This is a genomic window from Hydrogenothermus marinus, from assembly GCF_003688665.1.
Classification (GTDB): domain Bacteria; phylum Aquificota; class Aquificia; order Aquificales; family Hydrogenothermaceae; genus Hydrogenothermus; species Hydrogenothermus marinus.
Genome location: NZ_REFO01000012.1, coordinates 1 through 57671, shown reverse-complemented (window position 1 = coordinate 57671; position 57671 = coordinate 1). Strand labels below are relative to the sequence as shown.

Genomic DNA, 57671 nt, shown 5'->3' with positions numbered 1-57671 from the left:
AGATATAATACAATCTTGAGGTTTGTTTTTTTCTATAGAAAAAATATTAAAAATATCTAAAAACCAATCATCTATTGTTTTTTCCCTATTTGAAGCAAGTTTATAACTTTTTATAAATTTATATTCTTTTATAAATCCTATTTCAACAGTAGTATTTCCTATATCTATACCTATTATCATTTTAAGACCAAGTTATGATAATTAAAAAAGTATTCATCTATAGCATTATATATCTCTTTTGCAAATCTTTTTAAAAATCTTTCATTTTTCAATTTTTTAATATCTTCTTTATTTGTTAAAAAAGCAGTTTCTATTAAAACAGATGGTATTCCAGGGGTTTTTAATACTGCAAAATTTGCACTATCTATATCTCTTACCTTTGTTATTTTTTTTAATTGATTTTTTAATATATATGCAAAATTTCTTCCTTCTGTCATAGTAGTATTTATAGCAAGTTCTGCAACAACATTATTTACATAAGTATTCTTACTTACTTTAACTAATTTTATCACTGCTTTGTTTTCTCTTTTTTCTACAAGCCTTGCTAATTTTGATTTTGCACCTTTAAGACTTAAAGTATAAATATAAGTTCCATTTATTTTTGGGTTTGGATTTGTATTACAATGAATACTAATAAAAATATCTGCATGTTTTTTTATGGCAAACAATGTTCTTTCATATAAACCTACATATCTATCTGTGTTTCTAGTTAAATAAACCTTATATACTTTGTCTTTTTCTAAATATCTTTTTAATATTTTTGCTAATTTTAAAGTAATATCTTTTTCTTTAACTCCATTAGCAATTGCTCCTGGGTCTTTTCCACCATGTCCTGGATCTATTACTATAACTATTGGTTTTATTATTTGTTCTTTATTAAGTTCTTTTATTACTACATCATATAAAGGGTCTTGTTTTCTTTTTATAAGTTTTGGCTGGATAATAATTTGAGGTTTATCTGTTATATCTTCTTTTTCACCTGTAATAATTTTAGTAATTAGTCTATTTAGCCTTTCATAATCAGAAATTTTCTTAGAGTATTTGGTTTTTTTTAATAAGTTTTTATGTTTTTTTTCAAAAAAGATTATAGATATGCCATTTTTATATTTTTTTAATTTAAAATATCTTTTTGTTTTTTGTATAACAAGTTTTAATCCATCTTTTGATTTAATTATAGATATATCTTTTACATATTTTTTATTTGGTTTTATATATTTTAATTTAAAGTTTTTGTCTTTTATCTTAAAGACAAGATAATTCTCATCAAAAAATGGTATTTTTTGTATTTTATATGCATTTATTACTACTTTATATCCATTTTCCGTATTATAAGCCTTTAAATATCCAGCTACGGATAAATTAAATATTAATAGCTGGAAGATTATTAGAAATTTAAAAGTTTTCAAAACTATTATTTCCTTTATTTCAAAACTCAATATTATATAATTATTAAATCGTAAAATATAAAAAAAACTTGAGGAAAAAACCATTGAAATTAGGAGTAAATATAGACCATATAGCAACTATTAGAGAAGCAAGAAAAACTTATGAACCAGATCCAATTAATGGAGCAATCATTGCAATAAAAAATGGAGCAGATCAAATCACCCTTCATTTAAGAGAAGATAGAAGGCATATTCAAGATGAAGATTTACTTAGATTAAAAGCAACAATAAAGGAAGTTCCTATTAATCTTGAAATGGCTCCAACTGAAGAAATGAAAAATATAGCAATAGATGTAAAAGTTGATAGGGTTACTTTAGTTCCAGAAAAAAGACAGGAAATAACAACAGAAGGTGGTTTAGATGTAATTTCTACTTTAGATTATCTACGGAGTTTTGTAAAAGAACTAAAAAATAATGGAATAAAAGTTTCTCTTTTTATAGACCCAGAAAAAGATCAGATAGATGCAAGCTTAGAAACAGGTGCAGACGCAGTAGAACTTCATACTGGTGAATATGCAAATGCTTATGGTGAAAATATTTTAAAAGAGTTAAAAAGACTTCAGGATGCAGCAATTTATGCAAAAGAAAAAGGTTTATCTGTTTTTGCAGGACATGGATTAACTTATGAAAATGTTCAACCAATAGCACAGATTCTTGAGATTGAAGAACTAAATATTGGCCATTCTATAATAGCAAATTCAGTATTCCTAGGTTTAGATAAAGCAGTTGAAAAAATGAAAAGATTAATATTAGAGGCAAGATTAAGATGTGTGGAATAATTGGATATATTGGAAATAGAAAAGCAGTACCAGTTTTACTTTATGGACTTCAAAGACTTGAATATAGAGGTTATGATTCTGCAGGTATAGCAGTTATTGATAGAGAAGAAGATAAAATAATTGTAGAAAAACAGGTTGGAAAAATAAAAGATTTACAAGAAAAATTATGGAATAAAAAGATAGAAGGAAATATTGGTCTTGGTCATTCAAGATGGGCAACCCATGGAGAACCTACAATAGAAAACGCTCATCCTCATACAAGTAAATCAGGAACAATAGCTATTGTACACAATGGAATAATAGAAAATTATTTAGAATTAAAGAAAGAGTTAGAAGAAAAAGGATATAAATTTAGGTCTCAAACAGATACAGAAGTAGTAGCTCACCTTATTGAAGAATTTTATAATGGCAACTTATTTGAAACAATACTAAATGTAGTCAAAAAATTAAAAGGAGCTTATGCTCTTGGAATAATCTCTTCTTATGAGCCTGATAAAATAATAGCTGTAAAAAAAGGAAGTCCATTAGTAATTGGTGTTGGGAAAGATGAAAACTTTATAGCTTCGGATATTCCTGCAGTTTTAGAATATACAAAAGATTTTATAATACTTGAAGATGATGAGATAGCAGTAATAACAAAGGATAATGTTGAAGTTTATGATATAAATGGAAATAAAATAAAAAAGGATATACTTCATGTAAATTGGGATATTTCTGCTGCTGAAAAAGCAGGATATAAACATTTTATGCAAAAAGAAATATTTGAACAACCAAGAACCGTAGCAGATACAATATCAGGCTTTTCATCTCAGATAAATGAAGATTTATACAATACAGTAGTGAATGCAGATAGAATTTATATTATTGCTTGTGGTACTTCTTATCATGCAGGATTAGTTGGAAAATTTTGGATTGAAAAATTTGCAAAAATACCAGTTGAAGTTGATTATGCTTCTGAATATAGATATAGAGATAAAATTATAAATGATAAAACAGTTATTATTGGAATAAGTCAATCAGGAGAAACTGCAGATACCAGATTTGCATTAATAGATGCACAAAAAGAAGGAGCTAAAACTATTGGTATTGTAAATGTAGTTGGCAGTTCTTTATCAAGAGAAGCAGATTATACTCTTTATACTTACTGTGGCCCAGAAATTGGTGTTGCAGCAACAAAAACATTTACAGCCCAATTAATAGTTCTACTTCTTTTTGCTTTAGAACTTGGACTAAAAAAGAATACTATAACAAAAGATCTATATGAAGATTTACAGCAGAAGATTTTATCAATACCTTCTAAAATAGAAAAAATTTTATTAAAAGAAAAATCTATAAAAGATATAGCTTATAAATATATGAATGCATCAGATTTTCTTTTCTTAGGAAGAAATATAAATTATCCTATAGCTTTAGAAGGAGCTTTAAAATTAAAAGAGATATCTTATATCCATGCAGAAGGTTATCCTGCAGGTGAAATGAAACATGGACCTATAGCATTAATAGATGATAAACTTCCTGTTGTTGCTTTGGCCCCTATGGATAAATTTTATGAAAAAATGATTTCAAATATTCAAGAAGTAAAAGCAAGAAAAGGAAAACTTATAGCAGTAGCTACAGAAGGGGATGAAAATATAAAAGAACTTGTAGATGATATTATCTATATACCAAAAACAGAAGATGAATTATATCCAATATTAACTGTTGTCCCTTTGCAACTTCTTTCTTATCATATTGCTACCTTACTTGGAAAAGATGTAGATCAACCAAGAAATTTAGCAAAGACAGTAACTGTTGAATGATAAAAAGCATCCTTTAAATTTTAAAAAATTGGTATAATTTTATTTTCAAAATTTATATTCTTAGGAGGATTGATGGATTGATAGGATTTGGACCACATTTAATGGTTGATGGTTATAATGCAAATTATGAAAAACTTGCAAGTGTTGAAGCAGTTACAGAGTTCTTAGAAACTACAGTTTCAGAAATAGGAATGACGAAAATAATGCCTCCTTATGTTTTCAAGTATGATGGAGGAGATAAACCTGAAGATTGGGGTGTTTCAGGATTTGTAATTATAGCAGAAAGCCATATTAGTATTCATACATTTCCAGAAAAAAGATATTTTTCAATAGATATTTTTTCTTGTAAAGATTTTGATATAGATAAAGCAATAAAACTAATTAAAGAATATTTTGAAACAGAAGATTTAGAAATAAGAACAACAGATAGAGGAACAGAATTTCCAAGAGATATTTCCATAGCAACATCTATTACAAACGCTCAAAGAAACAGACTTACATAATATCAAATAATATCAAAGCTCCCTTTGGGAGCTTTCTTCTAAACTTTTTTCCCCGATTTTAAATAGCAGTAGATATAATGGTAATAAAGCATCCCAGAAAAATGTAAATAAAGCACCTAAAAGATGGGTAGATAAAGGTATAAAAAGTAATATAGCAAATATATCCTCTTTATTTTTTATTTTGGCTTTTATGAATTTCTTAAAAAATATAAAAAATATAGCTATTTCAGCTATAATTCCAAGAAGTCCTATCTCAATAAACTCAGATAAAAGTATAAAGGATTCATACTTACCATAATCCTTAGGACTTTTTTCATGGGGAAGATAAGCACCAGACCATATACCATGACCTATTAAAAGATTTAATATATTTTTGTTTTTTATATCATTTTCAATGATCTTAATAGCATCAGAACCAATATCAACCCTTGTACTACTTAATCTATTTAAGGTTTGATAATTTATTTCATTTGGATGAGTAATAAGATAATTTAAAATCTGGAATCTTGGATCAGTTTTTGAAAGATATATATATCCTGATATTAAAGAAATTAAAAAAATGCTATTAATCGCAAAAAATATCTGTTTTTTAATAATTTTATTTCTATAAAGAACAAAAATAAATATTAACAAAGATATAGTTAAAGCTAAAATTGCCGATCTTCTTGTAGATAAAACTTCTATAGTAATAAAAAAGATAAATAAAAGAGAAAAAAGCATGACCAACTTTTTATTCTTATTAGACAGATAATATATAGCTATTCCAATAGCCATTATAGACATAAAAGCGTAAAACTGACCAACTTCAAACCAACCCCCCCAAATAGGTTTTACAACACCAATTTTATAAAAATGATAAAGTATAACTGGTATTAGTAAAACTCCAATAACTATAAATAAAAATACAAGATTTCTTACAAATTTTCTTTCTGGATTTATTTTAAAAAAATATAAAAACTGGAAAAGTCCTTCTTCTAATGCTTTATTGATTAATTTTGGATAATTTATTAATGTAGAAATTAAAGCTATCCCAATGAAAGAAACTAAAGGAATTTTTAAAGAACCTTCTAATTTTTTATCTTTAAAAAAGTCATAAAAACTCCATAAAACTCCTACTGCAACTAATATTTCAAATAAAGATATTGATAAGAAGGCAGAAACAGATAAAACATAAATATAAATATATTTTTTATTTTCCATACTTTTCCATCTTCTTTTTTAGTATATATTTTACATCATATATAGGAAAATCAGATGAGATATTATTCCTGAAATAAAACCTATAAAAGCTCCAACAACAACATCTATAGGAAAATGAGCTCCCATATAGATTCTTCCAAATGCTATCAGTAAAGCATATATAAACATAATAAAAACTGCCCATAATGGAAAGAAAAATAAAGAAACAGAAAATAAAGTAAAAGCATAAGCAGTATCTGCAGATGGAAAGCTTTTTAAACTAACAGGTTCTAAAAGATAAACATCTTCTAAAAGAGAAACAGGCCTTTTATGTCTAAAAATATATTTTAAAGTTGGCATAACTATACCAGTAATTAATAAAGCAATAATAAGCTGATAAATAGCATTAAGTTTTCCAAAATAATAAAAAATAGGTAAAAATAAAATTAAAGAATAACTTTTCCCAAGTAAAAAAAACTTTTTATAAAATTTGTCTAAGAATTTAGATCTTTTATTGTTAATAAATCTAAATAATTTTATATTCCATTTTAGTTTTAATTGCCAATCTTTACTCATTTAACCTCTATCCAGTTTGTAATTCCTGTAGGTCTAAATCCAAAATAAAAATTAAATATTTTAAAATCATACTCATAAACTTCCAGATGATATTTACCTTTTTCGTTTAGTTTATAAGAAAATTGATTTTTTTCTGTAATTAATATTGGTTTATTATCTTTTTTTAGTATTTTAACTAATTTTTTGTCTTTAAATTTTACAAAAAAAATGGCTTTTTCAGGAATTTCATCTCCTAAAAAATAAAATTTATTATTATTTTTTATAAATATATCACCAAATTTATGATTTAAAACTAAAAAACTTCTACCTTTTTTAAGTTCTTGTAATACTTCTTCTTTAGTTTTTATCTCTTTATCAGTGATTATATAATTTACAAGCCATTTGAAACCTGATTTATAAGAAGGAATTAATATTCCATGGGTATGCTCTTGATAAACAAATTTTATATGTAAGTCTAAACCTCCAATTATTTTTAAGTGAGATGCTCTTTCCCAATATAAATCAATCCATTTTTCAAGTGGAATTAATGCATTCCATTTTCTTATTACATTTAGTGTAAAAGGATATATAAGTATATTTTTAAGAAGTTTTAAACCTGTTTTTAACTTACTCCATACAACCATATCCTTTATATCAATAAGTTCATATAAATAACCTTCTTTAAAATCTCCTTTCCATTTATAATGCTCAAACTCAAAGTTGTTTGGATGAGATATTACAGGAAGGATATTTCCAAGTTTTAGAAGTCTTCCATTTTCTGTATTTATCTCAATTCCTGCAAAAATCTTATTATCTTCAAAATATTTATAATCATCATTGTTATGATCTGTAACAAAAACAAAATCTATATTGTTAATTTCCATTGCTTTTTTTATATCAGAAGGTTTACCTAAGGAATCAAAAGAAAACTGAGTATGGATATGGGCTATTACTTTATATTTTTTCAGATTTACATTTGGGAATTTATCTTCTAATAAACCATTTTCTTTCAATCTTAAGATTTTATATGGATAAAACTCCCAAAATATAATGTAGATAGCTAAAATAAATATTAACAGCTCTATCAATTATTCTTCCTTTTTTTATAAAGGTTATATATACTATATACACCAAAATAGATCATAAAAATTCCAACAACTGTTGGAAAAAAAGAAGCAAAAAATTTAGCCATTGCAAGCTCATTTTCAAAAGGATTTATTTTGAATAAAACTGGGGCATTCATATATACTGCATAAATACCTATTAAAATTGTTAAAATATAAATAAGATAAAGACTCAATTTAAACTACCTACAAAATTTTTAAAGTATAAATTTTATCATAGCTCTAAAATCCTTGGTATAATAACTTTATGACTCCAAGTTTAGAAATTTTAAAAGAAACTATAAAACAGCTTATAAATAAAGGTGATACCTATTCTTTAAAAAGATTATTAGAGAAGGTTTTAAAAGGAGATATTGTTTATGTATTTAAATATTTATCTCCACAAGAAAGAATAAAAGCTTTTAAAGTCCTTTTAAGTGTAGATTTAGAAAAAGCTTCTGATGTTTTATATGACCTTGATGAAGATGTACAGATAGAGATTTTAAGAAATCTACCATCAGAAGATACAGTAAAAGTACTTTTAACTTTTTCTCCAGGTGAAATAGCAAAAATAATAGATAAACTTCCTAAATCTGTTCAACAACAACTTTTATCAAAATTAGAAGAGGAAAAAAGAGCAGAATTAGAAAAATATATATCTTATGGTGAAGAAACTATTGCACATCTTATAAATGAAGATTTTATAGCTATTGAAGATAATAAAACTGTTAAAGATGCATTAGAATTAATTAAAGAGTTTAAAGATAAAGATATTGAAATTATATATATATATGCAATTGATGAAAAAGGAAGATTAACTGGCGTTGTTTCTTTAAAAGAACTTCTTACTGTCTCAGAAAATACACAAATAAAAGATATAATGACAAGAAATGTAATATCTGTATATGTAAATAGTCCATTAGATGAACTGATAGAAATATTTAAAAGTTATGATATATATGTAGTTCCTGTAATTGATGAAGAAGATAAATTAATTGGCGTAATATACATAGATGAAATTATAGATGCTTTATCAGAAAAAACTACTGAAGAATTTTTCAAAATGGCAGGAGCTCATGAGGAAGAACTATTTTATGAAAATAAAATACTTAAAATTGCAAAATTAAGAGCTCCTTGGCTAATTGTAACAACCGTAGGAGAACTTTTTACTGCTTTTATCATAAGTTTATTTAAAATAACAATTTATAAAGCATTACCTATAGTATTTTTCCTTCCATTAGTTGCTGCCGTTAGTGGAAATATAAGCTCTCAATCTGCAATTATCACAGCAAGAGGATTAATTACAGGGAAAATAGGTGAAAACTTAAAAGATATTTTTATTTATATAGTGAGGGAAATAAAGATTTCTATTGTACTTGGCTTATTTTTAAGTTTTATAGTTGGATTTATATCTTTCTTGTGGCTTACAAATCATGCAGTAGGAATTATTGTAGCTGTTGCTTTGTTTATTAATATATTATTTGCATCTTTTTTAGGAGGTTTAATTCCTGTAATTTTAAAATATATGAAAAAGGATCCATCTTTTGCAACAGGACCTATAGTATTAACTATTAATGATATTTTAGGAATTTTCATATATTTAAGTATTGCCTCTTATTTTATTGCTAAGTTAGTATAAAGAGCTTCCAAGTTTACCAAGTTTGACAATGTATATTAGAATAGTTTATATTACTCATTATTTTTAAATAAAACAAAAACAGGAGAAAACTCTAAATGAAATTATGGCTTTTCGGTATTTATGGAATAGTTGGAACTACTGCAATTGCTGGAAATAAAGCAATTGAAAAAGGAATTTCAGAAAAAACAGGGCTTGTAAGCGAACTTCCAGATTTTGAAGGTTTGGCAAATTTTTCTCCTTTAAGTTTTGATGAAATTGGCGGACATGATATAAGAAATATAGAAAGTAATCTATATGAAGAGTTATTCAAACACTGGGAAGAAAACCAACATTTTGATTATAGAATCTTAAAACAGTTAAAAGAAGATTTAGAAAAAATAAAAGCCAAAAAAGGTACTGCTTTAAACTGTGGAGAAGGTGTTTTAGAAGAACTAAAACCTATAGAAAGTCTTGAGAATGAAAATCTTTCTTTAGAAGAGATAGTAGATAAACTAGAAAAAGATTTATTAGAGTTTAAAGATGAAGAAACAGTAGCTATAAATGTAGCATCTACAGAGCCTACTATAGAATATGATGAAAATATTCATGGAAATATAGAAAATTTTGAAAAAGCAATAAAAGAAAATAAAAAAGAAAAATTTACTGCATCTATGCTTTATGCTTATGTTTGTTTAAAAAATAAAATACCTTATGCTAATTTTACTCCAAGTATAGGTTCTAATATCCAAGCATTAAAACAGCTTGCAGAAGAAAATAATGTTCCACATGCAGGCAATGATGGAAAAACTGGAGAAACTCTTGTAAAAACAACTTTAGCTCCTATGTTTGCATATAGGAATTTAAAAGTTTTAGGTTGGATGGGATATAATATTCTTGGTGATTTAGATGGTAAAGTTTTAGCTCATAAAGAAAATAAAGAAAGCAAAATAGTATCTAAGGATAAAGTTATAGGTAAAATTCTTGGTTATTATCCTTATACAATAACAGAAATAAACTTTTTTCCATCTTTAAAAGATAATAAAACTGCTTTTGATTTTATCCATTATGAAGGATTCTTAGGTACAAAAATGAAATTTTACTTTACCTGGGATGCAATAGATGCTATTGTAGCAGCTCCTCTTGTAATTGATATAGCAAGATTTTTAAATTTTGCAAAGAAAAAAGGACAGAAAGGAGTAATAAAAGAACTTGCATTTTTCTTTAAATCTCCTATGGAAACTGATATTTACAATACTCATACTCAATATCAAATGCTTGTAGAATGGTTTAATAAATTGAAAAATGAAGGATAGCTTAAAATATATTATTCTTGCTTTTTCTTCTATAGTTTTATTTTTCCTTCCTTTTTATTTAGTAACTCCTGATGATTCAAAAATAAAAAATGATGTAATAAAAAAAGTAGATGTTTCTAAATTTAATCCTCAGATTGGAATAGAAGGTGGAATATTAAAAAGAGCTTTATCAGGAGATCCTAAAACATTTAATCCTGCAATGGCCCAAGAAACAACATCTACTGCAGTAATTGGAGATCTATTTAATGGTCTTACAAAAACAGATATTAAAACTCTTTTACCTAAGCCAGATTTAGCAGAAAAATGGGAAAGAAACAAAGATGGAACTGTTTGGTATTTTTATATTAGAAAGAATGCTTACTGGTTTGATGGAAAGCCAGTAACTGCAGATGATATAGTATTTACTTATAATGAAATTTATTATAATCCAGATATTCCAACATCTGCCAAAGATGTTTTAACAGTTGCAGGAAAGCCTTTTAAAGTAGAAAAAGTAAGTGAAAAAATAGTTAAATTCAGTCTTCCAAAACCTTTTGCACCATTTTTACAAGCACTAGGACAGCCAATACTTCCAAAACATATTCTTGAAAAATATGTAAAAAATAAAACATTTCCATCTGCTTGGAATATAAATACTGACCCGAAAAATATAATAGGAACTGGAAAATATAAACTTGTAGAATATAAACCCGGACAGATAGCTATTTATAAAAGAAATGAGCTTTACTGGGAAAAAGATAAAAAAGGACAAAAACTTCCATATATATTAAAAATAAAAGCTCAAATAATATCTGATCCAGATGTACAGCTAATAAAATTTTTATCAGGAGAAACAGATATATATGGAGTAAGACCTTCCGACTTACCACAACTTGTACCAAAAGCAAAAGAAAAAGATTTTACAATCTATAATCTTGGAGCAACCCCTGCAATAACTTTTATAGTTTTTAATCAAAATCCAAATGCACCAATTCCTAAGTACAAACTAAAATGGTTTCAAAATAAAAAATTTAGACAAGCTATTTCTTATGCGGTAGATAGAAAAGGAATAATAAATCTTGTTTATAATGGACTTGCTTATCCAATATATACTGCAGTAACACCTGCAAACAGAAGATTGTTTGATGAAAATTACTATCCTAAATATCCTTATAACTTAAAAAAAGCAAAAGAGCTACTTATATCTATTGGATTTAAAGAAGGTAAAGATGGTTATTTATATGATAAAGAAGGACATAAACTGGAATTTACTTTAATTACTAATTCTGGAAATAAAGAAAGAGAATCTATTGGAAATATATTAAAAGATGATTTAAAAAAGATAGGAATAGAAGTTAATTTCCAAACTCTTGATTTTAATAATCTTGTTTCAAAGCTTATGAGTTCTCATGATTTTGAAGCAGTGATAATAGGACTTACAGGAATTTTAGATCCATATTTTGGACAAAATGTATGGCTTTCATCAGGACATCTTCATATGTGGTATCCAAATGAAAAAAAACCAGCTACAAAATGGGAAGCAGAAATAGATAATCTTTTTAAAAAAGCTGCTATTGAACTAGATCCAAAAAAAAGAGATATGCTTTACAAAAAAGCATTTAAAATAATAGGAGAATATCAACCAATGATATTTATTGCCGCCCCAGAAGAACTCATAGCAGTAAGAAATAAACTAAAAAATGTTTTCCCTACAGTTTGGGGTTGGTATAAAGATGAAATGGTTTATATAAAACAATGAAACATATAGGAGAGTTCCAACTTATAAAACAGCTTACAAAGATATTAGAAATAAAAGATAAGAATGTTTTAGTTGGTTTTGGAGATGATTGTGCTTGTGTTAATGTAGAAAGTAAGAAATTAGTTTTTACAGCAGATATACAGATAGAAAATGTGCATTTTCTAAAAGATAAAGTTAAACCTACCCAACTTGGCTGGAAACTCATATCTGTAAATGTAAGTGATGTTGTAGCTTGTGGAGGAGTTCCAAAATGGGCAGTTATTTCTATAGCAGTTCCTAAAAATATTAATATAAAATGGCTTAAAGAAGTATATGAAGGAATAAAAAAAGCTTTAGATTTTTATAAATTTGATATTATTGGTGGAAACACTTCTTCTTCTTCGGAAATAATATTTGATTTGTTTTTAACAGGAGAAACTGAAAAATTTGTATCAAGATCAGGAGCAAAACCAGGAGATTATGTTTTTATATCAGGACATACAGGACTATCAAGGGCAGGACTTGAACTTTTATTAATGGATAAAAAAGATTATGAAGATTTTGAGAAAAGACTTATAAAAACCCATCTTGAGCCAGTAGCAAGAATAGATTTACAAGAGAAAATATCAAGATATGCAACAGCTTGCATAGATATTAGTGATGGCCTTGTTGGAGATTTAGGACATATATCAGAAAATAGTAAAGTAAAAATAATTTTAGAAAAAGAAAAAATTCCTATATCTGCAGATTTAGAAAAATATTGCAAAAAATACAATAAAAATCCTTATGATTATATTTTATATGGTGGAGAGGATTATCAGCTTGCATTTACAATAAAAAAAGAAGATATAATCCATTTTAAAAATGAGTTCTTAATAGGAATAGTAGAAAAAGGAGAAGGTATATATTTAGATAATAAGAAATTAAAAGAAAAAGGCTTTGAACATATCTAATTTTTCTTCCTTGTTAATTATTTTTTTATTGACTCTCAAAGAAGAAACTTTATATTTAATAAAAATAATAGATAAGCGGAGATTAAACATAAAGATGCTTAAAATTATTAAAAATAATTTTATCCGGATTAATTTTTATATTTTTCAGAATTTTAAAACAATCTTTGATTAAAAGTATTGACTTTTTCGTTAATAATAATTAATATTAATAATTATTATTAATAAATATATTTGGAGGATAGAAAAAATGGCACAAAAAGGAATTTCAATCATAAGAGGATTAGATGTTGATGAATTAATTAAACTTCTAAACAAAGCTTATGCTGATGAATGGCTTGCTTATTACCAGTACTACATTGAAGCAAAAGTAATAAAAGGTATTATGAAAGATGCAGTTATAGCAGAGTTAAATCAACATGCAGCAGATGAGTTAAGACATGCAGGACTTCTTGCTGATAGAATTATTCAACTTGGTGGAACGCCTCTATTAAATCCTAAGGATTGGTTAGAGCAAACAAATTGTGGTTATATCACCCCTACTGATTTTGATGTTCTAAAAATATTAGAAGATGCAATAGAAGGTGAAAGATGTGCAATAGATATATATAGTAAAATAGCAGACATTACAAACGGAAAAGATATTGTAACTTATGATATTGTAAAGCAGATTTTAGAAGATGAAGTAGAGCATGAAGAAGATCTTGTAGCTCTTCAAGAAGATATAACTTCATTTATAAAACAGTTAAAAGGCGAGTAAAAATTAAGCTTCCAGTTAAGGTTTTATCCTTGCTGGAAGCTAATAAATATATATTTAATAGACCAAAGCGTTATCCATAGGATAGATATAGGAATAATTATTGTTTGAAAAACAAAATATAATGCTAAATAAAGTATACTTTCAACTATTTTATCTGACTTTTCTTTTATCTCGTTTGTTAATTTTTTAATCTTTTTAATTTTATTTTCTACGTTATCAATTTTTTTACAAATACTTGTTTTAAAGCTTTTAATCTTTTCTTTAAAGTAAGAAAATATATTTTCCTTTTTTTCAGTTTCTTTATTTATTTGATTTATTTGGGAAGTTTCCAAATTTTCTTTTAATTCTAATTTTTTGTTCCAATCATTAAGATATGTTACTTTTTCATTTATAGCTGGTTTTATGTAATTATTGTATACAATTTCAGTACTTATCATTAAAATCGGGATAAAAAATCTAATAATCAGAAAAGCCAAAGTAAGACTAAGTAAAAATTTTGGTATTTTTATTTTTAATATATAAAGTATTCCTAAAATAAATAGTAAAATACCTAAAAAATATAAAAATAAATTTGGAAAAAATTCAAGGAAAATTTCTTGGATACCAAGAGATATAAAAGCTATCATAAGAATAAAAGAAGTTCTCTCTGTAATATCATCTATAGGATCAAGAACTTGGCCTGCAGCTATTGAAACTATTGGTAAATTTATTTCACTTTCTTTTATTACAGAAACACCTGCATTTATACCTCTTATGACTACATATGCTGTAAGTGTTTTCTTTATTACATTATCTGTATAATTTTTAGCTTCTTTAATTAAAGGATCTTTTCCATATAAACTTAATAGAAGTAGCACTATTCCAGATATTATTAATATTTTCCCTTTTAATAGCATTTTTGCCTCTATGAAAATATATCTTCACTAACTTTATAATTTATAGCTTCTATTATATGCTTTGTTTCAACTTGATTTTTATTTTCAAGGTCTGCTAATGTTCTTGAAACTTTTAAAATCTTATAATAAGATCTTGCAGTAAGCTTATATCTATTTATATATGTTTTTAAAATATTTTCAGCTTCTGGTTTAAGATTTACAAATTTATCAACCATTGATGAACTCATTTGAGAGTTAAAATTAATTGGTAAATCTTTAAATCTTTCTTTTTGAATTTCTACCGCTTTTAAAACTCTTTCTCTTATATTTTTAGAAGATTCTCCTTCTTCTTTTTTAGATAAATCTTCTGTTTTTACAGGCATTACATTTACAAGAATATCTATTCTATCAAGTAAAGGTCCTGAAATTTTTCCTAAATATCTTTTTATCTGATTTTGACTACATGTACATTCTTTATAAGGATCTGTTTTATATCCACAAGGACAAGGATTGGCTGCCGCTATAAGCTGAAAGTTTGCAGGAAATTCAAATTTACCAGATGCCCTTGAAACAGATACTTTTTTATCTTCAAGAGGTTGCCTTAAAACTTCTAAAACATTTCTTTTAAATTCAGGAAGTTCATCTAAGAATAAAACTCCATTATGAGCTAAACTTACAAGTCCCGGTTTTGGTATAGTTCCACCACCTATGATTGAAACATCAGAAGCTGTATGGTGAGCTTCTATAAATGGTCTAGTTCTTATTATAAAATCATTTAACTCTCCTGCTACACTATGTATTTTAGTTGTTTCTATAGCTTCTTCAAAGGTAAGAGGTGGTAATATACTTATAAATCTTCTTGCAAGCATTGTTTTTCCACTTCCTGGCGAACCTATCATTAAAAGATTATGAAAACCTGCTGCAGCTATTTCTAAAGCTTTTTTTACAGAGTATTGCCCTTTTACATCTTTAAAATCAAGTAAAGAATTTTCTTCTATATTAAAAATAGAATCTATATCAATTTTTACTGGATTTTTAGATATATTTCCATTTAAAAAGTCTACTATCTCTTTTAGATGATTAAATCCATAAACTTTTAAATCTTTTACAAGTCCTGCTTCATTTTCATTTTCTCCTGGTAATATAATTCTCTCAAAACCTTCTTCCTTTAGTTTTAATGCTATTGGTAATACCCCTTTTACTTTTCTTAATTTTCCATCTAAAGCAAGCTCACCAATAAATGCTGTTTTTTCTAAATCTGAGTTTATAATTCCTGTATTATTTAAAATTCCTATTGCAATTGGAAGATCATACAAAGTTCCTTGTTTTTGAATATCTGCCGGTGCAAGATTTACAACTATCTTCTTAGAAGGGAAATTAAATCCTGAATTTGTAATTGCTGATTTTACTCTTTCTTTACTTTCTTTAACTGCAGTATCTGGAAGTCCTACAGTTAAAAATTGAGGAAGTCCTTTAGACAAAGAAACTTCTACATCAACTATATATCCATCTATTCCTAAAACTCCACCACTTTTTATAATAGAAAGCATAAAATTAAAACCTACTTTTTGTTATTATTATTAATATAATAACAAATAATAGAGTGGAAAAATGAAGGCAATACTGCTTTTTATACTTATTTCTTATTTTGCTTCTTCAATTGGATTTTGGGTATATATATATACAAAAAAGAAAGTTAGCTTAAAAATTGGGTTTGCTTTTTTTGGGATAGCTTTTTTACTTCAGATAATTTATACAGGGATTTCTGACTATTTATATAAAGGTTTTGCTTTAGCATCTCCAAAGCATTTACCTCTTTTACTTGCTTTAATTATAGGATCTATTTTTTATGGATTTTCTTTTAAATATAAACAGCTAAAAGAACTTGGATCTATTTTTGCACCTATAAATGCTTTTTTAATAGCTTTAGTTTTACCTAATACTGAAAAAATAGAGCAAATACATAATAATTTATGGTTTTATTTACATATTATCTTTTCTGTACTTGCTTATGCATTTATTATAGTAGCAACTATATCTGCGATTATATATATTCTTACAGAAAGAAGTTTGAAAAAGAAAAATTTAAATTCTTTTTTTGTTTCTAAATTTTCATCTTCTTTGTTTACTCTTCAAGATATAGAGTATAAAACTAATGTTCTTGCATTTATCTTTTTAAGTTTAAGCTTAATAGCTTCTTTTGTTTGGTCAAGTGTTTATCTTGGTAAACATTGGCTATGGGATCAAAAACAGATAGCTTTATTTATTTTATGGATTTTTTATGGTATTTTACTTCATTTTAGAATAATTAAACATAAGACAGGGAAAAAAGCCTCCTATTTAACCTTAATAGGAAGCTTTATTGCAGTAATAGTATTTTGGTTTATTAAACATCCTGCTTATTAAGAAATTGGGAAATTTTAAAAAGAGGATAAAAGTTAAACCCTTCTTCTTTTATATTTTCTTCTCCTCCCTCTTCCCTATCAACAATTGCTATTATACCTAAAACATTTAATCCTGCTTCTTTTGCTACTTTTGCTGCTTTTAAAGATGAACCAGCAGTTGTTACTACATCCTCAACAATAAAAACATTATCTCCTTCTTTAACGTTCCCTTCTATCTGTTTTCCTGTACCATGTCCTTTTGGTTCTTTTCTGACTACAAAAGGTTTTATTGGATTTTTATTTAAATAAGAAACTAATGCAGTGGCATAAGATATTGGATCTGCTCCAAGGGTTAAGCCACCAATAGCATCAGGATTTTTATCTTTAATCATTTCATAAATAATATTACCTATAATATAACCACCTTCAGGATCAAGGGTAATAGTTCTTAAATCCATATAATATGTACTCATTTTTCCAGAAGAAAGTTTAAAAATAGGTTTATCTGCTATCTTTAATGCTCTTTCTTTGATTAAGGTTTCCAATCTATCTTTGTAATTCATACATTACCTCATATTTATTTGTATAAAAATATAAAACTTGAAATATTAGGAAATTCGTATATAATATATATCCATGGCTACCCTCCTAAAGGTTTTGCCGTACCTACCAATTTACGCTTTTGGGCACCTTTTAGGTGCCCTTTTTTATTTGTAAGCTCTTTTTTTCCTGTAAACTAATATATATCATAAACTTGACAGGTGTCAACAGAATGTTAAAAGAAAAAGCTTTAAAAATCAAGATGTTTCTTATGGATGTAGATGGAGTATTAACTGATGGTAAAGTAATATATGATTCTAAAGGAAATGAACTAAAATCCTTTAATATAAAAGATGGCCTTGCTATAGGACTTTTACATAAGGCAGGAATAAAAACAGGGATTATTACAGGAAGAAACTCTCCTATGGTAGAAAGAAGAGCAAATGAACTAAAAATTAATGAGGTTTTTCAAGGTAAAAGAAAAAAGATAGATACTTATAATAATATAAAAGAAAAATATTCATTAAAAGATGAAGAGATTTTATATATAGGTGATGATTTAGTAGATATTCCTGTTTTAAAAAAAGTGGGTTTTCCTGTAGCAGTAGCTGATGCTGTAGAAGATGTGAAAAATTTCTGTATATATATTACAGAAAAGAAAGGAGGAGAAGGGGCTGTTAGAGAGGTAGTAGAACTAATCTTAAAACTAAGAGATGAGTATGAAAAAATTATAAAGGAATTTACAGATGCTTGAAGATAAAAAAAGATGGAATAAAAAATATTTAGAAGAAAAATTACCTGAAGAACCTTCCCAAATTGTAAAAGATTTTTATAATATAGCTAAAAAAGGTAAAGCATTAGATATTGCCTGTGGAACTGGTAGAAATTCTATTTTTCTGCAAGAAAAAGGTTTTGAAGTTGATGCAGTAGATATTTCAGATGTGGCTATCAATAAACTAAAAGAAAAAAATCCTAATATAAATGCTATTGTAGCTGATTTAGATAATTATCAAATACCTGAAAATAGATATGAGCTGATAATAAATATTAATTTCCTAAATAGAAATTTAATTCCAAAGATAAAGGATGGATTAAAAAAAGATGGAGTAATAATATTTGAAACATTTGTTTTAAATGAAGAATCTAAAACAAAAGATTTTTATTTAAGAGAAAATGAGCTTTTAAGATTATTTATTGATTTTTATGTGGTTTTTTATCAAGAAAAAGATGTAATAAGAAATGATGGTAGAAAAGGTAGAAAAGCCTATTTAGTTGCAGTTAAAAAATGTTAAATTCTGATATAAAAAAGATTCTTATTATTGCAATTCCTGCAGCTTTAAATAATCTTCTTGATATGCTACAGGTTCTTGTAGATATGATATTTGTAGGTAGAATATCGCCTGTAGCTATAGCAGCTGTTGGACTTAGTATGAATTTTTTATGGGTTATTTATGCATTTATTACTATTTTTAGTGTTAGTACAAATGCTCTTGTAGCAAGATTTTTTGGAGCTAAAGATTTTCAAAATTTAGAAAAAGTAATATCAGTAAATCTTGTTCTTGCTTTGATATTTTCTATCTTTGTTGCTATTTTTGTATTAGTATTTGCCTATGATTTTTTCTTTTTATTTGGAAAAGATAAACAGCTTACAGAATCTGCAACAGACTATATGCATATACAAGCTATAGCATTCCCTTTTTTATTTGCAGGAGCAGTTTTTGCTTCTACATCTAATGGGTTTGGAGATACAAAAACACCCCTTTTAATAGGTATAGCTGGTAATATATTAAATACTTTTCTTGATTACTGTCTAGTACTTGGGAATTTAGGTTTCCCAAGACTTGAGATCTTAGGAGCTTCAATAGCAACTACAATTGCTGATATATTTGAAGTATTAATTTATATTTTTCTTATTTTTTATAAAAATTTATTTAAAATCAGTTTTTCTTTTAGTAAAGATATTGCCAAAAGAAGTTTAAAACTTGGAATACCAACAGGAATTGAAAGATTTGTAAGTAGTATATCTTTTATGTTTTTTATCTGGATAATTGCTCAGTATGGTACTTATGTTCTTGCAGGTTATCAGATAGGTCTTAGGGTAGAAGGACTTGCTTTTATGATAGGATTTGGATTTTCTATAGCAGCTATGACTCTTGTAGGTCAATCTATTGGTGAAGGAAATCTTGATAAAGCTTATAGATTAGGTATCAAATCAGCTATTATTTCAGGTTTAATTATGCAATTTATAGGAATTTTTATGTTTTTTTATCCTGAAATTTTTATTTCAATATTTACACAAGACCCAAAAACAGTAAAAGAAGCATCTTTATATCTAAAAGTAGTTGCAGTTTCTCAATTTCCTCTTGCAATAGATTTTGTTTTAAGTGGTGCATTAAGAGGAGCAGGAGCTACAAAAATTGCTATGTTTGTAAATACAGGAAGCTTATGGTTATTTAGAATAATTCCATCTTTAATTTTAACTTTATTTTTTAAAAATTTAATTTATGTTTATTTAATAATAATAGCTGAAACTTTTATAAAAGCTTTCATAATATGGTATATTTTCAAAAAAGGAAAATGGAAAAAGATAGAGGGGTAATAAGATGGCAGAAAAAAATTCTAATGAAATTTCTAACCCTATATATGATATAACAAATAATCCTCAAGAATATATAAATAAAGTAGAAAAAAATTTATCAAAATTAAAAGAGCAAACAAAACAAGAAATAAAAAAATATCTACCTGATAATATGAAATTTTTAATGGAAAATGGAACCGGTGATTTGGTTCTTACAGTAATAGCTATAATATTATTAACTGTTATTTTAAAAGTTTTAAAATTTACAATAAGAATAATAATCCAAATATTACTAACAGTATCTATATTTATAGCAGCTTATATTTTATATAAGCATTTTTTTGGTGGTTAAATTTTAGACATAACAAATAAAAAGGAAAATAAAATAAAAAACAAGATGTACTTATAAATAATTTTGATTTTAGAATTTATAGTTATAAATCCAAGTAAAATATAATAAGTCAGAACTTCAATAAGATTTAAATCTAAGTTTGAAGCCATAATCTTTAATGAATCAAAAAGCTTAGCAAGTTCTATAAATTTTAATCCTATAAAATCCATTATATTTATTAGAGGCTTTATTAAAAATAATGAAAACATATTTAAAACAGATAAAAAAAGATATGGAATTAATAAAAACATCTCAAAAGTTGTTGCAAATATTGATGTTGGAGAAAACTGATGAAAATAAAAAATTATTAAAGGTGTAGTCCATAAAACTGCAAAAAATGAAAGTAGCATTGAAGTTATAAAAAATTTTAAAAATTTGTTTTTAATATCAATTTCAATATATTTTCTGGAAAGGATTAATCCAAAAACTGCAATAAATGAAAGTTGAAAGCCTACAGAAAATATTACTTCAGGATAGATTAAAGCAGATATAAATGCTACAAAAAACAAAATATTCATTGGATTTATAGCTAAATATTTAAATTTTCCATATAAGTATAAAATTCCCATTAATGATGCCCTAAAAACAGGAATATGGAAAGCAGTTATTACTGGATAAAAAATCAAAAATAAAATTGTTATTAAATATGATTTTCTTTTGTCCCAAAAAGAAAAAATAAAAAGCAAAATAAAAATTAAAAGACCAATATGAAGGCCACTTATAGCAAGAAGATGGATTAATCCTGTATTTATAAAGGCTTTTTTTATATTTTGAGGAATATAAGACCTATCTCCAAATATAAGTGCGTTTCCAATTGAAAAACTAATGTAATTAAGACTATTTTCTTTAAAATTTTTTATTAAGTAATCTCTAAAACTTAAAATAGGACTTAAAAATTTATTTTTCTCTTCTTTTAGATTGACTACTTTCACAAAAATTTTATTATGTTTTATAGAAGCTTTACCAAGTATATAAACATTACTCAAAAAAAATAATTTTTTATTGGAAATTAATTTAACTTCTTTATTTATAAGATTTTTATTATTAGAATTTAAAACTTTACAATCAGATAAAAAATTTTTGTAGTATTTTTCAGGAAATGATATTACTTTGCATTCTAAAAATACAGGATTTTTGATATTTATTTTAAGGTTAGAAGAACTTGCCATATAAAATCCAAGAGCAAATAAAGAAAAGGCTGTAAATATGAAACCTAATTTATTTTTCAATACAACAGAAACTAAAATGAGCAATAAAATGACTACTAAAGGAATATTAAAATCTAAGAGAAAAGATTTAGTTAAAACTCCCCAAATATAAGATAAAAAAGCAAAAATAAAAATATTTTCCATTTTATTATTTATTGAATATATATCTAAAAAATATTAACATAAAAAGCATTAACAAAACTTAAAGGGTATCAATGGCTTTAAAGATAGGATTAACAGGCTCAATAGGTACAGGAAAAACAACTGTTTCAGAAATTTTTGAAGATTTTGGTGCGTATGTAATAGATGCAGATAAAGTAGTTCATAAGCTTTTAAAAAGAAAAGATATAAAAGAAAAACTTTCAAAGGTTTTAGGAAATAATATTTTTGATAAAAATGGAGAAATAGATAAAAAGAAAGTAGCAGATATAATTTTTAAAAATCCAGAAAAAAAGAAAAAGATAGAAAGTATTATCCATCCTGAAGTTAGAAAAGAAATAAAAAGATTTATAGAAGAGGTGGAAAGAAAAGATAAAAATGCAGTAATAATTGCAGAAATCCCTCTTTTAATAGAAAGCAAACTATATAAAGATTATGATAAGGTTATAGTTGTTTATTCACCAAAGGAAATTCAGTTAGAAAGGCTTATAAAAAAAGGATTTTCAAAAGAAGAAGCTTTGGCAAGAATAAATTCCCAAATGCCTATTGAAGAAAAATTAAAATATGCAGATATTGTAATTGAAAACACAGGAAGCATAGAGGAACTTAAAGAAAAAATAAAAAAAGTTTTTGAAGATTTAAAAAAAGAGGCTACAAAATGAGAAAAGTTTTAATAATTTTATTACTTATTTCTTTTACTTTTAGCTATGCAGACCCTTATAGTGATATAAGGTTAGAAATATTATCAAAAATTAAAGTTTTAGAAGAAAAAAAGAGTAAAGAAAAAAATCCAAAAAAGAAAAGATTATTAGAAAAGAAAATAAAAGAGTTGAAAAATGAGCTTGAGAAATATAACAATAATCTTGATATTATTGGCTAATATCTTATTTAGTTGTTCAAAAAATACTGATGAAAAGCCAGATGTTGTTATAAATATAGAAGTTTCTAAAAATGGATATAATCCAAATCATATTGAAGTTAAAAGAGGTCAGGTAGTATTATTTAGAATAAAAGCTCTTGATGAAGGAATTGGAGACGATTATTCACAAAGTGTTTATGGGCATTGTTTTTATATATTACCACCTTATGATGTGATGGTTCAAAATATTAAAAAAGGAGAAACAAAGCAAGTAAAAGTTAAGATGGTTTATCCAGGTAAAGTTTTATTTACCTGTCCATACTGCTCAGGAATTTTTCCAACAAAGGGAGAATTAATAATTAAATAAAGGAGATAAAATGAAAGTATTAATAATAGATGAAAATCTTATGTTAAACTCAAAAATAAGCAGTATTTCAAAATCAGCAGGATACGATACAAAAATAGTTGCATTTTTTAAAGAAAATTTTGAAAAGTTTGATGAGATTAAACCTGATATTTTATTAATAAATCTTGAAAGTAGATCAAATGATCCATTTAAAATTATTCCTGGAGCAAAAAAAAGAGGGATAAAGGTTATAGGATATTGTGGACATACAAGAACAGATTTAGCAAATAAAGCAAAAGAAGTTGGAGCAGATTTTGTTGCTACAAATGGAATGATTGTTTCCCAGCTTCCACAGATTATAGAAGGCTTATGAGCCTTCTTCTAAGGATATATCTTTAACCCAATCTTTATTTTCTAAATACCAATCAACAGTTCTTTTTAATCCTTTATCTATATCTATTTCAGGTTTCCAGCCTAAAAGCTTCCCTGCTTTTTCTATATCAGCCCAAGTTTCCATCATATCTGCTTTATTAAAAGGTTTATAATCTATTTTTGCTTTTTTACCAAGCAGATTTTCTATTTTTTCAATTAAAGTTTTTAAAGATATAGGATTTTTTCCACCACCAAGATTTATAATCTCATATCCTAAAGGTTTTAATGCAAGGATTGTACCTTTAGCTATATCATCAACATAAGTAAAGTCTCGTGCTTGAGAACCATCACCAAAAAGCTGAATAGGTTTTCCTTCATCTATCCATTTTATAAATCTGAAAATACTCATATCAGGTCTTCCTGCAGGCCCATAAACTGTGAAGTATCTAAGAATTGATATATCCATATCATATAAATAATGGTATGTATAAGACATAACTTCTGCTGCCTTTTTAGATGCAGCATAAGGAGAAATTGGCGTATTTACAGGTAAATCTTCTTTAAATGGCATAGGTTGTCCTGCATATAGTGAAGAAGTTGAAGCAAGAACCATCTTTTTAATATTTTTTTCTTTCATTAACTCTAAAAGATTTAATGTTCCATGAGCATTAGTTTCAAGATAAACATGTGGATTTACTATTGAGTATCTTACACCTGCCCTTGCTGCAAGATTTATTACTGCATCAAAATTAAAACTATCAAATAAAACTTTTAATGCACCAAGATTTTCTATATCTACCTCAAAAAATCTAAAATTATCATAACTTTCAAGCTGTTTTTTTCTCCATTCTTTCAGCCTAACATCATAGTAATGGTTCATGTTATCAATTCCAACTACAAAATGTCCTTCTTTTAATAAAAGTTCAGCAGTTTTCCAACCTATAAAACCTGCTGCACCTGTAACTAAAATAGTTTTTGATTGCAATTTCCACTCCTTGATATAATTTTTAAATCAAATTATATCATCTTAAAAGGATAATTTATTGAAAAATATTAAAGTTTTAGAAGTAATAGATAGTCATGGATGGTGCGGTACAAAAGAACAGACTTATCTAATTACAAAACATCTTTCTAAATATTTTCATACAGAGCTTGCCCTTGCATTTGATCATAAAGAGATGATAGAAAGGCTTGAAAATGTAGTTCCTTTAAGATTTTATGAAGAAGATATAGGAAGTAAAAGAAGATTTGATATTAAAAATTACAAAAGATTAAAAAAAATTATAGAAGATGGAAATTATAATGTAGTTGTTGCAAATTCATCTTGGTCTTTTAATTATGTTGTTGCAGTTTATCCATTTTTAAAGAAAAAGCCAAAACTTATAGCAATGCGCCGTTCTGGTTATGTGCCTTCTTTTATATCAAAATATCTTAAATATAGATGGGCTGATAAAATTGTTGTTGTTTCAAAGGATGTAGCAAAACTTTTAAAAGAGAAAAATTTTTATCCAGAAAAACTTGAAGTAATTGAAAGTGGAATAGATTTATCAAGATTTAAACCTGTTTCAGATTATAGAGAAGAGTATAGAAAAAAACTTGGGATAAAAGAAAATGAAAAAGTTTTTATAAATGTAGCTAATTTCCAACCTTGGAGAAAAGGACAGGATATATTATTAAAAGCTTTTAAAAATTTAAATTGTAAAAATTGTAAATTATTACTTGTAGGCCATAAAACAGATTCAGAAGAAGCTTTAAAGATGATAAAAGATTTTAATCTTCAAGATAAAGTAATTGGACTTGGTTTTAGAAATGATGTAGAAAAACTACATCAAGCATCTGATTTTTTTGTTTTAGCATCTAATTCAGAAGGTATTGCAGGAGCATTACTTCAAGCAATGGCCTCAGGGAAAGTAGTTTTATCTACTCTTGCAGGTGGAATAGGAGAATATCTGAAAGATAATGAAAATGGTTTTACTTGCAATGTTGGAGATGATAAATGTTTAACAAAAAAAATGGAAAAGATGTTAAATCTTTCTAAGGAAGAATATAAAAGATTATCTACAAATGCTATAGAAACAGCAAAAAGATATTCAATAGAAGAAACTGCAAAAAAATGGAAAAACTTAATAGAAAAAATTATAAGTTGAGGTAAATTAGATGGAGAAAATAAATTTAAAGAATTTTAATTATAAAGAGCTTGAAAACTGGGTAAAAGAAAGAGGATGGCAAAAGTTTAGAGCAAAGCAGATAGCTAAATGGCTTTATAACAAAAAAGTTTCCTCTTACGATCAGATGACAGATCTATCAAAAGATATTAGAAATTATCTTAAAGAAAATACAGAGTTTGATAGTTTAGAGCTTGTTTCTTTTGAAAAATCAAACTTAGATGGAAGTATTAAATTTTTATGGAGAGCAAAAGATGGAAATACAATAGAATCAGTATTTATACCTGAAAGAGAGCATAATACAATATGTGTTTCTACACAAGTAGGATGTGCAGTAGGATGTAAATTTTGTTATACAACAAAAGATGGTTTAATAAGAAATCTTGAAACTGCAGAAATAATAGATCAGTATCTTTTAGTTCAAAGATTTGTAGGAAATGAAAACAGAATATCAAATGTTGTTTTTATGGGTATGGGAGAACCACTTGCAAATTATGATAATGTAAAAAAAGCAGTTCAGATAATGACAGATAAAAACATGCTTGATTTATCAAATAGAAAAATAACAATATCTTCTTCAGGAATTCTTGCTCAAATAAATAGGATGTATGAAGATCCAGAATTTCCTCAAGTAAGACTTGCAGTTTCTTTAAATGCAGCAGATCAAAAAACAAGAGAGTATATTATGCCAATTTCCAAAACAAATACCCTTGAAGACTTAATGAAAACATTAAACTCTTTACCATTTAAAACAGGATACAGAATAATGCTTGAGTATGTTTTAATAAAAGGAGTTAACGATTCAGAAAAAGATGCACATAATCTTGCAAGACTTATAGGTAAAAATAAAAAAAGATATAAAGTTAATCTAATTCCATTTAATCCATTTGAAGAAACAGATTTTCAAAGACCAGATGACAAATCTGTAGAAAAGTTTCAAAAAATACTTTGGGATTATAATATTTCTGCATTTATTAGATGGAGTAAAGGTAGAGATATATCTGCTGCATGTGGACAACTTAGAAAAAAGGAATTAAATAATTTTATAAAGATTAAAACATAAATGGAGAAATTATGATTAGAAATGGAGCATTTCCAATAGATATTTTAGATGATGGTGAAAATTATTATATAATTATGGATTGTCCATCTGTAATTCCAGAAAGTTTTGAAATTTATGGAGATGAAAAGCAGATAATTATTAAAGGTGTGAAAGCAGGATTAAAAATAGAAGGTAAATACATTCTTATAGAAAGATACAAGGGAAAATTTTTGAGGAAATTAAGTCTTCCACAACCAATAAACATAGAAAAAGCAAAAGCAGAATATAAAGAAGGAGTTTTAATAATTAAGGCCCCAAAAATAAAAGATGAGATATTAATAGATAGTAGAATAAAAATAAAGATAAGTTATAGGAGGTAATTTATGACAATTCCTTTTGAAGAAGAAGAGTTAAAAGAAAATTTACCAGAAGAATATCCACTACTTCCAATTAGAGATTTAGTTATATTTCCATATATGGTGTTTCCTATTTTTGTAGGAAGAAAATTTTCTATAAATGCAATAGAAGAAGCTATAGAAAATAATGATAGATATATATTTTTAGCTTTACAAAAAGAAAAAGATATAGAAACACCAGAAGAAGATGATATTTACAAAATAGGAACAGTTGCTACAATTCTTAGAATGGTAAAACTTGAAGATGATAGAGTTAAAATCCTTGTTCAAGGTGTTGCAAGAGGAAAGATAAAAAAATTCATAAAAGAGAATGATCTTTATAAAGTTCAGGTTGAAATCTTAGATAAAGATGAAGAATATACAGAAAGTTTAGAAGTAGAGGCTTTAATACATTCTGTAAAAGATTTATTAGATAAAGCAGTTGGATATGGAAAGCAAATTTTACCAGATCTTATAAGTATTATTAAATCAGTAGATGAACCAGGAAGACTTGCAGATTTAGTTGCTTCTGTTCTTGATATTCAGTCAAAAGAAGCTCAAGAAATTCTTGAAATAATAGATCCTATAGAAAGATTAAGAAAGGTTCATGATCTTTTAATTAAAGAAGTTGGACTTCTGGAAGTACAGCAAAAAATAAGAAATGCAGCAAGAGAGCAAATGGAAAAAGATCAACGGGAATACTTCTTAAGACAGCAAATAAAAGCAATACAAGAAGAACTTGGTGAAAAAGATGAAAGACAAGAAGAGATAGAAGAGTATCAAAAGAAAATAAAAGAAGCTAAAATGCCAAAAGAAATAGAAGAAGAGGCATTAAAGCAGTTAAAAAGACTTGAAAAAATGCATCCTGATTCTGCAGAAGCAGGTGTAATTAGATCATATTTAGATTGGCTTGTTGAACTTCCTTGGAATAAAAAAACAAAAGATATATTAAACTTAAAAAAAGCACAAAAAATATTAGATGAAGATCATTATGATTTAGAAAAAGTAAAAGAAAGAATAATAGAGTATCTTGCTATACAAAAATTAAGAAAAGGAAAAGGGATAAAAGGACCAATACTTTGTTTTGTTGGGCCACCAGGAGTAGGGAAAACATCTCTTGGAAGGTCTATAGCAAAAGCCTTAGGAAGAAAATTTACAAGAATTGCCCTTGGTGGTGTTAGAGATGAGGCAGAAATTAGAGGCCATAGAAGAACATATGTTGGAGCTATGCCAGGAAGAATAATACAGGCAATAAAACAAGCAGGAACTAAAAATCCTGTAATAATGCTTGATGAAGTTGATAAATTGGCAATGGATTTTAGAGGAGATCCTGCCTCTGCACTTTTAGAAGTTTTAGACCCAGAACAAAATAAAGAGTTTGTAGATTTATATCTTGGAGTTCCATTTGATTTATCAGAAGTTATGTTTATATGTACTGCAAATAGAATAGATACTATTCCAAGACCTTTACTTGATAGAATGGAAGTAATTAGAATTCCTGGTTATTCAGAAGAAGAAAAATTACATATAGCAGAAAAATATCTTATTCCAAAACAGTTAAAAGAAACAGGAATAAATAAAAACTTAGTAGAATTTACAAGACCTGGACTTCAATTTTTAATTAGAGGATATACACGAGAAGCAGGTGTTAGAAGTCTTGAAAGAAGAATTAATGAGATATTAAGAAAAATAGCAAAAGAAATAGCTTTAAAAGGTAAAAAGAAAAAGTACAAAATAACAAAATCTGTTGTAAAAAAATTTCTTGGAGCACCTATCTATGTTCCTGAAAAAGAAAGAAAAGATGAAGTTGGTGTTGTTCAAGGATTAGCTTGGACAGAAGTTGGTGGAGAAGTTTTAAAAATAGAAGCAACAAAGATGAAAGGTAAAGGAAATCTTATTCTTACAGGTTCTCTTGGAGATGTAATGAAAGAATCAGCAAGAACAGCTCTATCTTATGTAAAATCAAAAGCAGAAGAGTATGGAATTAATCCAGAAGATTTTGATAAATACGATGTTCATATTCATGTACCAGCAGGAGCAATTCCAAAAGATGGACCTTCAGCAGGAATAGCAATAACAACAGCTATATTCTCAATTTTCTCAGAACTTCCAGTTAGCTCAGATGTAGCTATGACAGGAGAAATTACATTAAGAGGTCATGTCTTACCAGTTGGAGGATTAAAAGAAAAAATACTTGCGGCGAAAAGAGCAGGAATAAAAACAGTAATACTTCCAGAAAAAAATAAAGATGAAGTATTAGAAGATTTACCACCATTTGTAAGAAAAGATTTAGATCTTAGATTTGTTGATCATATAGATCAAGTCTTCCCAATAGCAATAGTAGGATTTGAAAAGTTAAAGGAAAAAGTTGATAAGAAAAGCTAAAGTTAAAGATGCAAAACAGATCTTTCAAATACTCCAGGAGTTTGCCTTAAAAGGCATTCTCCTTCCTCGTAGTTTAAACTCTATATATGAAAATATTAGAGATTTTTATGTTTATGAAGAAGATGGGAAAATAAAAGCAGTTGTTTCTTTACATGTATACTGGGAAGACTTAGCAGAAATAAAATCCTTAGCAGTAAAAGAAGATGTCCAAAGAAAAGGTATTGGTAAAAAGCTTGTTGAGAAATGTATTGAAGATGCAAAAGATCTTGGAATAAAAAGAGTATTTGCTCTTACTTATGTTCCTCAGTTTTTTGAAAAACTTGGATTTAAGATTGTAGATAAATCTGAATTTCCTCAAAAAGTATGGACTGAATGTATACATTGTGTAAAGTTCAATCAATGTGATGAAGTTCCTGTATCTTATATTTTAGAGGATTCAAATGCTTAAAAACTTATATTTATGTAGACATGGAGAAAGTGAATATAATGCAAAAAAGATAATACAAGGACATATAGATACATTTTTAACACCAAAAGGTGTTTTCCAAGCAAGACTTGCAGGAGAAAAATTAAAAAAATATAAAATAGAAAAAATATATACTTCTGACTTAAGAAGAGCATATCAAACTGCTACAGTTATAGGAGATATTTTAGGAATAGAGCCAATAGTTGATGAAAGAATTAGAGAGATGCATTTTGGTCAGTGGGAAGGGTTAGGCTATGATTATATTTTTAAAACAAAAAAAGAAGATTGGGATAACTGGCTAAAAAATCCTGTTGCTTGTCCTTTGCCAAATCAAGAAGAATGTATAGATTTTGAAAAAAGATTAAAAGATTTTTTAAATCAGATAAAAAAAGAAAAAGAAGAAAATGTTCTTATTGTAGGGCATGGTGGCTCAATACAAGGGATAATATGTATAGAAACTCAGTTAGGCCTTGAAAATTTATGGTCTTTTAGACATGATAATACAGGAATTTCTTGTTTAGAATATAAAGACAATAAAGCTTATATAAAGTTTGTAAATATTTAATTAATTTTTATCAGGTTTTACTTTAGAATAAAACATAAGTCTGTCTATTAATTCTTTTAAGACAACTGAAGATACAGCTCCTCCACCTATCTGTTCCCATCTTTTTATTTTTTTAGGCTCATTGGCAAAAATTACAATTGTATATTTAGGATTTTCAACTGGAAAAAATCCTGCAAACCATGCATTAAATTTTTCATCTGAAAGTTTTTTGGTTTTAGGATCATACTTTTGGGCTGTTCCTGTTTTTCCTGCAATTGTATAATATTTGGATTTACCTTTATGTCCGGTACCTTCTTCTACTACTAATGTTAAAACTTTTTTTAACCATTTTAAAGACTTATTACTAAAAACCTTTCTTAAGACAACAGGCTTATTTTTTTCTATTTTATCTTTATCCTTAATTTCCTTTAAGAAGGTAGGTTTTACAACATAGCCACCATTTGCTATAGCAGAATAGGCAACTGCAACTTGAATAGGTGTAGCTATCCAGTTTTGACCTATTGCAAAATAAGCTTTATCTACATCTCTTTTATATTCTCGAAGGATTCCTTTGCTTTCTCCTGGAAATGCTCCAAATTTTTGGCCAAATCCTACTTCTTTAAAAATTTTATAAAACTTTTCAGTAGGAATTCTTAAAGCTATATCTATAGCTCCTACATTTGAAGAATGTATAATAACATCTTCCAATGAAATTTTACCAAATCTTCTATGATCTTTTATTGGTTGTCCATCTACATATATTATTCCATTTCTACCGTCAATAATTTCTCCTTCTTTTACTACTCCTAAATCTAAAGCCTCAGCTACTACAAAAGGTTTTGCTAAGGAACCTATTTCATAAGCAGACCTAAAAGTTATATTATTGTATTTATATTTACTATAATGATTTGGATCAAAAGAAGGATAGACTGCATTTGCTAAAATTTCTCCAGTTTTGGGATTCATAATTAAAACTAAAGCTTCTTTTGGTTTTCTCAACTTTACAAGTTTTTTTAAAGCCTCTTCAGCCATATATTGAATATTTGAATCTATAGTTAAAACTACATCTTTACTTTCATTTTTTTCTTTTGAAATAATTGTAATTGGATTACCTACTGCATCTCTCATAAATAAAATCTTTCCATATCCGCCACCTAAAATAGAGTTAAATTTTCTTTCAAGACCTTCTTGTCCTTTTCCAGTATATTTATTAACAAAGCCTATATTAGCACCTCCTATTTTCCCAAAAGGATACACTCTTTTTGAACTTTCAAGAATTCCTAAATTCCATTCTTTTGTTTCTTTCCTTATTTTTTCTATTTTATCAGCTAAGGATTTATCTAAATTCCTTGCAATTACTACATAATTTTCAGAATTTAGTTTTTTAAGAATATACTGCTTTGACATTTTTAAGACTGGAGAAAGTTTTTCAGCAAGTAGTTCTTTATTTTTTATATACTTACCAATAGCATAAACTGTAATTGTTGGAATACTAATTGCAAGGATATTACCTTTTTTATCGTAAATTTTACCTCGTGGAAGAAGTATATTTTTTTTAGAGTAATATTGATTTTCTATATATTTTATTAATTTATCTCTTTGCCATATTTGGATATAAAATAGTTTAACAATGATAATTAGAAATACTAATAATATTATTGAACTAAAAAATTTTACTTTTTTTTCATTCATTTAGAATCTAAAAATTTAACCTTAGATAAATCAACTTTTTTCATTTTTAACTTTTTCTTTGCTATATAAGATATTCTTTTAGGAGAAGATAATATGCTTATTTTTTCTTTAAGTTTAATATTTTTTGTTTGAAGATAACTTTTTTCAGATGAAAGTTTAGTTATATCTTCTTCTAATTTAAGAAAATCATTATTATATATGATTAAAGGAATAGCTATTAACACTATTAATAGCAAATATTTTATCTGTTTTTTTATTATCTTATAATCTGATTTTAAATCTAAAACTAAGTCTTTTATCATAACTTTTTCCCTGCCCTTAATTTAGCACTCCTAGAAGCAGGATTTTCTTTAACCTCTTCTTCTGTTGGAGTAATTGGTTTTTTCGTCAAAATTTCTAATTCCTTTAATTTTTTGTACTCTTTAAATATATTTTTTACAATTCTATCTTCTAAGGAATGAAAAGATATACATTGGATTATCCCACCTTTATCAAGTCTTTCTATTGCTTTTGGAACTGCTTCTTTTATTTCTTCAAGTTCTTGATTTACTTCTATTCTGATAGCTTGAAATGTTTTTGTTGCTGGATGGATTCTTTTATGTCTTAGCTTAGGAGGATAAGTTTTATAGACTATATCAGCAAGTTGTTTTGTAGTTTCTATTTTATTTTTTTGTCTTTCTTTTATTATATTTTCTGCTATTTTAGTTGCAAATCTTTCTTCGCCGTACTCTTTTAATATTTTCTCAAGTTGCCATTTTTGATAGTAGTTAACTACATAATAGGCAGTTAAATCCTGAGATGTATCCATTCTCATATCTAAAGGCTCTTCTCTTTGAAAAGAAAAGCCCCTTTCTGTTTTTAAATGAAAATGGGAAACTCCAAAATCAAATAATGCTCCTGCTAACTTCTCTATATTATATTTTTCAAGGACTTTATCTAAATCTTTGAATGCAGATTTTTCAAGAATAAATCTACCTTCAAACTCTTTTAATCTTTCTTTTGCTCTTTTTAGTGCATACTCATCTTTATCAATTCCTATAATTTTTTTTTCAGGAAAATTTTCTAATATAAAATAAGAATGCCCACCTCCTCCCACTGTTGCATCTAATATATACTCTTCTTTACTTTCTATAAGTTTAAAAAAATTAATTACTTCATTTTTTAGTACTGAATAATGTTCAATCATAGTTCAAGTTTATTACTAGGTACTTTATAAACATCTTCCATAATATCAATTCCACATTCTATATTTTCAATCCAGTCTATAAATTTATTTACCATATCTTTTCCTTTAAAAATTGCACCATGCTGAGGAGCTATAATTTCTATATCTAAATCTCTAACCATTTTTGCCCAAGTTTTTAAAACTTTATTTGTAGGTATATATCTTCTGTGGAATCCTTCCATATACTGGATATGATTTTCAAAATCTTCAACATATATATAATCTTGTCCTAAGGATGCCCCTAAATCACCAGAATAAAGTATTTTTGAAACTGGATCATAAATTTGAAGATTCCCCGGTGAATGCATAAAATGAGCAGGTAAAATATAAAGCTCACTTCCTCCAAGCCTAATTATTCCACCTTCATCATCTATTCCTTTGAGTCTATCTATTACAAATCTATCAACACCAAAGTGTGGAATAAATCTAAGCCATAGTTTAGGAGTAATTGCTATAGCTTTTGTAGTCATAAGCCATCCATTTACAGCTGCTACAATATCTGGGTCTTGATGGGATAAGAAAATATAATCAAGACTATTTACTCCAATAATATTTCCAACTTCAGCAATTAAATGTTTATAAACTTTGTGTCCTCCAGGGTCTAAAATCATACCTCTACCATTATCAACAATTAAATGAACATTAGCTTGAACCATTTCACCATGTCCAAAATCTTCTAGCAATAGATTTTGGTGTGTTCCATTGTCAAATAGTTTCCCTTCCATAAAAATTACCTCCTTAATTTAACAATAACTTTATTATCAAATTTAATAAGCTGTTCAAAAATTGTAAGCTCTATAGAAGGCTTTTTCCTTTGCTTTTTAAATAAGAAAGGTATTACCTCCTCATATTCCTTAATTTTTTCAAAACACTCCTTTTTATTAAAAATAGAACAAAATCCATATAAAATAAAGGCTGTTAATAAAAGATCTATATCTATTTCTGGATAGTTATCATATATACATAAAGATAAAGATACTAAAGAGGCAGTTGCTTCAAGCATTCCACCCTCATAATCTCTTCCTCTATAATCTTTCTTTTTTTCAAGTTTCTTTCTATACTCTTCATTAAATAAAAATTTTTCTATTAGTTTTTTATATTTCTGTTTCCTTATCTCTTTATATCCAAGTTCTATCTGATGCCATAAAAAATCAGTTGCATATGGTGTTTTTTCCATTATTGTAAATATCTTTTATTTATTTTTATTTCTGCTTCATCTCTAAGTTTATTAACAAGCATATCTATAATATCTTGAAACTTTTGATTTTCTATCTGTGGCTTTATAGATTTGACTATTTTTTCATACTCTTCTTTAGAAGGTGGATTTATTTTATCAATTTTTACAACTAAAACTTTATTTCCAGCTAATAATGGTTTAGAGATACCTTTTCCTTTTTTAATTAAGTCTTTAATATCCTCTAAATTAATAAAATATTTTATTTGAAGCTGTGTATATTTAACATTATTTAATTTTTCTATTTTGACTGATGCATTTTTAATTTTTTTTGCAATTTCTTCTAAAGAACTAGACTTTTCTTTTTCTAACTTTTGTTTTATATCTTTAGCAATTTTTCTTTCTTTTTCAGCTTTTAGGATATTTTCAATTTTAGATTTTACTTTATCAAAAGATGCTGGAATAGATTTAGTACCTTCAAAATAAACAAGATAAAAAGCATCTTTTGTTTTTACAAACTCTATCTTTGAGTTTTCAGATAGATTGTTTAACGCCTTAATAACTTCTTTTGGTAAATTAGTAGTTTCACCTTTTAAATATAATCCATCAAAATAGGCTTTTTCTTCTACTTTTTTACCTGATTTTAAACTTGTAAAAATCTGTTGTGCTTTTTCTTTTTCAGATAAAGGTATTTTATAAACTTTTATTTTTTTGCCTTCTTTTTCTGCAAATTTATCTTTGTTTTTTTCATAATAATCTTTAATCTCTTTTTCAGAAACTTTAACTGTAGGTTTAATAATTAAAATTTCTCCATTTATAGTAGAAAAATATTTTTCAAGTATGGTTTTTACCTCATAATCTGTAATATAAAATCCTGCTTTTAACATAGATACAATATGTCCTACAGTTAATTGCTTTTTTAATATCTCTTCAAAAAGTTGCATTGATATACCTGCAGATTTGAGATAATTTATAAGTAAATTTTGGTCAAATTTTCCATTTTTTTGAAATGCAGGAATACTAACAATTACCATTTTCACTTCATCATCTTTTGCATCTATTCCTTCTTTTTTTGCAAACTGATATAAAAGTTCTCTGTCAATTATATTATTGAGAACTTGAGAATATATAATCTTTCTAAAAGCTGATATATCTTGTCCTTGATTTTGTAGTTGAGCTTCTACTTTATTTACTTCATACATAAACTCTTGAGGAGTTATATCAATACCATTAACTTGTGCTACCCCTGAAATTTCACCAGAAAGTTTATAAACTATTAAAGCTACAAACCCAGTTCCTACAAATGCAAATGTTGTTATAAAAAGAATAGCTTTTAACCATTTAGATTCTTGAATCTTTGTAAACAATATAGCCCTCTCTATTTAATTACCTAAGTTTAATTATTTTAACACCTATTTGAGTATGATAAAATATTAATTATATCAATTAGGAGGCTTTTCCTTTGAAGATAATAATAGACAAAACAGATTTACAAAATATACTAAAAAAAGCCATCTCTGCTACAGAAAAAAAATCAGCTCTTCCTATATTATCAAACTTTCTTTTAAAGGCTGAAGACAATAAACTAATAATAGAGGCTACAGATCTTGAAACTCATATAAGGCTTTCTGTGTTTACTCAAGTAGAAGAAGAAGGTTCTGCATGTGTTAATGCAAAAAGACTTACAGACATATCAAGATTACTTCCTACAGATAAAGTTAATATAAGCTTAGAAGGAAATACATTAAAAATAAAATCAGGTAAAACTAAATACTCTTTACCTACAGCTAATGTAGAAGATTTTCCTCAAATGAAAGAATTTCCAGAAGATTTATCATTTATTATTTCAGGAGATGAGATCCAAAATGCCATAAGAAAAACCCTTTATTGTGTTTCAAAAGAAGAAAGTAGATATGCTATTCAAGGAGTTTTATTAAAAAGTAGAGATGATAAAATAGATTTTGTTGCTACAGATGGTCATAGATTAGCCCTTTATACAGTAGAAAAAACAGGTAATATAGAAAATCCTGTTGAAGCTATAATCCCTCAAAAAGCTTTAAATGAATTAAGAAAACTCTTAACAGGAATGGAAGATGTAAAGATAGCAGTAGAAGAACAGTATATATTTTTTAAAACACCAGAATGGATATTAATGAGTAGACTACTTGAAGGAGCATTCCCTGATTATACTAAGGTATTCCCTTCTGAATTTACAGCAGAGATTTTATTAGATAAAAAGCAGCTAATAGATGCAGTAAAGAGAGTATCTGCAGTTATAGAAGGAGACACTAAACCTGTTAAATTTATACTAAATGATAATAAATTAACATTAAGAAGTTTTTCTCAAGAATATGGAGAAGCAGTAGATGAAATTGATATAGATTATCAAGGAGATGAATTTGTAATTGGTTTTAATGCCAAATATGTAATAGATGCAGTAGAGCCTATAGATGAAGAAAAATTTTGTATGAAATTTACAAATCCAAAAGGACAGACTGTAGTACAGCCTATTGAAAATGAAAAATATAAGGCAATAATTATGCCTATGGATATAGATTAAAAAAAAGAGGTAAGAAATGACAGAAGAAATAAAGTATAGTGCAGAGGCTATAGATGTTGTAGAAGGTCTTGATCATGTAAGAGCAAGACCTGCAATGTATATTGGAGATATAGGAGAAAGAGGAGTTCACCATCTTATATGGGAACTTGTTGATAATGCAGTAGATGAAGCAATGGCAGGTTATGCCAAAAATATATCTGTAATACTTCATGATGATGGTTCAGCTACAGTTGAAGATGATGGTAGAGGAATTCCTGTGGATATCCATCCAAAAACAGGGCTTCCTGCAGTAGAAATGGTATTTACAAAACTTGGAGCAGGTGGTAAGTTTTCCAAAAAAGCTTATGAATATTCAGGTGGTCTTCATGGTGTAGGTGCATCTGTTGTTAATGCTCTTTCAAGCTGGCTTGTTGTTGAAGTATATAAAGATGGCAAAATTTACAGAATGGAGTTTGAAAAAGGAAAAGTTATTAAACCTTTAACAGTGGTAGGAGAAACCCATAAAAGAGGAACAAAAGTTACATTTAAACCAGATGATGAAATATTTGAAACTACAAAATTTAAATATGATACAGTTTCAAAAAGACTTAGAGAGCTTGCTTTCTTAAATCCGGGAGTAAGATTTTTTGCAAAAGATGAAAGAAAAGATTTAGAAGATGAATTTTTATATAACGAAGGTATTAAAGATTTTGTAAAAGTATTAAATCAAGCAAAAGATGTTTTATTTGATGATGTTATCTATATAAAAGATAAAAAAAATAAAGTAATTGTTGAAGTTGCTTTCCAATATACAAAAAGCTATAACGAAGTAATTGAAAGTTTTGTAAACAATGTAAAAACTGTAGAAGGTGGAACACATGTAGCAGGATTTAGAGCTGCTTTAACAAAATCAATGAATAAAACCCTTTCAGGAATGAGACTTCCTAAGGAACTGAAAAGTGGAATTAGAGGTGAAGATTTAAGAGAAGGGTTAACAGCTGTAATATCTGTAAAAGTACCGGAACCACAGTTTGAAGGACAAACAAAATCAAAACTTGGAAATCAAGAAGTAAAAAATATAGTTGAAAGTGTAGTTTCTGATTATTTAATGGAATATTTTGATAAAAATAAAGATATTGCTACAAAAATTGCAGAAAAAGCTATAGAAGCGGCAGTTGCAAGAGAAGCAGCAAAAAAAGCAAAAGAGATCTCAAGAAGAAAATCATTCTTAGAAGATACCTCTTTACCAGGAAAACTTGCAGACTGTTCAGAAAAAGATCCAGAAAAATGTGAGCTTTTCATAGTTGAGGGAGAAAGTGCAGGAGGTTCAGCAAAACAAGGAAGAGATAGAATCCATCAAGCAATACTTCCATTAAAAGGTAAAATCTTAAATGTAGAAAAAGCAAGAATAGATAAAATACTTTCTAATGAAGAAATAAGATCAATAATAAATGCTATAGGAACAGGTATAGGACTACAAACAGAAGAAGGAGAAGAAGGTTTTGATTTATCAAAACTTAGATACCATAAAATAATTCTTATGGCAGATGCTGATGTAGATGGTTCGCATATTACAACTCTTCTTCTAACTTTATTCTATAGATATTTTCCACAAATTATAGAAAATGGGTTCTTATATATTGCTCAGCCACCTCTTTATAGATTAAAAAAAGGAAGAACTACCATATATGTAAAAGATGATGAAGAACTTGCAAAAATAATTATAGATTTAGCATTAGATGAGATTGAGTTTAAAGATTTAAAAATTACAAGGTCACAAATAAAAGATATTATCAAAAAAGCAAAAGAGTATTATGAGATATTTAAAAATATAACTAAAAAAAGAAATCCAAATGTTATAAGAAGCTTATTAGAGTTAAAAATAAATGAAGAAGATTTACTAAATGAAAGCAAAGTAAAAGAGATAGTAGAAAAGCTAAAAGAGAAAATATCAGATTTTGAGATATGGTACGAGCAAGATCAGTTAGAAGGAGATTTTGATATTATTTTTGAGAAAAAAGAAAAGTTTGGCCTTTTAACAATAAGAATTGATACTGAGTTTTTAACATCATATGCATATAGAAGATTAATAGAGCTAAATAAAGAGATTAAAGAAAAGTTAGGAGATTTTCCTATAGAAATTTTACATAAAGGAAACTTAAAAATAATAGATAGTATTGAAAATCTTTATGAAACTGTATGGGATATTGGATTTTCTGGAGTTGAGTTACAAAGGTATAAAGGTCTTGGAGAAATGAATCCTGAACAATTATGGGAAACAACAATGAATCCAAAAACAAGAAGATTACTTCAAGTAACAATAGAAGATGCTGCATTGGCAGATGAAGTATTTTCAATATTAATGGGAGAAAAAGTAGAACCAAGAAAAGAGTTTATTATGAAATATGCAAAAGAAGTTAGAAATTTAGATGTTTAATTAAACAAAAAATGGAGATTTAAATAATATGGGGGAGACAAAATCTTCTGAAAAAAAATTAACTTTATTAGAAGCTATATCAATGGCTGTAGGCACCATAAATCTCTGATTTATCAAACTGATTGGTGCCAGCATATTTTCTATTTTTAGGTTATTAGTTTAAAAAATAAAAGATTTAAGCCTTTCTTAAATAAACAGGTTCTAAAGTAAAAGGATTTTCTTTAAGATTTTTTTCTAAACTTAAAAAAAGGCCATCTAATGCTAAAGAAGTATTTAAAGCTTTAGCATTTTGTAAAAGATCATTTAGATTTTTTTGTATAATTAAAGCATCTTTATCTATATATTTATCAAGTTCTTTCTTTTTTATTAATAAATTTTCAGTTAAAGGTTTTAAATCTTTTCCATTAGATATAAATTTGCGAATGTAAACTTCCCCTTTTCCTGCATAAATGGTAGATATTATTCTTCCATTAAAATGTTTATATCTATATGCCATTGTATAAAGGCTTTCATACGAATAAATATCAATACTTAGAGCATAAGAAATAATTTTAGCAGCTGTAATACCTATTCTAAGACCAGTATATGCACCGGGACCTTTATTTACAGCTATTGCTTTTAAATCCTTTTTATTAATTTCAAACTCTTTAAAAAGCCTATCAATCTCAGTTATTATACTTTCTGAAAAAGGTTTAGGCTTATAATAATTTACAAAAAACCTTACCTTATTTTCTCTATCTAAAAGAGCTAAACCTAAAACTTCAGAAAAAGTATCTATGGATAATATCATATCTTAACCTCTTAAGAATTTATATATTATACCGAAAATCTATTTAACAATTTAAAAAAAGGTTCTTTTTTTGGATAAAAAAGAAATAAAAAAGCTTTTAAAAGAAAAATTATCTGATGAGGATATAGAAAAATTGGAAGAAATTCTTTTGGAGGAAAATATGCAAAAAAAAGAAAAAATTGAGATATTAAAAAGATTAATAAAAGAAAATAAATATAATATTGATCCTGAAAAAGTAGCAGAGAAAATACTTAGATTTTTTGAAACAGACCAAGAAAATTAAAGAAGCTCATAAAGATTTTTAAAAGTATCATAAATAATATTTACAGCTATATCCACTTCTTCTTCAGTAGAGAAAATATCAAATGAAAATCTTAAAGATCTTAAAGCTTCTTCTTCACTATATCCATAAGCAAGTAAAACATGAGAAGGAGTAGGTGTTCCACTTGAGCAAGCAGAACCAGAAGAAACATAAACCCCTTTACTACTTAATGCTAAAAGCATTGATTGAGCATCAACTTTTGGGAAAATAATATTTGATATATGTGAAACTCTTTTTGTATTTTCACTAACAATTTCAATATCTGGTATTTTTTCTTTTAATTTTTCTTCAAAATTATCTCTTAATTTTTTTAGCATATTTCTATATTTTTCTTTATTTTCTATCCATTTTTCTATTGCCATACCTAAGCTTAATATTCCTGTTGTGTTTTGAGTTCCACTTCTAAAGCCTTCTTCTTGCCCTCCACCATGAAGTAAAGGAGTTATATCTTTTCCTTTATATAAAAAGCCTATTCCTTTTAAAGCATTTATTTTATGTCCAGAAACTGATAAAAAATCAATATATTCTGCATTTATGTCTTCCTTTAAAAAAGTTTGAACTATATCTGAAAAAAATGGAATTTCTTTTTCTTTACAAATTTTTCCTATGCTTTCTATATCTTGAATAACCCCTGTTTCATTATTTCCATGTATTACTGCTACTAAAGCAGTCTTCTTACTTATTTTAGATTTTAAGTCATCTATATCTATTAAGCCATTTTTATTTAGGTTTAAAAATCTTATTTTATATCCATTTTTTGCTAAAAATTTTATTGGAACTAAAACTGATTTATGTTCAATAGGAGATACAATTATTTCATCTTTTTCATTATTACTAAATAACAATGATTTAAGAACTGTGTTATTACTTTCTGTTGCCCCAGAAGTAAATATTATATCTTCATAATTTAGATTTAAAGTTTCTGCTATTAAAAATCTTACTTTTTCTATCTTATTTTTTACTTCTTGTCCGGCAAAATGGATAGAGTTTGGATTTGCATAATATCTTTTTGTAAGGGTAGGTAATGATTCAACAATTTCATTAAAAACTCTTGTTGTAGCAGCACCATCTAAGTATATTTCCATTTATATACTCTCCATTAAATAATAAATAAAAGGAAGAGTTATAAAACTAATTATAATACCAATTCCAACAGCAGAAACTGCCATATCTTTATTTAACTTTTCATTTATAACTAAAATAGATGCTAAAACCATTGGAGGCATAGATATTTCTAACATAAATGTTTTTAATTGGATAGATAGATTAATTCCTGAAATTTTTAAGACTGTTAAAACCAATAAAGGAACAAATATCATCTTTATTAAAAGTATAAAAAAAACATTTCTTTTTTCAAAAAGAGCAAAAGAAAGTTTTAAATTCATTCCAACTGAAAAAATAGCAAGGGGGATTACAGTATCTCCAATATCCTTTAAAGAATTTAAAATAAATTTGGGAACTGGAAATTGAGCTACTAAAAATCCAAAAATAAGAGCTATAAAAGGTGGAAAAGTAATTACTTTTTTTATATCAATATTTGCTTTTTTGCCACTTCCATAAGCCAAAATAAATCCAGAAAGTAAAGAAACAGGTAAAAAAGATGCAAGCTGATCAAAAACTACTCCATATTTTAAGCTTTCTTCACCAAGAAAAGCTTTTAAATAAGGGAAACCTACAAAGGAAGTATTTCCAAATGTTGACATCATTATAAATGTAGCAAGAGAAGGTTTATTAAGTTTTAATAGTTTCCCAATAAAATATGATATAAATATTGAAAAAAATATAACAAACCAGCCAGAAATTATAATAAATAAAAGATTTTTAGTTATATGTAAGTAATATATGTTATAAATTACAAGAGCTGGAAATGCTATATTAATTATAAATTTTACTAAATAATCAGAAGTTTCTTCTGGAAGAAATTTTGTTTTTCTTGAAAAATATCCAAGACTAAAAAAAAGAATTACTTCAAATAGATTCTTAGAAAGAAGTAAAGATTCAAACATTATCCACCGCTTACAGGTGGTATTACTGCCACATTATCTCCATCTTTTAAAATATATTCTTTATCTTGATATTCTTCATTTACTGCAAACATTACATTATCAAGATTTTGGCTAATTTGAGGATATTTTTCCTTTAATATATTTATTAAATCATTTATAGAAGAATTATCTTTTATTTCTAACTCTTCAGAAGATTTTTTTAATTTATCTTTTATAGAAGAAAAATAAAGAAGTTTAATCTTCAAACTTTACCTCCCATTCTGTTATTAAATGGGAACCTCTTAAAAAGTGTGATCTTAATTTTAGTTTTACAACTTCATCTAAGGATTTAAAACCTTCTCCATCTACTAAAGTTGGAGTATCTTTTCCTCCTATTATAAATGGCATATGTATTAATCTAACTTCATCTACTAATCCATATTTAAAAAGTTGCCAATTTAAAGTAGCTCCACCTTCAACCATTAAATTTTTAATTCCTTTTTTATATAGAATATCCATCATTTTTATTAAATCTACTTTATCTTCACCACATCTTATAACTTCTACTTTTTCTTCTAAAGCCTTAACTTTATCCTCAGGTGCTTTTTCAGTAGTAATAATTATAGTTGGTGCATGCTTTTGTAAAATATTTGCATCTAAAGGAATATCTGCCCTTGAAGTTGGAATAATTCTTGTTGGATTTTTACCTTCTACATATCTAACTGTTAAAAATGGATTGTCTGTTCTTACTGTTTCTGCTCCAACCATAATACCATCAACTTTTGCTCTAATCTGATGTAAATATCTTGTTGCTTCTTCATCCATAAACTGCATAATCTCTTTAGAAGAATATCCTCTTCTTAAAGTTAATTTACCATCAACAGTTACTTCTGAAACTATAATAGTATAAGGACGGTTCATCTGATTCCCCTTTAATCGTATTGCTTGTTATATTTTATATAAAGATAAAAAATTCTTTGCATTAAAGATAAAATAGTTAAAACTGCTATTACTTTAAATCCAAACTCTAATCCACCAAATATTTTAAAATGTTCAAAAATAGCAAAAATTATAATTGTAAGCATAGTTTCAGGTCTTCCGAAAAATCCAATTCCTTCAAGAGGATCATCTATTTTTCCTTTTTTTCTTTCAGAAAATCCAATTTCTGAATAAACAACAGGTTTTATAAATGTATGCAGTTGGTTAGTCACTACAGCCAAAATTGTTATCCATGGAGTTGAGTAAGCCATTCCTATTGCAAATAATACAAAGCCATCTACAAATTTATCTGCAAGCCAGTCAAAAACTGCTCCAAATTTAGAAGCTCTATCTGTTTCTCTTGCTACTACGCCATCCATTAAATCAAAAAATCCACTAAAAAATAAAAGCATAGCACCTGTGAAAGGTTTATGAATAAAAAAGAAATAAGCAGAAAGAACTCCTAAAATTATAGAAATTATTGTAATAATATTAGGGGTAATGTGGCTTTTTGCCAACAATACCCCAAATGGTTCATAAGTCTTTTTTAAAGCTTTTCTTTTACTTGTAAAATTCATTTATAGTCCTTTTCCTTCAAGCCAAGGCATCATTTTTCTTAATTGTCTTCCTACTTCTTCAACAGGATGTTGTTCATCTCTTTTTACAAGAGCATTAAAGTGAGGTCTTCCTGCTACATTTTCAAGTACCCATTCTTTTGCAAACTCACCTTTTTGTATTTCTTCAAGTATTTTTTTATGGATAGGTTTTACTGCTTCATAAATTCTTTCTCCTCTTGTAACATCACCATATCTTGCAGTATCAGATATAGAATATCTCATTCCTGATATTCCATATTGATATATTAAATCAACTATAAGTTTAAGTTCATGTAAACATTCAAAATATGCAACCTCTGGTTGATAACCAGCTTCTATTAAAGTTTCAAAACCTGCTTTTATTAATGCAGTAGCTCCACCACAAAGAACTGCCTGCTCTCCAAAAAGATCTGTTTCTGTTTCTTCTTTGAAAGTAGTTTCAATAAGGCCTGCTCTAGTACATCCAATACCTTTTGCATAAGCAAGAGCTATATCCTTAGCTTTTCCTGTAAAATCTTGATGTACTGCTACAAGGCCAGGAACACCTTTACCTTCTTCATACTGCCATCTTACAAGATGTCCAGGTCCTTTTGGAGCTACCATAAATACATCTATGTAAGGTGGTGGTATTATTTGATCAAAATGAATATTAAATCCATGGGCAAATGCAAGTGCATTTCCTTCATCTAAGTTTGGTAAAATCGCAGTTTGATAAACTTCAGGTTGGATTGTATCAGGAATTAACATCATTACAACATCTGCTTTTTTAGCAGCATCATCTGGAGATAAAACTTCAAATCCATCTGCTTTAGCTTTTTCTATAGAACGGCTACCTGCATAAAGTCCTATTACAACATTTATTCCACTATCTTTTAAATTTAATGCATGTGCATGTCCTTGTGAACCATAACCAATAATAGCTACCGTTTTATCCTTTAATACATCTAAGGATGCATCATTGTCATAATAAATTTTTGCCATTTTTTCCTCCTATTTCTGTTTTATTTAAATAAATCTTATTTATTTTATAACCATTTAAAAACTTTTTCAGCAAATATGTAGCATAATCTTTGGAGATTATAATTATATCACCTGTGATTATTGCGTCTTCTATTTTAACATCTATGTTTTTTGCTTTCCTTTTAAAAAAGACATTTTTATAATCTATTAGTGTATCTCCTTTTCTGGATATAACTCTAAATCTTTTTTCTGTAGGAATTTTAGTTGTTATTATTTCTAAATTTATTTTTTTTGTTTTTATTTTTTGTTTTAAAGATAAATATTTTGAATTACTTAAAGCTTTTCCTATATCAGTCAGTAAATCTTCTCCACTATTAGATGTAAAGCATATATTCTCTACAGGCTTATTCTCCTTTTTCAAAAAAAAACATATATTATAAGAAAGAACTATCCAAGTAATATCTATATCAATACTTAAAGAATTATCTTTTAACTTTAAATTTTCATAAAAAAAATTATTAAATATATCTTTATAGGAATCTGGCAAATTTTTTATTTTTAAATTAAAATCCTTTGCAAAAACTGTCGTAAAAAAAATTAAATTAAATATTATCAATATTTTTTTGAGATTCACGGACAACAGATAAAACCCCTGTTCTTGCAACATCTTTTATACCAAAAGGTCTAACTAAATCTATAAATGCCTCTATTTTAGAATGCTTTCCTGTTATTTCTACAGTATATGTATCTGAAGAAACATCTATAACTCTTGCTCTAAATATATCAACCAGTCTCATTATTTCATCTCTTGTAGCAGAATCTGCAGTATGAATCTTTATAATTGCAAGTTCTCTTTCAATATGGGGAACATCTGTAATATCTCTTACTTTTAATGTTTCTATCAACTTTCTAAGTTGTTTTATTATCTGTTCAACAACCCTTTCATCACCATTAACTACAATTGTTATTCTTGCAATATTTGGCTCATGGGTCATACCAACAGTAAGACTTTCTATGTTATATCCTCTACCTGCAAATAAACCTGTAATTCTGGATAATACTCCAACATTATGTTGTACTTTAACTACAATTACATGTTTTCTTACTACTGTTTTAGGTTGTGGTCTTATTTTTAATGCTTTAATTTCTTCCATATCTTACCCCACTAAATACATAGTTTCTGCTTCACCTTTTTCACCAGGGTGAAGAATCATCTCTCTATAAGATTTTCCTGCTGGTACCATTGGTAAAACATTTTCTTCTCTATCTACTGCAAAATCCATTATAACAGGTCTATCATTTATAGACATAGCTTCATCTAATACTTTTCTTACTTCTGAAGGTTTTGTTGCTCTAAGACCAACTGCACCAAAACTTTCTGCAAGCTTTACAAAGTCAGGTTGAGTTGAAAGGCAAACACTTGAATATCTACTATCATAGAAAAACTCTTGCCATTGTCTAACCATTCCTAAAAATTCATTATTTAATATTGCTACTTTAACAGGTATTCTATATTGAACTGCAGTAGTTATATCTTGTATATTCATCAAGAAAGAACCATCACCTTCTATTGCTATTACTTCTTTGTCTGGTCTTGCAATTTTAGCTCCAACTGCTGCTGGAAAACCAAATCCCATTGTCCCAAGGCCACCGGAATTTATAAACTGTCTTGGGAATTTATATTTATAAAACATTGCTGCCCACATTTGATGCTGGCCAACTCCAGCAGTAATAATGGCTTCTCCTTTTGTTGCTTTATAAATCTCTTCAACAACATACTCAGGTTTTATTATTTTACTTTTTCTATCATAAGTTAAAGGATTTTCTCTCTTCCATTTTTCTATAAGTTTTAACCAGCTTTCTCTTGCTTCTTCCCATTCTATAGGTTTTCTTTCAAGCTGTTTTATTAATTTTTGTAAAACTTTCTTAACATCTCCAACTATTGGAACATCAACTTCTATTGTTTTACTTATTGATGCTGGATCTATATCTATATGGATTATTTTTGCTTCTGGGGCAAACTCATCTATCTTTCCTGTAACTCTATCATCAAATCTTGCTCCAACAGCAATTAAAAGATCACAGTTATAAACTGCCATATTTGCATAATATGTACCATGCATTCCAAGCATATGAAGTGCTAATGGGTGGTCTTCTGGGAATGCTCCTTTTCCCATTAATGTTGTTGTAACAGGTATTTTTGCTAATTCTGCTAATTTTACCAACTCTTTATTTGCTTCTGATGCTACTGCTCCACCACCTACATAAAGAACAGGTCTTTTTGCTTGTCTAATAAGTTTTGCTGCCTTTTTTATTTGAGCAATATTTCCTTCATAATGAGGCTTATATCCTGGAAGTGCATCTTCCACATCTTTTTCTGTTGGCATTTTATAATCATAAACTTGTTGTGTAATATCTTTTGGAATATCAACTAAAACAGGTCCTGGCCTTCCTGTTCTTGCTATATAAAAAGCTTCTCTTAAGATTAATGCTAAATCTTTTATATCTGTAACTAAAAAATTATGTTTTGTAACTGGTCTTGTAATTCCTGTTACATCTGCTTCTTGAAAAGCATCTGTGCCTATATAATGGGTTGGCACTTGCCCTGTTATTGCGACTATAGGAGATGAATCCATATGAGCAGTAGCAAGGCCTGTAACAAGATTTGTAGCACCTGGTCCTGAAGTTGCCATAACAACTCCAACTTTACCTGTAGCCCTTGCATATCCATCTGCCATATGACAAGCAGCAAGCTCATGTCTTGTTAATATATTTTTAAATGGAGCATTAAATAATGCATCATAAACTTCCATTATTGCTCCACCAGGAAGTCCAAATATCGTATCTACTTTTTCTTCAAGTAAAACATCTACAATTATATCTGCGCCTCTTTTCTTAGGCATTTTATCATCTCCTAAGGTTAGTATAAATGATTTTAAATATTATAGCTCTTTATATATAGTTTGTATAATTTAAATCAGGAATTAAACTTTTTAATGCATCTAAAACCATATCTGCTGTTATTTTTTCCATACATTCGTGGGTATTAATAGGACAGTTATTATGTCCATGCAGTCCACAAGGTCTACATTTTAAATCTTTTATCTCTACTATAATACCATTTCTATATGGATAAAAACCAAAATCTTTAACTGTAGGTCCATAAATATCAACTACTGGAATATTAAAAGCTACAGCCATATGAACAGGTGCTGAGTCATTTGAGATTAAACCTTTTGAATGTTTTATAAGAGAAAAGGTTTGTCTTAAATCGGTTTTCCCTACTAAGTTTATAGGATTTAACTGTGCTATTTTCAAAATTTCATCTGTAAACTGTTTATCTTCTTTTCCACCTATTAAAACAATATTTTCTTTTTTATAAAGCTTTTTTATTAAATCTGCAAAACCTTTTGCTGTCCATCTTTTTGTTTTCCATTTTGAGCCAGGAGCAATTAAAAGATAATCTTTATCTTGTAAGCCTATGCTTTTGTAAAACTGATCTTCTTCTTTTGTTAAAAAAAGCTGTGGGAATCTTTGAAAATTTTCTTCAGATATATTTTTATCTAAAGCTTTCAAAAGTCTGAAATTCCTATCTATTTCATGGATACCATCAAAAGCATGTTTTGCTTTTTTTGTATATAAAAATGAAAATCCTCCTTTATCAAAACCAACCCTTTCAGGAATTCCTGCTAAAAATAAAGAGTACGCTGCTCTATGTGAGCGATGGGGAGATATTGCTAAATCATATTTTTCTTTTCTTAAATCTTTAATAAGTTTTAATGTTGAGTCTTTACTTTTATCAAAAATAATAAGTTTATTTACATAAGGATTATTTTTTAGAACCTGTTTCCCAAAAGGTTTTGTAATTATGTGAAGTTTACTATTTGGAAATATATTTTTTATAGAAGCTATTAAAGGAGTAGTAAGAATTAAATCTCCTAAGAATGCAGTCTGCCATAAAATGATTTTTTTCATTTTACTAGATAATAAGTTATAAATGAAATTACTCCAGAAATTAAGGCTATATATCCTGAGATTTTACCAAATTTTTTCCATTTATATACATTTTGGTTATATTCTTTAAAAATTTCTTTTAATTTATCTATAAACTCTTTTGAGAATTTAAAATTACTTTTTAAATTTTCCATTTCTTTAGCTATTTTTTCTGTAGGTAAATTATCTTCATACATATTTATAATCTTTTGTAGTTGTAGATTTAAATCTTTATACTTATTTTTTGATTGTATATCAAAAAATTCAGTTGTATATCCTTCTGGAAGAATTTTCTTTAATTTATTTGTAAGTTTTTTTGAAATTAGCCAAACTTTTATTGAAGATATAGATGCAAAAATTAAACTTATTAAAAAAACTATTTCAAAAAAAGGTAAAAATATATTTATCATCACGAAAGCTGTCCTATTGAATAAAATTTAGAGTATCTTCTTTCTATAAGTTTATCTTCAGATATAGAAGAAAGCTCCTTTAAATTTTTTCTTATAGCTCTTTTTAAAAGTCTATACATTTTAATTGGTTGAAGATGTGCACCTCCTAATGGTTCTTTAACTATCTCATCTATTACACCAAGTTTTAAAAGTTCATCTGCTGTCATTTTAAGGTTTTCTGCAGCAGTTGGTGCTTCTTCTCTTGTTTTATATAAGATAGCAGCACATCCTTCTGGAGATATTACAGAATATACTGAATTTTCAAGCATCAATACTTTATCTGCTACCGCAAGAGCTAAAGCTCCTCCTGATCCACCTTCTCCTATAATAATAGATATTGTAGGAGTTTTTAAATCTGCCATAGTTGCTATGCTTTCTGCTATTGCTTGAGATTGTCCCCTTTCTTCTGCTCCTATCCCAGGATATGCACCTGCAGTATCAACAAGGGTTATTACCGGCCTTTTAAACTTTTCTGCAAGTTTCATTACTCTAATGGCTTTTCTATATCCTTCTGGATGTGGCATTCCAAAATTTCTTTCTATCTTTTCTTTAGTATCTCTTCCTTTTTCTTGTCCTATTACACATACAGGGGTTTTATCAAAAAACGCAAAACCTGCAATTATAGCTTTATCATCTGCAAACCTTCTGTCTCCATGAAGTTCTACAAAATCTGTAAATATGTTATTTATATAATCTATTGCATGGGGCCTTTTTGGATGTCTTGCAAGTTGTACTTTTTCCCATGCGGTCATTTTAGCAATTCTTTCTTTTGCAAGCCTTTTAAACTTTTTTCTTAGTTCTATAAGCTCATTTAAATACTGCTTTTCACCTTCTTTAACTTTTTTTCTTAAAATTTCTATCTTATCTTGAAGCTGTCTTAATTCTTCATTTTTTTCCATTTTTAACCTTTATTAATTCATTATTCCATTTTGAGTTAATACCATATAAAGATAAACTAAATAAAAAATTATGCCAATAGATAATCCTATTGGAATTAATTTCTTACTTGCAAATGATAAAACCATTACAAATGAGGCTGCAACTACAGCAAATATTCCAGATATAAGTGCAAGACCTTCTATATTCCACTGAGTAAACAGTATACCAAAACTAACTGGTATAGTACTTTGGAAAACCATTGCTCCACTTATATTTCCAATTGCAAGGGTATCCTTTCCTCTCCATGTCCATAAAACACTATTTATTTTTTCAGGTAGTTCTGTGGCTATTGGAGCAACAAGTAAAGAAAATAATAAAGGTGAAAATCCAAACTTTAAACTAATCTCTTTTATTCCTTCAACAAAAATATGTGCACCGCCAATCATTAATACTAAAGCAAAAACAGTTTGGAAAATCATAATAAAAAGAGATGGATTTTCTGATTTAGGAGCAAAATAAAGATGCTCTACTTCTTCCATCCCTTCACTATCTGACTTTAAAGTTAGATAAACATAAAAAATATATAAAGATAATAAAAATACTGCAGTAATAATTTTTACAGGATAGTTCTCAAAAGGTACTATAAATAATGCTACAGTATAAGCAAAAAGGAAAAAGGCTAAATCTCTTCTTATTCCATTTTCTTCAATATTAATAGAAAAATTTCTTTTTTTCATTAAAGAAGCAGTTATTATCGTCAGTCCTACAAGAGGAAAAGCAAGAGTTGAAAGCATAAAAGGAGCCCCTAAGATAGCTCCAACCCCTATTTCATGCCCTGTTTCTGCAAAAAACAAAACTGCAATTATTGGTAGTATTGTTTCAGGTAGTGCAGTTCCAACTGCTGCAAGTACACTACCTGTAAAATTCTTAGAAAGATTTAATTTATCTCCTATTGCTTCTATACCATTTGTAAAAAGCTCACCTGCTATTAAAATAAAAATTAAACCTAAAACAAATAAAACTATATCAAGTATCATTTATTTTTTTCCTTTAATTTCTCCTTTAAAAGTTCTCCTAAGGTTCCAAGTCCTTCACCTTTTGGTTTTACTTTTTCAATAACTTTTTCTATTTCTTTCTTTTCTTTATCTTTTTCTAAAGCTTTTATACTTAAAATTATGTCATGTCCTTTAATTTTAATAATTTTTGCTTCTATCTCTTGATTTAACGATAATTTATCACTTGGTATTTCTATTCTTTCCTTAGATATTTCATTGACAGGAATAAATCCTTCTATATCATTACCAAAAGTTTCTGGATTGATAACTACAAAAGCTCCCCTATCTATCATTTTTATTACTTTACCTTTTACATAATCACCAACTTTATATTTTGATAAGAAAATATCCCATGGATTTTCTTTAAACTGTTTTAATCCAAGTTTTATCTTGTCTTTTTCTTTTCCTAAAACTTTAAACTTCTCTACTTTTTTTCCTTTTAAAACTTGTCCAATATTTTTTATTTTTGGGTTCCAGGTAGCATCTTCTAAATGTAAAATCCCTTCTATTTCTCCAAGGTCTATAAATGCAACTTTATTTTTAACATCTTTTATTTTTCCTTCCACTTCAGAGCCTTCTGGATGTTCTTCTAAGAATTTATCAAGAGGATGTGGATGAGCTTGTTTTATAGAAAGTTTTAATTTTTGATTTTCTCTATCAAGTTCTATAATTACTGCTTCTACTTCAGAACCTTCTTTAAATTTTTCTTTGAATTTATTTGGATATAAATGATCTGTTTCAGATTTATGTATAAAACCTTGTAAGTTATCTACTTTTACTATAAGTCCATAATCATTTATTTTTTTCACTACTGCTTTTACTTTATCACCTACTTGATATGGGAATTTTTCCCATGGATTTTCTTCTAAATCTTTTCTTGAAAGAATTAATTTTTGATTTTCTTTATCAAGTTCTTTAATAAATACTTCTATTTCTTGTCCTTTTTTTAGCTCTTTAATAGATTTATTTTTATCCCATGAGTATAAAGATGCAGGTAAAAATCCAAAAACTATATTTCCTACAGATAATACTACTCCATTGTCTTGAATTTTAACTACTTTTGCTGGGATACTCATTCCTTGTTCAAGTTCTGAGAATAATTTTTCTTTTTTCTTTTGCTGTTCTTCTTGTAATACTTTTTTTCTTGAAACAACTATATTTGGTACTTTTCTATTTTTATCAAGTTTTAATACATAAACTTCAAACTCTTCTGGTAGGTTTTCTCCTTTTCTTAATCCTGATTCAGAATAAGGTAAAAATGCTTTAATACCATTTAAATCAACTATAAATCCTTTTTCTAAATTTTTTATTAGTTTTGCATTTATTCTTAGGTTTTCATTTAATGCTTTTTCTACATTTTCTAAAGCCTCTTTAAATCTTATAGGTTTTCTTGAAAGGATTGAGTAGCCTTCTGGTGTTTTTTTACCTGTATATACTGCTTTTATTTTGTCTCCTATATTTAATCCTTCTAATTCATCTTTTTTCACAACTGCTTCTGTTTTTTGTCCTATATCTACAAATGCATAATCATTTGTAATTCTTACTATCTCTCCTTCTACTATTTCTCCTTTTGAATAATAATTTAGTTCTTCTTGTTCTAACAGTTCTTGGAACTCTTTTTCATAATTTTCCATTTTTATTACCTCTTTTATGTAATTTCCTCAAATTTTTTAAATGCTTCATTTAGTTTAGATATATCAGTTCCACCACCTTGTGCCATATCAGGTCTTCCACCACCTTTTCCACCTATTAGTGGTGCTATTTGCTTTACTATCTCTCCTGCTTTGATTTTAGCTGTTAAATCTTTTGAAACTGCAACTATAAAGTTTATTTTTCTTTTTTCTTTATTAACAGAAACAAGCATTATTACTGATTTCCCAAGCTTTGCTCTTGCAACATCTGCTAAATCTCTAAGTTCATTTGGATTTAGATTTTCTAACTTTCCATAAGCTATTTTGTAATCTTCTTTTTCTTTTACTGTTAAAATATCTGTAATTTTATCTACTATTGATTTTTTCTTTATAGCTTCAAGCTCTTTTTCTGTTTCTTTTAATTTTTTCTGTAGATTTTCAATTTTATTTAGAATTTCATTTTCATTTGCTGTTAAAACTTGAGAAATCTGTTTTATTAAAGAATGCTCATTATATGCTTTTTCTACTGCTTTTTCACCTGCTACTGCTTCTATTCTTCTTGTTCCTGATGATACTGCATATTCTGATAATATTTTAAAATAACCAATATCACCTGTTCTTGATACATGTGTACCACCACAAAGTTCTACTGAAATACCTGCTGATATAACCCTTACAACATCTCCATATTTTTCATCAAAAATAGCAATAGCTCCTGTTCTTAAAGCTTCATCATAAGGCATCTCTTTACATACTACAGGCTGATTTTTCATTATTTCTTCATTTACAAGCTTTTCTATCTTTTCTATTTCTTCATCTGTTAAACTTTCAAAATGAGTAAAATCAAATCTTAAAATATCAGGTGATACTAAAGAACCTGCTTGTTTTACATGATCTCCAAGAATATTTCTAAGGGCAGCATGTAGAAGATGGGTAGCAGTATGATGTCTCATTGTATTTTGTCTTAATTTTTTATCTACTTTTGCTAAAACTACATCGTTCGTTTTTATATTTCCATAAACAACTTTTCCTTTATGAACTATTAAACCATCTACTGGTGTTTGGGTATCATAAACTTCAAATAATCCACCTTCTGCTTCTATAATTCCTTTATCTCCAACTTGTCCACCTTTTTCTGCATAGAAAGGTGTTTTATCTAAAATAATCTCTCCTTCTTCTCCTTCTTTTAAAATATCTGTAGTTTTATCTTCTTTTAATATAGCTAAAACTTTGCTATCATCTGTCTCTAAATGCTCATAACCTACAAACTGATTTTCTCCAAATAGATTTTTTAACTCTATATAAATTGGTTTAACTTCTTTGGCTTGTGATTTCCAACTTTTTCTTGCTCTTTCTTTTTGCTCTTCAAGATATTTGTAATATTCTGCAATATCAACTCCAAATCCATTATCTTTTGCTATATCTTCAATTAAATCAACTGGAAAACCATATGTATCATATAAAGTGAAAACTTCTTTACCTGTAATATGTTTTCTTCCTTCCTTTTTTGCTTTTTCTATTATTTCATAAAAAATATCCATTCCTTTTCTTAATGTTTTTATAAATCTATCTTCTTCTGACTTTACAAGATTTTTTATGAAGTTTCTATTGCCTATTAATTCTGGATAAGTTTCTTTCATTATATCTATTACAACATCTATTCCTTGATATAAAAATGGTTTTTCAAGGCCTAACTCTTTTCCATATCTTAAAGCTCTTCTTAAAATTCTTCTTAAAACATATCCTCTTCCTTCATTTGAAGGAAAAACTCCATCAGAGATTAAAAATGTAATTGCTCTAAGATGGTCTGCTATAACTCTCATTGAAATTGTGTTTATATCTTTTGGATTTTCAGGATTGTATTTTTTTCCTGAAATGTTTTCTGTCCAGTTAATTATTGGCATAAAAAGATCTGTTTCATAGTTTGATTTTGCTCCTTGTAAGACAGATGCTATTCTTTCAAGGCCCATACCTGTATCTATATTAGGATTTGGAAGAGGTGTTAATCTACCTGTTTCATCCCTGTTATATTGCATAAAAACAAGATTCCATATTTCTAAATATCTATTATCTTCATCACTTCCAAGTTTTGGATTTCCATATTCTTCACCTTTGTCATAATAAATCTCAGATGAAGGTCCACAAGGCCCAGTTTCTCCCATTGACCAAAAGTTATCTTCTACTCCAAGTTTATGAATTTTTTCTTCTGGAAGTCCTATATGCTCTTTCCATATCTTATATGCTTCTTCATCTTCTTTAAATACTGATACTTGAAGTCTTTCCTCTGGTATTTCTAATACTTTTGTTAGATATTCCCATGCAAACTCTATTGCTTCTTTTTTAAAGTAATCTCCGAATGAAAAATTTCCAAGCATCTCAAAAAAGGTATGATGTCTTGGTGTATAACCAACATTGTCTAAATCATTATGTTTTCCTGAAACTCTAAAAACTTTCTGACAAGATGCGGCTCTTTTATAAGGTCTTTTTTCAAGCCCTAAAAATACATTTTTAAAAGGCACCATTCCAGCATTTACAAATAAAAGGGTTGGGTCTGTTTCTGGAATGATAGATGATGATTTTACTATCTGGTGATCTTTAGATTTAAAATATTCTAAAAAGCTATTTCTAATCTCATTACTTGTTAAGGATTTCAAAATATCCTCCAGCTACAAAACTTAATTTTCTAACTATAATTTAACATAGTATTATATAATTTTTTTCTCTAATACTAAACAACATGAGGTAAATTTGATTCAAAAAAGAATAAAAAGTTTAAAAGAATTAAGAGAGTTTGCAAAGCAGTTTTTAAAATGCTTAAAAGGAAATGAGATAATTTTATTATATGGAAATCTTGGTGCTGGAAAAACAACTTTTACTAAGTATCTTGTTTCTTCTATAGATGAAAGTTTAGAAGATGAAGTAAATTCCCCAACTTTTACAGTTATGAATATTTATGAAACAGAAAAATTTCCTATTTACCATATTGATTTATATAGAGTTAAAGATTTTGATATTACAGATATTATTGGAACAGGATTAATTATTATAGAGTGGGCTGAGTATATGGATTTTGAGGATATTGAATATCCAATTATAAAAGTGAAAATAAATATAAAAGAAGATGAAAGGATTTTTAATATTGAAGAAGAAAACGATAAAGATTTAGAAGAATGTTTAAGACAAGATAATTAAAATTGTAAAATATTTATTGTTCAGATATAACACAAAAAACCATTTTTACTTATGCCATATATTGTAGATAAGATAGCTATAAGCTGGGTCTGTTTTAGTGTCTTTTTCATCATCTTCTTCATAATAAAAATCAGGTTCTGATTTTATAAATTCATAATAAAGAAAATAATCACCTACTTTGAATATATTGTTAAATCTTTCTACCTTGCCATCTATATCTGGGAATACTTCTTTTATTTTATCTGGTGTTAGTTCCATAACTCCTTCTGGTGTTAAATGTAATTTTGCTACTTCTTGTCCATTTTTTACTATTTTCAGTCTTACTGCTTCTTCTGTATAAGTTGGTTTGTTTAGTGTTATGTCTTTGTTTACTTTTAAAGAAGCTTTATAAACTTTACCTAAGAATTTTCCATTTTTGTATATACCGGGGATAGGTGGTCTATAAGCATAGGTAGCCGCAAGGATAAATAATAATACAAATGCTAAAAATCCAAATCCATTGTAAAATTTGTAGAGGATAAACATTGAAAATCCTACTATTAATATAGCAGTAATTTCTCTAAAAAAGCTTTTTGCTTCTGCATCTACATCCAGAATATTATCTTTTATATATTTTGAGTAATTTGTTAAATCCGTTAAAATGTAAACAAGAGCTAAAAGTAATAAGAATACACCTACTAATACAATTACCCAGTTTCTTGGTTCTGATGTAAATGCTGCATATAATCCCAAAATTGAAAGATATAAAAGAATAAAACCAAGAATTAGTTGTGAGAACTTCATTTTATTTGCCTCCCTTTATCCTAAAAGGGATTTTTTATCTTTTATAACTTTATTTATATAAAGTTTTATTCTTTCAGTATTTTTTTTCTTGCCCCTTAGCCTTAACTATCCTCAAAATATCATAAATAGTTTTTGCCGTCAAATAAAATCAGAAATTCCAAGATTTAATGCATCATACTTTTTTGATTTAAAAACAGGTAGAGATGAATTAGAGATTAAATTTTCTCCTACATCTTTAAAATTAAATGGGGAATATATAATGTTTAATGAGTTTGATAAAAATATCTTTTTGGAAAAGTTGAAGTTAAATTTTAAACAGGGGGCAAAAGCCCCCCAGATCTCCCCACATCCCTCCTAAAAACCAAAAGTAATAGGTATTGCTTTTTTAGAATGAAATTCCTTAAGTGTTCCATCAGAGTTGACACCCCAAGTTTGTGCATCAGCACCTATATAAGTTGTTGTATATGGATTTTTTATTATTTTCATTATTTATAAACGATAGTAGATGTATTTTCTGACAACTTTATGTATAATAAAAAACAAAAACTATATTTTTAGTTA

Annotated in this window: 61 protein-coding genes (1 of these 61 running past the window's edge); 27 read left to right on the top strand and 34 right to left on the bottom strand. The window is 27.3% G+C overall.

The genetic code is table 11. The features are described from left to right. Together CLV39_RS05240 and CLV39_RS05235 are read right to left on the bottom strand one after the other, a co-directional pair. A protein-coding gene (locus CLV39_RS05240; protein WP_121923191.1) for a type III pantothenate kinase crosses the window boundary here: on the bottom strand, positions 1-180 show its start. It extends 594 nt beyond the left edge of the window; only the first 180 of its 774 coding nucleotides appear in the window; the start codon lies at positions 178-180; its stop codon lies off the left edge, out of view. Then, positions 177-1406 (bottom strand): N-acetylmuramoyl-L-alanine amidase family protein, encoded by a 1230-nt coding sequence (locus tag CLV39_RS05235; RefSeq protein WP_245960318.1) that lies wholly within the window; start codon positions 1404-1406, stop codon positions 177-179. The genes CLV39_RS05240 and CLV39_RS05235 overlap by 4 nt, the downstream gene beginning before the upstream one ends. Before the next feature lie 83 nt (positions 1407-1489). Between CLV39_RS05235 and CLV39_RS05230 the strand changes: the two genes are divergently transcribed. From CLV39_RS05230 to speD, 3 genes are all read left to right on the top strand, one after another. Next, positions 1490-2224 carry a pyridoxine 5'-phosphate synthase gene (locus CLV39_RS05230; protein WP_121923189.1) on the top strand — a complete coding sequence of 245 codons (735 nt, stop codon included), beginning with the start codon at positions 1490-1492 and terminating at the stop codon, positions 2222-2224. Next, the gene (gene glmS / locus CLV39_RS05225) at positions 2212-4023 is read left to right on the top strand and encodes a glutamine--fructose-6-phosphate transaminase (isomerizing) (RefSeq protein ID WP_121923188.1); all 1812 of its coding nucleotides are present in this window, start codon (positions 2212-2214) and stop codon (positions 4021-4023) included. Before CLV39_RS05230 ends, glmS begins: the two co-directional genes overlap by 13 nt. Before the next feature lie 77 nt (positions 4024-4100). Continuing rightward, positions 4101-4526 (top strand): adenosylmethionine decarboxylase, encoded by a 426-nt coding sequence (speD, locus tag CLV39_RS05220; RefSeq protein ID WP_121923187.1) that lies wholly within the window; start codon positions 4101-4103, stop codon positions 4524-4526. Between the two features lie 12 nt (positions 4527-4538). Here speD and CLV39_RS05215 read toward each other — a convergent pair whose 3' ends face one another. The 4 genes from CLV39_RS05215 to CLV39_RS05200 are packed head-to-tail and all read right to left on the bottom strand — an operon-like array spanning position 4539 to position 7560. Beyond that, positions 4539-5726, bottom strand: a complete 1188-nt coding sequence (locus tag CLV39_RS05215) for an O-antigen ligase family protein (RefSeq protein ID WP_121923186.1) — start codon at positions 5724-5726, stop codon at positions 4539-4541. 30 nt (positions 5727-5756) lie between these two features. Next, entirely contained in the window at positions 5757-6281 is a 525-nt protein-coding gene (locus CLV39_RS05210) for a phosphatase PAP2 family protein (protein ID WP_121923185.1), read from the bottom strand. Further along, positions 6278-7348 (bottom strand): PHP domain-containing protein, encoded by a 1071-nt coding sequence (locus CLV39_RS05205; RefSeq protein WP_121923184.1) that lies wholly within the window; start codon positions 7346-7348, stop codon positions 6278-6280. The genes CLV39_RS05210 and CLV39_RS05205 overlap by 4 nt, the downstream gene beginning before the upstream one ends. Next, entirely contained in the window at positions 7345-7560 is a 216-nt protein-coding gene (locus tag CLV39_RS05200; protein WP_121923183.1) for a hypothetical protein, read from the bottom strand. Before CLV39_RS05200 ends, CLV39_RS05205 begins: the two co-directional genes overlap by 4 nt. Positions 7561-7631: 71 nt before the next feature. On the opposite strand from CLV39_RS05200, the gene mgtE reads away from it, so the two are divergent. The 5 genes from mgtE to CLV39_RS05175 all read left to right on the top strand — a co-directional run bounded on the left by mgtE (position 7632) and on the right by CLV39_RS05175 (position 13721). Further along, positions 7632-9002, top strand: a complete 1371-nt coding sequence (gene mgtE, locus CLV39_RS05195; RefSeq protein ID WP_121923182.1) for a magnesium transporter — start codon at positions 7632-7634, stop codon at positions 9000-9002. A 95-nt stretch (positions 9003-9097) separates the two neighbouring features. Then, positions 9098-10294: an inositol-3-phosphate synthase gene (locus CLV39_RS05190; RefSeq protein WP_121923181.1), complete on the top strand. Its 1197-nt coding sequence runs from the start codon at positions 9098-9100 to the stop codon at positions 10292-10294. Next, positions 10284-12032 carry an ABC transporter substrate-binding protein gene (locus tag CLV39_RS05185; RefSeq protein WP_121923180.1) on the top strand — a complete coding sequence of 583 codons (1749 nt, stop codon included), beginning with the start codon at positions 10284-10286 and terminating at the stop codon, positions 12030-12032. The genes CLV39_RS05190 and CLV39_RS05185 overlap by 11 nt, the downstream gene beginning before the upstream one ends. Beyond that, positions 12029-12964: a thiamine-phosphate kinase gene (thiL, locus tag CLV39_RS05180; protein WP_121923179.1), complete on the top strand. Its 936-nt coding sequence runs from the start codon at positions 12029-12031 to the stop codon at positions 12962-12964. The genes CLV39_RS05185 and thiL overlap by 4 nt, the downstream gene beginning before the upstream one ends. 247 nt (positions 12965-13211) lie before the next feature. Further along, entirely contained in the window at positions 13212-13721 is a 510-nt protein-coding gene (locus CLV39_RS05175) for a ferritin-like domain-containing protein (RefSeq protein ID WP_121923178.1), read from the top strand. 23 nt (positions 13722-13744) lie between these two features. On the opposite strand, the gene CLV39_RS05170 is transcribed toward CLV39_RS05175, so the two are convergent. Both CLV39_RS05170 and CLV39_RS05165 read right to left on the bottom strand, forming a co-directional pair. Continuing rightward, entirely contained in the window at positions 13745-14617 is an 873-nt protein-coding gene (locus tag CLV39_RS05170; protein ID WP_121923177.1) for a hypothetical protein, read from the bottom strand. 8 nt (positions 14618-14625) lie between these two features. After that, positions 14626-16146 (bottom strand): YifB family Mg chelatase-like AAA ATPase, encoded by a 1521-nt coding sequence (locus CLV39_RS05165; RefSeq protein WP_121923176.1) that lies wholly within the window; start codon positions 16144-16146, stop codon positions 14626-14628. Between the two features lie 61 nt (positions 16147-16207). Here CLV39_RS05165 and ccsA point away from each other — a divergent pair, with 61 nt between their 5' ends. Further along, positions 16208-17002 (top strand): cytochrome c biogenesis protein CcsA, encoded by a 795-nt coding sequence (gene ccsA / locus CLV39_RS05160; RefSeq protein WP_121923175.1) that lies wholly within the window; start codon positions 16208-16210, stop codon positions 17000-17002. Here ccsA and pyrE read toward each other — a convergent pair. Further along, positions 16983-17543 carry an orotate phosphoribosyltransferase gene (gene pyrE, locus CLV39_RS05155; RefSeq protein WP_121923174.1) on the bottom strand — a complete coding sequence of 187 codons (561 nt, stop codon included), beginning with the start codon at positions 17541-17543 and terminating at the stop codon, positions 16983-16985. The genes ccsA and pyrE overlap by 20 nt on opposite strands. Positions 17544-17752: 209 nt before the next feature. Between pyrE and CLV39_RS05150 the strand changes: the two genes are divergently transcribed. From CLV39_RS05150 to CLV39_RS05135, 4 genes are read left to right on the top strand one after another with little or no spacing between them, the layout of a single operon-like run. Continuing rightward, positions 17753-18274, top strand: a complete 522-nt coding sequence (locus CLV39_RS05150) for a KdsC family phosphatase (RefSeq protein WP_121923173.1) — start codon at positions 17753-17755, stop codon at positions 18272-18274. Further along, positions 18267-18812, top strand: a complete 546-nt coding sequence (locus tag CLV39_RS05145) for a class I SAM-dependent methyltransferase (RefSeq protein ID WP_121923172.1) — start codon at positions 18267-18269, stop codon at positions 18810-18812. Before CLV39_RS05150 ends, CLV39_RS05145 begins: the two co-directional genes overlap by 8 nt. Beyond that, complete coding sequence (locus tag CLV39_RS05140) at positions 18806-20119, top strand: MATE family efflux transporter (protein ID WP_121923171.1); 1314 nt, start codon at positions 18806-18808, stop codon at positions 20117-20119. The genes CLV39_RS05145 and CLV39_RS05140 overlap by 7 nt, the downstream gene beginning before the upstream one ends. Before the next feature lie 4 nt (positions 20120-20123). Then, positions 20124-20450 carry a hypothetical protein gene (locus CLV39_RS05135; RefSeq protein WP_121923170.1) on the top strand — a complete coding sequence of 109 codons (327 nt, stop codon included), beginning with the start codon at positions 20124-20126 and terminating at the stop codon, positions 20448-20450. Here CLV39_RS05135 and CLV39_RS05130 read toward each other — a convergent pair. Beyond that, positions 20447-21742 (bottom strand): ComEC/Rec2 family competence protein, encoded by a 1296-nt coding sequence (locus CLV39_RS05130; protein ID WP_170145609.1) that lies wholly within the window; start codon positions 21740-21742, stop codon positions 20447-20449. The genes CLV39_RS05135 and CLV39_RS05130 overlap by 4 nt on opposite strands. A gap of 170 nt (positions 21743-21912) precedes the next feature. On the opposite strand from CLV39_RS05130, the gene coaE reads away from it, so the two are divergent. Genes coaE through CLV39_RS05110 form a run of 4 tightly spaced genes read left to right on the top strand, consistent with a single transcriptional unit; the run spans position 21913 to position 23434 of the window. Beyond that, positions 21913-22518 carry a dephospho-CoA kinase gene (coaE, locus tag CLV39_RS05125; protein ID WP_121923168.1) on the top strand — a complete coding sequence of 202 codons (606 nt, stop codon included), beginning with the start codon at positions 21913-21915 and terminating at the stop codon, positions 22516-22518. Continuing rightward, positions 22515-22736, top strand: a complete 222-nt coding sequence (locus CLV39_RS05120; RefSeq protein WP_121923167.1) for a hypothetical protein — start codon at positions 22515-22517, stop codon at positions 22734-22736. Before coaE ends, CLV39_RS05120 begins: the two co-directional genes overlap by 4 nt. Next, on the top strand, positions 22693-23082 hold the full coding sequence (locus tag CLV39_RS05115) for a cupredoxin domain-containing protein (protein ID WP_121923166.1): 390 nt from the start codon (positions 22693-22695) through the stop codon (positions 23080-23082). Before CLV39_RS05120 ends, CLV39_RS05115 begins: the two co-directional genes overlap by 44 nt. A 10-nt stretch (positions 23083-23092) precedes the next feature. Beyond that, positions 23093-23434, top strand: a complete 342-nt coding sequence (locus tag CLV39_RS05110; RefSeq protein ID WP_121923165.1) for a hypothetical protein — start codon at positions 23093-23095, stop codon at positions 23432-23434. On the opposite strand, the gene CLV39_RS05105 is transcribed toward CLV39_RS05110, so the two are convergent. Then, the gene (locus CLV39_RS05105) at positions 23429-24418 is read right to left on the bottom strand and encodes an SDR family NAD(P)-dependent oxidoreductase (protein WP_121923164.1); all 990 of its coding nucleotides are present in this window, start codon (positions 24416-24418) and stop codon (positions 23429-23431) included. The two genes, CLV39_RS05110 and CLV39_RS05105, sit on opposite strands and share 6 nt — an antisense overlap. Positions 24419-24476: 58 nt before the next feature. On the opposite strand from CLV39_RS05105, the gene CLV39_RS05100 reads away from it, so the two are divergent. The 6 genes from CLV39_RS05100 to CLV39_RS05075 are packed head-to-tail and all read left to right on the top strand — an operon-like array spanning position 24477 to position 30451. Beyond that, entirely contained in the window at positions 24477-25580 is a 1104-nt protein-coding gene (locus CLV39_RS05100) for a glycosyltransferase family 4 protein (protein ID WP_245960317.1), read from the top strand. Positions 25581-25590: 10 nt separating this feature from the next. Next, complete coding sequence (gene rlmN / locus CLV39_RS05095) at positions 25591-26661, top strand: 23S rRNA (adenine(2503)-C(2))-methyltransferase RlmN (RefSeq protein WP_121923163.1); 1071 nt, start codon at positions 25591-25593, stop codon at positions 26659-26661. A gap of 11 nt (positions 26662-26672) precedes the next feature. Then, a complete protein-coding gene (locus tag CLV39_RS05090) occupies positions 26673-27020 on the top strand; it encodes an Hsp20/alpha crystallin family protein (protein ID WP_121923162.1) in 348 nt (115 codons plus the stop codon). A gap of 3 nt (positions 27021-27023) precedes the next feature. Further along, on the top strand, positions 27024-29420 hold the full coding sequence (lon, locus tag CLV39_RS05085; protein WP_121923161.1) for an endopeptidase La: 2397 nt from the start codon (positions 27024-27026) through the stop codon (positions 29418-29420). Beyond that, positions 29404-29868: an N-acetyltransferase gene (locus CLV39_RS05080; protein ID WP_121923160.1), complete on the top strand. Its 465-nt coding sequence runs from the start codon at positions 29404-29406 to the stop codon at positions 29866-29868. Before lon ends, CLV39_RS05080 begins: the two co-directional genes overlap by 17 nt. Continuing rightward, positions 29861-30451, top strand: coding sequence for a histidine phosphatase family protein (locus tag CLV39_RS05075; RefSeq protein WP_121923159.1), 591 nt, complete (start codon positions 29861-29863; stop codon positions 30449-30451). Before CLV39_RS05080 ends, CLV39_RS05075 begins: the two co-directional genes overlap by 8 nt. Here CLV39_RS05075 and CLV39_RS05070 read toward each other — a convergent pair whose 3' ends face one another. The 6 genes from CLV39_RS05070 to CLV39_RS05045 are packed head-to-tail and all read right to left on the bottom strand — an operon-like array spanning position 30452 to position 35888. Further along, the gene (locus tag CLV39_RS05070) at positions 30452-32122 is read right to left on the bottom strand and encodes a peptidoglycan D,D-transpeptidase FtsI family protein (protein WP_121923158.1); all 1671 of its coding nucleotides are present in this window, start codon (positions 32120-32122) and stop codon (positions 30452-30454) included. Beyond that, positions 32119-32424 (bottom strand): cell division protein FtsL, encoded by a 306-nt coding sequence (locus CLV39_RS05065; protein WP_121923157.1) that lies wholly within the window; start codon positions 32422-32424, stop codon positions 32119-32121. Before CLV39_RS05065 ends, CLV39_RS05070 begins: the two co-directional genes overlap by 4 nt. After that, a complete protein-coding gene (gene rsmH, locus CLV39_RS05060; protein WP_121923156.1) occupies positions 32421-33308 on the bottom strand; it encodes a 16S rRNA (cytosine(1402)-N(4))-methyltransferase RsmH in 888 nt (295 codons plus the stop codon). The genes CLV39_RS05065 and rsmH overlap by 4 nt, the downstream gene beginning before the upstream one ends. Continuing rightward, positions 33305-34072, bottom strand: coding sequence for an oxygen-binding di-iron domain-containing protein (locus tag CLV39_RS05055; RefSeq protein ID WP_121923155.1), 768 nt, complete (start codon positions 34070-34072; stop codon positions 33305-33307). Before CLV39_RS05055 ends, rsmH begins: the two co-directional genes overlap by 4 nt. A gap of 5 nt (positions 34073-34077) precedes the next feature. Next, positions 34078-34524, bottom strand: coding sequence for a hypothetical protein (locus CLV39_RS05050; RefSeq protein ID WP_121923154.1), 447 nt, complete (start codon positions 34522-34524; stop codon positions 34078-34080). Continuing rightward, on the bottom strand, positions 34524-35888 hold the full coding sequence (locus CLV39_RS05045; RefSeq protein ID WP_121923153.1) for a peptidylprolyl isomerase: 1365 nt from the start codon (positions 35886-35888) through the stop codon (positions 34524-34526). The genes CLV39_RS05050 and CLV39_RS05045 overlap by 1 nt, the downstream gene beginning before the upstream one ends. Before the next feature lie 95 nt (positions 35889-35983). On the opposite strand from CLV39_RS05045, the gene dnaN reads away from it, so the two are divergent. Then, positions 35984-37081: a DNA polymerase III subunit beta gene (gene dnaN / locus CLV39_RS05040; RefSeq protein WP_121923152.1), complete on the top strand. Its 1098-nt coding sequence runs from the start codon at positions 35984-35986 to the stop codon at positions 37079-37081. 16 nt (positions 37082-37097) lie between these two features. Further along, positions 37098-39497 (top strand): DNA topoisomerase (ATP-hydrolyzing) subunit B, encoded by a 2400-nt coding sequence (gyrB, locus tag CLV39_RS05035; protein ID WP_170145608.1) that lies wholly within the window; start codon positions 37098-37100, stop codon positions 39495-39497. Between the two features lie 175 nt (positions 39498-39672). Here the strand turns inward: gyrB and tsaB are convergent, their stop codons facing one another. Further along, positions 39673-40287, bottom strand: coding sequence for a tRNA (adenosine(37)-N6)-threonylcarbamoyltransferase complex dimerization subunit type 1 TsaB (gene tsaB / locus CLV39_RS05030; RefSeq protein WP_121923151.1), 615 nt, complete (start codon positions 40285-40287; stop codon positions 39673-39675). Positions 40288-40357: 70 nt separating this feature from the next. Between tsaB and CLV39_RS05025 the strand changes: the two genes are divergently transcribed. Continuing rightward, positions 40358-40570 (top strand): flagellar biosynthesis anti-sigma factor FlgM, encoded by a 213-nt coding sequence (locus tag CLV39_RS05025; protein ID WP_121923150.1) that lies wholly within the window; start codon positions 40358-40360, stop codon positions 40568-40570. On the opposite strand, the gene CLV39_RS05020 is transcribed toward CLV39_RS05025, so the two are convergent. The 15 genes from CLV39_RS05020 to alaS are packed head-to-tail and all read right to left on the bottom strand — an operon-like array spanning position 40567 to position 55789. Continuing rightward, complete coding sequence (locus CLV39_RS05020; RefSeq protein ID WP_121923149.1) at positions 40567-41694, bottom strand: cysteine desulfurase family protein; 1128 nt, start codon at positions 41692-41694, stop codon at positions 40567-40569. The genes CLV39_RS05025 and CLV39_RS05020 overlap by 4 nt on opposite strands. Continuing rightward, complete coding sequence (locus tag CLV39_RS05015; RefSeq protein ID WP_121923148.1) at positions 41695-42615, bottom strand: AEC family transporter; 921 nt, start codon at positions 42613-42615, stop codon at positions 41695-41697. It abuts the gene before it with no gap. Further along, entirely contained in the window at positions 42615-42860 is a 246-nt protein-coding gene (gene moaD, locus CLV39_RS05010) for a molybdopterin converting factor subunit 1 (protein WP_211325062.1), read from the bottom strand. Before moaD ends, CLV39_RS05015 begins: the two co-directional genes overlap by 1 nt. Continuing rightward, positions 42850-43515, bottom strand: coding sequence for a 2,5-diamino-6-(ribosylamino)-4(3H)-pyrimidinone 5'-phosphate reductase (locus tag CLV39_RS05005; protein WP_121923147.1), 666 nt, complete (start codon positions 43513-43515; stop codon positions 42850-42852). Before CLV39_RS05005 ends, moaD begins: the two co-directional genes overlap by 11 nt. Before the next feature lie 11 nt (positions 43516-43526). Beyond that, on the bottom strand, positions 43527-44150 hold the full coding sequence (locus CLV39_RS05000) for a CDP-alcohol phosphatidyltransferase family protein (RefSeq protein ID WP_121923146.1): 624 nt from the start codon (positions 44148-44150) through the stop codon (positions 43527-43529). Continuing rightward, on the bottom strand, positions 44151-45149 hold the full coding sequence (gene ilvC / locus CLV39_RS04995) for a ketol-acid reductoisomerase (RefSeq protein WP_121923145.1): 999 nt from the start codon (positions 45147-45149) through the stop codon (positions 44151-44153). Next, positions 45130-45675, bottom strand: coding sequence for a hypothetical protein (locus CLV39_RS04990; protein ID WP_147435395.1), 546 nt, complete (start codon positions 45673-45675; stop codon positions 45130-45132). Before CLV39_RS04990 ends, ilvC begins: the two co-directional genes overlap by 20 nt. A 55-nt stretch (positions 45676-45730) precedes the next feature. After that, the gene (gene ilvN / locus CLV39_RS04985; RefSeq protein WP_121923143.1) at positions 45731-46282 is read right to left on the bottom strand and encodes an acetolactate synthase small subunit; all 552 of its coding nucleotides are present in this window, start codon (positions 46280-46282) and stop codon (positions 45731-45733) included. Positions 46283-46285: 3 nt separating this feature from the next. Then, on the bottom strand, positions 46286-48031 hold the full coding sequence (gene ilvB, locus CLV39_RS04980) for a biosynthetic-type acetolactate synthase large subunit (RefSeq protein ID WP_121923142.1): 1746 nt from the start codon (positions 48029-48031) through the stop codon (positions 46286-46288). Positions 48032-48080: 49 nt separating this feature from the next. Continuing rightward, positions 48081-49103, bottom strand: a complete 1023-nt coding sequence (gene waaF / locus CLV39_RS04975; protein WP_121923141.1) for a lipopolysaccharide heptosyltransferase II — start codon at positions 49101-49103, stop codon at positions 48081-48083. Next, complete coding sequence (locus CLV39_RS04970; protein ID WP_121923140.1) at positions 49100-49531, bottom strand: hypothetical protein; 432 nt, start codon at positions 49529-49531, stop codon at positions 49100-49102. The genes waaF and CLV39_RS04970 overlap by 4 nt, the downstream gene beginning before the upstream one ends. Then, a complete protein-coding gene (locus CLV39_RS04965) occupies positions 49531-50469 on the bottom strand; it encodes an acetyl-CoA carboxylase carboxyltransferase subunit alpha (protein ID WP_121923139.1) in 939 nt (312 codons plus the stop codon). The genes CLV39_RS04970 and CLV39_RS04965 overlap by 1 nt, the downstream gene beginning before the upstream one ends. Positions 50470-50481: 12 nt before the next feature. Beyond that, complete coding sequence (locus tag CLV39_RS04960) at positions 50482-51486, bottom strand: sodium:calcium antiporter (protein ID WP_121923138.1); 1005 nt, start codon at positions 51484-51486, stop codon at positions 50482-50484. Next, the gene (locus tag CLV39_RS04955) at positions 51483-53138 is read right to left on the bottom strand and encodes a S1 RNA-binding domain-containing protein (RefSeq protein WP_121923137.1); all 1656 of its coding nucleotides are present in this window, start codon (positions 53136-53138) and stop codon (positions 51483-51485) included. The genes CLV39_RS04960 and CLV39_RS04955 overlap by 4 nt, the downstream gene beginning before the upstream one ends. Before the next feature lie 14 nt (positions 53139-53152). Then, positions 53153-55789: an alanine--tRNA ligase gene (alaS, locus tag CLV39_RS04950; protein WP_121923136.1), complete on the bottom strand. Its 2637-nt coding sequence runs from the start codon at positions 55787-55789 to the stop codon at positions 53153-53155. A 94-nt stretch (positions 55790-55883) separates the two neighbouring features. On the opposite strand from alaS, the gene tsaE reads away from it, so the two are divergent. Continuing rightward, positions 55884-56327: a tRNA (adenosine(37)-N6)-threonylcarbamoyltransferase complex ATPase subunit type 1 TsaE gene (tsaE, locus tag CLV39_RS04945; protein WP_245960316.1), complete on the top strand. Its 444-nt coding sequence runs from the start codon at positions 55884-55886 to the stop codon at positions 56325-56327. A gap of 45 nt (positions 56328-56372) precedes the next feature. On the opposite strand, the gene CLV39_RS04940 is transcribed toward tsaE, so the two are convergent. Further along, positions 56373-57110 (bottom strand): hypothetical protein, encoded by a 738-nt coding sequence (locus tag CLV39_RS04940; RefSeq protein WP_245960315.1) that lies wholly within the window; start codon positions 57108-57110, stop codon positions 56373-56375. Between the last annotated feature and the right edge of the window lie 561 nt (positions 57111-57671).

What these genes read in the sequence shown, in the direction of transcription:
- glmS (WP_121923188.1), top strand. Translation starts at nt 2,212, where the DNA reads ATGTGTGGAATAATTGGATATATTGGAAATAGAAAAGCAGTACCAGTT.
- CLV39_RS05215 (WP_121923186.1), bottom strand. Translation starts at nt 5,726, where the DNA reads ATGGAAAATAAAAAATATATTTATATTTATGTTTTATCTGTTTCTGCC.
- CLV39_RS05210 (WP_121923185.1), bottom strand. Translation starts at nt 6,281, where the DNA reads ATGAGTAAAGATTGGCAATTAAAACTAAAATGGAATATAAAATTATTT.
- mgtE (WP_121923182.1), top strand. Translation starts at nt 7,632, where the DNA reads ATGACTCCAAGTTTAGAAATTTTAAAAGAAACTATAAAACAGCTTATA.
- CLV39_RS05190 (WP_121923181.1), top strand. Translation starts at nt 9,098, where the DNA reads ATGAAATTATGGCTTTTCGGTATTTATGGAATAGTTGGAACTACTGCA.
- CLV39_RS05185 (WP_121923180.1), top strand. Translation starts at nt 10,284, where the DNA reads ATGAAGGATAGCTTAAAATATATTATTCTTGCTTTTTCTTCTATAGTT.
- thiL (WP_121923179.1), top strand. Translation starts at nt 12,029, where the DNA reads ATGAAACATATAGGAGAGTTCCAACTTATAAAACAGCTTACAAAGATA.
- CLV39_RS05175 (WP_121923178.1), top strand. Translation starts at nt 13,212, where the DNA reads ATGGCACAAAAAGGAATTTCAATCATAAGAGGATTAGATGTTGATGAA.
- CLV39_RS05170 (WP_121923177.1), bottom strand. Translation starts at nt 14,617, where the DNA reads ATGCTATTAAAAGGGAAAATATTAATAATATCTGGAATAGTGCTACTT.
- CLV39_RS05165 (WP_121923176.1), bottom strand. Translation starts at nt 16,146, where the DNA reads ATGCTTTCTATTATAAAAAGTGGTGGAGTTTTAGGAATAGATGGATAT.
- ccsA (WP_121923175.1), top strand. Translation starts at nt 16,208, where the DNA reads ATGAAGGCAATACTGCTTTTTATACTTATTTCTTATTTTGCTTCTTCA.
- pyrE (WP_121923174.1), bottom strand. Translation starts at nt 17,543, where the DNA reads ATGAATTACAAAGATAGATTGGAAACCTTAATCAAAGAAAGAGCATTA.
- CLV39_RS05150 (WP_121923173.1), top strand. Translation starts at nt 17,753, where the DNA reads ATGTTAAAAGAAAAAGCTTTAAAAATCAAGATGTTTCTTATGGATGTA.
- CLV39_RS05145 (WP_121923172.1), top strand. Translation starts at nt 18,267, where the DNA reads ATGCTTGAAGATAAAAAAAGATGGAATAAAAAATATTTAGAAGAAAAA.
- CLV39_RS05140 (WP_121923171.1), top strand. Translation starts at nt 18,806, where the DNA reads ATGTTAAATTCTGATATAAAAAAGATTCTTATTATTGCAATTCCTGCA.
- CLV39_RS05135 (WP_121923170.1), top strand. Translation starts at nt 20,124, where the DNA reads ATGGCAGAAAAAAATTCTAATGAAATTTCTAACCCTATATATGATATA.
- coaE (WP_121923168.1), top strand. Translation starts at nt 21,913, where the DNA reads ATGGCTTTAAAGATAGGATTAACAGGCTCAATAGGTACAGGAAAAACA.
- CLV39_RS05120 (WP_121923167.1), top strand. Translation starts at nt 22,515, where the DNA reads ATGAGAAAAGTTTTAATAATTTTATTACTTATTTCTTTTACTTTTAGC.
- CLV39_RS05115 (WP_121923166.1), top strand. Translation starts at nt 22,693, where the DNA reads ATGAGCTTGAGAAATATAACAATAATCTTGATATTATTGGCTAATATC.
- CLV39_RS05110 (WP_121923165.1), top strand. Translation starts at nt 23,093, where the DNA reads ATGAAAGTATTAATAATAGATGAAAATCTTATGTTAAACTCAAAAATA.
- rlmN (WP_121923163.1), top strand. Translation starts at nt 25,591, where the DNA reads ATGGAGAAAATAAATTTAAAGAATTTTAATTATAAAGAGCTTGAAAAC.
- CLV39_RS05090 (WP_121923162.1), top strand. Translation starts at nt 26,673, where the DNA reads ATGATTAGAAATGGAGCATTTCCAATAGATATTTTAGATGATGGTGAA.
- lon (WP_121923161.1), top strand. Translation starts at nt 27,024, where the DNA reads ATGACAATTCCTTTTGAAGAAGAAGAGTTAAAAGAAAATTTACCAGAA.
- CLV39_RS05075 (WP_121923159.1), top strand. Translation starts at nt 29,861, where the DNA reads ATGCTTAAAAACTTATATTTATGTAGACATGGAGAAAGTGAATATAAT.
- CLV39_RS05070 (WP_121923158.1), bottom strand. Translation starts at nt 32,122, where the DNA reads ATGAATGAAAAAAAAGTAAAATTTTTTAGTTCAATAATATTATTAGTA.
- CLV39_RS05065 (WP_121923157.1), bottom strand. Translation starts at nt 32,424, where the DNA reads ATGATAAAAGACTTAGTTTTAGATTTAAAATCAGATTATAAGATAATA.
- rsmH (WP_121923156.1), bottom strand. Translation starts at nt 33,308, where the DNA reads ATGATTGAACATTATTCAGTACTAAAAAATGAAGTAATTAATTTTTTT.
- CLV39_RS05055 (WP_121923155.1), bottom strand. Translation starts at nt 34,072, where the DNA reads ATGGAAGGGAAACTATTTGACAATGGAACACACCAAAATCTATTGCTA.
- CLV39_RS05050 (WP_121923154.1), bottom strand. Translation starts at nt 34,524, where the DNA reads ATGGAAAAAACACCATATGCAACTGATTTTTTATGGCATCAGATAGAA.
- gyrB (WP_170145608.1), top strand. Translation starts at nt 37,098, where the DNA reads ATGACAGAAGAAATAAAGTATAGTGCAGAGGCTATAGATGTTGTAGAA.
- tsaB (WP_121923151.1), bottom strand. Translation starts at nt 40,287, where the DNA reads ATGATATTATCCATAGATACTTTTTCTGAAGTTTTAGGTTTAGCTCTT.
- CLV39_RS05020 (WP_121923149.1), bottom strand. Translation starts at nt 41,694, where the DNA reads ATGGAAATATACTTAGATGGTGCTGCTACAACAAGAGTTTTTAATGAA.
- CLV39_RS05015 (WP_121923148.1), bottom strand. Translation starts at nt 42,615, where the DNA reads ATGTTTGAATCTTTACTTCTTTCTAAGAATCTATTTGAAGTAATTCTT.
- CLV39_RS05005 (WP_121923147.1), bottom strand. Translation starts at nt 43,515, where the DNA reads ATGAACCGTCCTTATACTATTATAGTTTCAGAAGTAACTGTTGATGGT.
- CLV39_RS05000 (WP_121923146.1), bottom strand. Translation starts at nt 44,150, where the DNA reads ATGAATTTTACAAGTAAAAGAAAAGCTTTAAAAAAGACTTATGAACCA.
- ilvC (WP_121923145.1), bottom strand. Translation starts at nt 45,149, where the DNA reads ATGGCAAAAATTTATTATGACAATGATGCATCCTTAGATGTATTAAAG.
- ilvN (WP_121923143.1), bottom strand. Translation starts at nt 46,282, where the DNA reads ATGGAAGAAATTAAAGCATTAAAAATAAGACCACAACCTAAAACAGTA.
- ilvB (WP_121923142.1), bottom strand. Translation starts at nt 48,031, where the DNA reads ATGCCTAAGAAAAGAGGCGCAGATATAATTGTAGATGTTTTACTTGAA.
- waaF (WP_121923141.1), bottom strand. Translation starts at nt 49,103, where the DNA reads ATGAAAAAAATCATTTTATGGCAGACTGCATTCTTAGGAGATTTAATT.
- CLV39_RS04970 (WP_121923140.1), bottom strand. Translation starts at nt 49,531, where the DNA reads ATGATAAATATATTTTTACCTTTTTTTGAAATAGTTTTTTTAATAAGT.
- CLV39_RS04965 (WP_121923139.1), bottom strand. Translation starts at nt 50,469, where the DNA reads ATGGAAAAAAATGAAGAATTAAGACAGCTTCAAGATAAGATAGAAATT.
- CLV39_RS04960 (WP_121923138.1), bottom strand. Translation starts at nt 51,486, where the DNA reads ATGATACTTGATATAGTTTTATTTGTTTTAGGTTTAATTTTTATTTTA.
- CLV39_RS04955 (WP_121923137.1), bottom strand. Translation starts at nt 53,138, where the DNA reads ATGGAAAATTATGAAAAAGAGTTCCAAGAACTGTTAGAACAAGAAGAA.
- CLV39_RS04940 (WP_245960315.1), bottom strand. Translation starts at nt 57,110, where the DNA reads ATGAAGTTCTCACAACTAATTCTTGGTTTTATTCTTTTATATCTTTCA.